General features: G+C 58.5%; 36 protein-coding genes (2 of these 36 only partly in view). 5 read left to right on the top strand and 31 right to left on the bottom strand.

Annotated elements, in window-relative coordinates; translation table 11 throughout:
- The 3 genes from FOT55_RS20505 to FOT55_RS20495 form a co-directional block, all read left to right on the top strand.
- A protein-coding gene (locus FOT55_RS20505) for a non-ribosomal peptide synthetase (protein ID WP_147823941.1) crosses the window boundary here: on the top strand, window positions 1-3,019 show its final stretch. It extends 4,112 nt beyond the left edge of the window; only the last 3,019 of its 7,131 coding nucleotides appear in the window; its start codon lies beyond the left edge, outside the window; it ends in the stop codon at window positions 3,017-3,019.
- Complete coding sequence (locus FOT55_RS20500; RefSeq protein ID WP_147823940.1) at window positions 3,019-19,065, top strand: non-ribosomal peptide synthetase/type I polyketide synthase; 16,047 nt, start codon at window positions 3,019-3,021, stop codon at window positions 19,063-19,065. The genes FOT55_RS20505 and FOT55_RS20500 overlap by 1 nt, the downstream gene beginning before the upstream one ends.
- Before the next feature lie 146 nt (window positions 19,066-19,211).
- A complete protein-coding gene (locus FOT55_RS20495) occupies window positions 19,212-19,946 on the top strand; it encodes a thioesterase II family protein (RefSeq protein ID WP_049204955.1) in 735 nt (244 codons plus the stop codon).
- Between the two features lie 50 nt (window positions 19,947-19,996).
- On the opposite strand, the gene FOT55_RS20490 is transcribed toward FOT55_RS20495, so the two are convergent.
- The 4 genes from FOT55_RS20490 to FOT55_RS20470 form a co-directional block, all read right to left on the bottom strand.
- Entirely contained in the window at window positions 19,997-20,413 is a 417-nt protein-coding gene (locus tag FOT55_RS20490) for an RbsD/FucU family protein (protein ID WP_025303315.1), read from the bottom strand.
- Between the two features lie 48 nt (window positions 20,414-20,461).
- Window positions 20,462-21,226, bottom strand: coding sequence for an SDR family NAD(P)-dependent oxidoreductase (locus FOT55_RS20485; RefSeq protein WP_025303314.1), 765 nt, complete (start codon window positions 21,224-21,226; stop codon window positions 20,462-20,464).
- A 21-nt stretch (window positions 21,227-21,247) separates the two neighbouring features.
- Window positions 21,248-22,483, bottom strand: coding sequence for an MFS transporter (locus FOT55_RS20480; protein ID WP_016927236.1), 1,236 nt, complete (start codon window positions 22,481-22,483; stop codon window positions 21,248-21,250).
- 270 nt (window positions 22,484-22,753) lie between these two features.
- On the bottom strand, window positions 22,754-23,788 hold the full coding sequence (locus FOT55_RS20470) for a LacI family DNA-binding transcriptional regulator (RefSeq protein ID WP_147823938.1): 1,035 nt from the start codon (window positions 23,786-23,788) through the stop codon (window positions 22,754-22,756).
- A 297-nt stretch (window positions 23,789-24,085) separates the two neighbouring features.
- Here FOT55_RS20470 and kynA point away from each other — a divergent pair, with 297 nt between their 5' ends.
- Together kynA and sbmC are read left to right on the top strand one after the other, a co-directional pair.
- Window positions 24,086-24,928, top strand: coding sequence for a tryptophan 2,3-dioxygenase (gene kynA, locus FOT55_RS20465; RefSeq protein WP_025303311.1), 843 nt, complete (start codon window positions 24,086-24,088; stop codon window positions 24,926-24,928).
- Window positions 24,929-24,951: 23 nt separating this feature from the next.
- Complete coding sequence (gene sbmC / locus FOT55_RS20460) at window positions 24,952-25,419, top strand: DNA gyrase inhibitor SbmC (protein WP_049204947.1); 468 nt, start codon at window positions 24,952-24,954, stop codon at window positions 25,417-25,419.
- 97 nt (window positions 25,420-25,516) lie between these two features.
- Here sbmC and FOT55_RS20455 read toward each other — a convergent pair whose 3' ends face one another.
- The 27 genes from FOT55_RS20455 to tssM form a co-directional block, all read right to left on the bottom strand.
- A complete protein-coding gene (locus FOT55_RS20455) occupies window positions 25,517-26,215 on the bottom strand; it encodes a hypothetical protein (protein ID WP_147823937.1) in 699 nt (232 codons plus the stop codon).
- A gap of 53 nt (window positions 26,216-26,268) precedes the next feature.
- Window positions 26,269-26,646: a hypothetical protein gene (locus tag FOT55_RS20450; RefSeq protein ID WP_025303308.1), complete on the bottom strand. Its 378-nt coding sequence runs from the start codon at window positions 26,644-26,646 to the stop codon at window positions 26,269-26,271.
- 176 nt (window positions 26,647-26,822) lie between these two features.
- On the bottom strand, window positions 26,823-27,311 hold the full coding sequence (locus FOT55_RS20445) for a hypothetical protein (protein WP_071826121.1): 489 nt from the start codon (window positions 27,309-27,311) through the stop codon (window positions 26,823-26,825).
- Between the two features lies 1 nt (window position 27,312).
- On the bottom strand, window positions 27,313-31,734 hold the full coding sequence (locus FOT55_RS20440; protein ID WP_147823936.1) for an RHS repeat-associated core domain-containing protein: 4,422 nt from the start codon (window positions 31,732-31,734) through the stop codon (window positions 27,313-27,315).
- 2 nt (window positions 31,735-31,736) lie between these two features.
- Window positions 31,737-32,177: a DcrB-related protein gene (locus FOT55_RS20435; protein ID WP_025303306.1), complete on the bottom strand. Its 441-nt coding sequence runs from the start codon at window positions 32,175-32,177 to the stop codon at window positions 31,737-31,739.
- A gap of 54 nt (window positions 32,178-32,231) precedes the next feature.
- On the bottom strand, window positions 32,232-34,160 hold the full coding sequence (locus FOT55_RS20430) for a type VI secretion system Vgr family protein (protein ID WP_025303305.1): 1,929 nt from the start codon (window positions 34,158-34,160) through the stop codon (window positions 32,232-32,234).
- A gap of 142 nt (window positions 34,161-34,302) precedes the next feature.
- Window positions 34,303-35,748, bottom strand: coding sequence for a serine/threonine protein kinase (locus FOT55_RS20425; protein ID WP_147823935.1), 1,446 nt, complete (start codon window positions 35,746-35,748; stop codon window positions 34,303-34,305).
- A 49-nt stretch (window positions 35,749-35,797) separates the two neighbouring features.
- On the bottom strand, window positions 35,798-38,452 hold the full coding sequence (gene tssH, locus FOT55_RS20420) for a type VI secretion system ATPase TssH (RefSeq protein WP_147823934.1): 2,655 nt from the start codon (window positions 38,450-38,452) through the stop codon (window positions 35,798-35,800).
- A 56-nt stretch (window positions 38,453-38,508) separates the two neighbouring features.
- Window positions 38,509-39,579 (bottom strand): type VI secretion system baseplate subunit TssG, encoded by a 1,071-nt coding sequence (tssG, locus tag FOT55_RS20415; RefSeq protein WP_049206010.1) that lies wholly within the window; start codon window positions 39,577-39,579, stop codon window positions 38,509-38,511.
- Window positions 39,576-41,462, bottom strand: coding sequence for a type VI secretion system baseplate subunit TssF (gene tssF / locus FOT55_RS20410; RefSeq protein ID WP_060433406.1), 1,887 nt, complete (start codon window positions 41,460-41,462; stop codon window positions 39,576-39,578). Before tssF ends, tssG begins: the two co-directional genes overlap by 4 nt.
- Window positions 41,463-41,466: 4 nt before the next feature.
- Window positions 41,467-42,042: a type VI secretion system baseplate subunit TssE gene (locus tag FOT55_RS20405; protein ID WP_043138711.1), complete on the bottom strand. Its 576-nt coding sequence runs from the start codon at window positions 42,040-42,042 to the stop codon at window positions 41,467-41,469.
- Between the two features lie 2 nt (window positions 42,043-42,044).
- Window positions 42,045-42,866, bottom strand: a complete 822-nt coding sequence (locus tag FOT55_RS20400; protein WP_043138708.1) for a type VI secretion system accessory protein TagJ — start codon at window positions 42,864-42,866, stop codon at window positions 42,045-42,047.
- A gap of 15 nt (window positions 42,867-42,881) precedes the next feature.
- Window positions 42,882-43,868 (bottom strand): double-strand break repair protein MRE11, encoded by a 987-nt coding sequence (locus FOT55_RS20395; RefSeq protein ID WP_043138706.1) that lies wholly within the window; start codon window positions 43,866-43,868, stop codon window positions 42,882-42,884.
- A 28-nt stretch (window positions 43,869-43,896) separates the two neighbouring features.
- Entirely contained in the window at window positions 43,897-44,670 is a 774-nt protein-coding gene (locus FOT55_RS20390) for a PP2C family protein-serine/threonine phosphatase (RefSeq protein ID WP_025303297.1), read from the bottom strand.
- On the bottom strand, window positions 44,670-46,403 hold the full coding sequence (gene tagH / locus FOT55_RS20385) for a type VI secretion system-associated FHA domain protein TagH (RefSeq protein ID WP_049206015.1): 1,734 nt from the start codon (window positions 46,401-46,403) through the stop codon (window positions 44,670-44,672). Before tagH ends, FOT55_RS20390 begins: the two co-directional genes overlap by 1 nt.
- Window positions 46,404-46,934: 531 nt before the next feature.
- On the bottom strand, window positions 46,935-47,696 hold the full coding sequence (locus FOT55_RS20375; RefSeq protein ID WP_043138696.1) for a DUF4225 domain-containing protein: 762 nt from the start codon (window positions 47,694-47,696) through the stop codon (window positions 46,935-46,937).
- 61 nt (window positions 47,697-47,757) lie between these two features.
- Window positions 47,758-48,132: a T6SS amidase immunity protein Tai4 family protein gene (locus tag FOT55_RS20370; RefSeq protein ID WP_049206018.1), complete on the bottom strand. Its 375-nt coding sequence runs from the start codon at window positions 48,130-48,132 to the stop codon at window positions 47,758-47,760.
- Window positions 48,110-48,904, bottom strand: a complete 795-nt coding sequence (locus tag FOT55_RS20365) for a lysozyme inhibitor LprI family protein (protein WP_043138771.1) — start codon at window positions 48,902-48,904, stop codon at window positions 48,110-48,112. The genes FOT55_RS20370 and FOT55_RS20365 overlap by 23 nt, the downstream gene beginning before the upstream one ends.
- Window positions 48,905-48,985: 81 nt before the next feature.
- Window positions 48,986-49,468, bottom strand: a complete 483-nt coding sequence (locus FOT55_RS20360) for an Hcp family type VI secretion system effector (RefSeq protein WP_004961372.1) — start codon at window positions 49,466-49,468, stop codon at window positions 48,986-48,988.
- Window positions 49,469-49,663: 195 nt separating this feature from the next.
- Window positions 49,664-50,092 carry a T6SS amidase immunity protein Tai4 family protein gene (locus FOT55_RS20355; RefSeq protein ID WP_147823933.1) on the bottom strand — a complete coding sequence of 143 codons (429 nt, stop codon included), beginning with the start codon at window positions 50,090-50,092 and terminating at the stop codon, window positions 49,664-49,666.
- Between the two features lie 26 nt (window positions 50,093-50,118).
- A complete protein-coding gene (locus FOT55_RS20350) occupies window positions 50,119-50,610 on the bottom strand; it encodes a T6SS effector amidase Tae4 family protein (protein ID WP_025303293.1) in 492 nt (163 codons plus the stop codon).
- Window positions 50,607-50,990, bottom strand: a complete 384-nt coding sequence (locus FOT55_RS20345) for a Rap1a/Tai family immunity protein (RefSeq protein WP_025303292.1) — start codon at window positions 50,988-50,990, stop codon at window positions 50,607-50,609. Before FOT55_RS20345 ends, FOT55_RS20350 begins: the two co-directional genes overlap by 4 nt.
- Window positions 50,991-51,057: 67 nt before the next feature.
- Window positions 51,058-52,563, bottom strand: a complete 1,506-nt coding sequence (tssC, locus tag FOT55_RS20340; RefSeq protein WP_016927259.1) for a type VI secretion system contractile sheath large subunit — start codon at window positions 52,561-52,563, stop codon at window positions 51,058-51,060.
- Window positions 52,564-52,566: 3 nt separating this feature from the next.
- Window positions 52,567-53,103: a type VI secretion system contractile sheath small subunit gene (gene tssB, locus FOT55_RS20335; RefSeq protein WP_016927260.1), complete on the bottom strand. Its 537-nt coding sequence runs from the start codon at window positions 53,101-53,103 to the stop codon at window positions 52,567-52,569.
- A gap of 120 nt (window positions 53,104-53,223) precedes the next feature.
- Window positions 53,224-54,255: a type VI secretion system protein TssA gene (gene tssA, locus FOT55_RS20330; protein WP_049206021.1), complete on the bottom strand. Its 1,032-nt coding sequence runs from the start codon at window positions 54,253-54,255 to the stop codon at window positions 53,224-53,226.
- A gap of 23 nt (window positions 54,256-54,278) precedes the next feature.
- Entirely contained in the window at window positions 54,279-54,998 is a 720-nt protein-coding gene (gene tagF, locus FOT55_RS20325; RefSeq protein WP_049295867.1) for a type VI secretion system-associated protein TagF, read from the bottom strand.
- Between the two features lie 18 nt (window positions 54,999-55,016).
- Window positions 55,017-57,671: the 3' portion of a type VI secretion system membrane subunit TssM gene (tssM, locus tag FOT55_RS20320; protein WP_025303289.1), read on the bottom strand. The gene runs 981 nt beyond the window's last position; 2,655 of the gene's 3,636 nt are visible here — the last part of the coding sequence; its start codon lies off the right edge, out of view; the stop codon is at window positions 55,017-55,019.

Here is a 57,671-nt window from a genome sequence, read left to right as displayed (position 1 = left end):
TTATGTCGAACAATTGTTTGATGAGAAAACCATCAAGGCCATGCACGAAGGCTATTGTTCTCTGATTCGATGGGTGGCAGAACACGATTGGGAAACCATGTCATTCCCGCAGCCTGAACTGCCGGCGGAACATGCGGAAGCGGTCATGCGCTGGAATGCCACGCAAAGTACGGTGTCGGAGCAAACGCTGCACGGGTTGTTCCTTTCCAGTCTGGAAACGCCGCAAACGGCCGAGCGCATTGCGGTGATCGAAACCGAAGGCGAACGCCACTTTACCTACGCCAGGCTGGAACAGGACAGCAACACGCTGGGGCGTGCGCTATTGCGGCATACCAAGGGCGAAAAGGGACGTATTACCGCTATTCTGCTGGAGAAAGGGTATGCGCAGGCCGTCTCAACCCTTGGGATCATGAGAAGCGGCGGCGCTTATCTGCCGTTGCACATCGAATGGCCATGGGAGCGCATACGCGACATTCTGCAGCAAGCCCGGTGCGATATCTTGCTGCTCTCTGCTCAGCAGCGTCATGACCTGGCACATGAGCTGTCGGCGTTGCCTTCGGATATCACGATTTTGGTGTTCGACGAGATAGTGGCGCCGGCGCAGGAACGTGCGTCGACGGAGGTTGCCTGGCCGATCGTCAGGGCTGACGATCTGGCCTACATTATTTTTACCTCTGGCTCTACCGGTAAACCGAAAGGGGTAGCGATCGATCACCAGGGGGCGGTCAATACCATCCTGGCTGTTAACCAACGTTGGTCGGTCGGTCGGGAAGACCGGATACTGGCGCTGTCCGAGCTGAGCTTTGATCTGTCCGTTTACGATCTGTTTGGCTTGTTGGCCGTGGGGGGCGGTGTGGTGATCCCTTCCCAGCGTGAGACCAAAGCGCCGCAAGCTTGGGTGGCCGCGCTGCGCCGACATGACGTGACCCTCTGGAACTCGGTGCCGCAATTAGCGGGCCTGCTGGTTGACGAAGTCGAACCTGCGACGCAGGCGCTAACCCGGTTACGGCTGTTCCTGTTGAGCGGCGATTGGTTGCCGCTCAATTTGCCTCATCGCCTGAAAACCCAATCGCCAGACAGCAAGATGGTGAGCCTGGGGGGCGCGACGGAGGGCAGCATCTGGTCCATTTGGCATGAAATCGATCGGGTAGACGCGAGGTGGAAAAGCATTCCTTATGGCGTCGCCATGCCGAATCAACAGATGTGGGTGCTGGATGAGTGGGGGAGTGCTTGTCCTTTCGGCGTAACCGGAGAAATACATATCGGTGGGCTCGGCGTTGCTCAGGGATATTGGCAGGCTGAAACGCTGACTCGAGAACGCTTCATTTATCATCCAACCTATGGACGCCTGTACAAAACCGGCGATCTGGGTCGCTGGTCGGCGGAAGGCTATATCGAGTTCCTCGGCCGAAGAGATGCCCAGGTCAAGCTTAACGGTTATCGCGTGGAGCTGGAGGATATCGAGAATAACTTGAGCCAATTACCTGGGATCCGGCAGACGATCGTGCGGCTCAGCGAGGGTGACCTCATGGCTTACGTTGTTCCCGAGGCGCAACAGCCGGTGCCGCTCTATTTTGCTAACCGCGACGCATTCGTGCTTTCGCTGCCGGCGTTACGTCAAGATCTGCAACCTTCGCGAGCGATACCCTATCCGTTGGATGAAGCGGTTTACCGTGCCCGCAAGAGCACTCGCCAGTTTACCGCGGAGGCGTTATCCGCCGAAACCATCAGCAGTCTGTACGAAGCGCTGCCGGGGTGGTTGACGCAACAGATGGCGCAAGAGGGAAGCGCGCTGCCGCCTGCGTCTTTGGCCGGGCTGTTGGCCGTATGCGCCGCTTTCCGTTCGCCGCAGCGCGCGTTGCCAAAATATCGCTATCCTTCGGCCAGCAGCCTCTATGCGGTGCAAGTGTATCTCGGGCTCCCGGCGGCGATGGGAGAATATGCCGCGGGTTATTACTACTACCATCCGCTGGAACAGCATTTGTACCAGGCAGAAGCGTCGGGAGAACACACCGGGCCTTATCTGGACTTGGTGGTTCGGTGGGAAACCATCACCGCGTTATATGCCGAGCGCGCATTCGCTTTGGCGCAGATAGAAGTCGGCCACATGTTGGCCTTGCTGACTGAGCATCTCCAGTCTTTGGGCGTCGCTTATTACGTCAAGCCCGCTGACGCCGTTTCACCTGACGAGGGGGCATTAGCGTGTCGGATCCACCTCGGCGTTTGCGCCGTCACTTCACCACCGCAAGTCAGCGTCGATTTCAGCGTGATGGAAAACGAGGGGGGAACCTATGTCGCTCGCGCGTCAGGGCGACACTATTGCCTCGGTGAGACCTCCGTGCTGGCCGAATCATCAGACGTGTACGGGGTGTTGCAGTCGTCTCAGGTGTTGTTGCAGGTCCATGGCGCTAAGAACGCGTGCCATTATCAGGCCAGTGGCTGGATGATGCAGCGATTTGGCGCGCTCGCCGCCCAGCGGCGAATTGGCGGCTGCATTCTTGGCGTCACGCCGGCCGAGGACACGTTGTGCAGCATGGCGATAGGGTATGCGCGGGCCGAGGATGAACCGGTCTTTGACGTTCCTGCGCTCACTGTCTCGATGACCCAGGCGATCAGACGGCATTTGGCGCGTCGTTTGCCGGACTATATGTTGCCGCAGCACGTTACTTTGATCCCGGAAATCCCCTTGTCTAACAACGGTAAGGTCGATACATCACGCTTGCCGAAAGTCGTCAAGCACAGCGAATGTCTGGCTCCGCGCAGCGATGATGAGATACGGATGCGCCGACTTTGGGCGGAGCTTCTGGACAAGCGTGAAGAGCGAATCGGTTGTGACCAAAGCTTCTTCACTCAAGGGGGGAATTCGCTTCTGGCTATGCGACTGGTACGCAAGATCAACCTCGCGACGGGAACCGAGATGCGTCTGGAAGACCTCTACAACAACAATACGATTCAGGAAATGGCGGCGTGGGTCGCCGGGCAACCTTGTGGCAACGGCAGAGAAGAAGGGGCGCTGTAATGATGTTGACGGATTTATTGAACAACCTGAAAAAAAATAACATTTTATTGTGGGCTAAAGCGGACGATCGGTTGGGTTTTTCTGTCGACAAGGATATCGGCTTTGATGCCGATCTGAAGGCTGAAGTGGCGGCACGCAAAGACGAATTGTTGGCGCTGTTACAGGACAATGGCGTGACCAGCGAACAATCCGCGAAGGAAACGTCTTTTCTGAGGCTACCGCCAAGTAGCTGGCCACTTGCGCTGGACTCAATTCAGCAAGGCATGTATCTGCAAAGCGACATCGACGGCTTGCCGTATACCTATACGGTACCGTTGTTCATTGGATTGCCGCAGGTGGATATCGCGCGGTTGCGAAACGCGCTGCAAACCTTTTTACGGCATCAGCCCCTGTTGCGTCAGTCGATTGATAGCGATATGAAGCGCGTTTTTCTGGCGCCTGAGCAGTTTGCACTGGAAGTAGAAAGGATTTCCTGGTCCGAGCTGGAAAGTAAGAAACGGGCGTTGGCACAACAAATCTTCCCTATGCCGGAAGGGCAGTTTGCGCGCTTTGTGCTGCTGGTGCGGGCTGAGACGCAAGAGGCCGTTTTGGCGTGCGTTCACCATCATATGCTGTCTGATGCCCCTTCCGTCCAGCATTTTGCTCATCAACTGTTGAGTGCGTACGCCACACCGTCTGTATCGGCGCAGCCTGAAGCGGGGTACCTGGATTACTCCGCATATCAACAGTGGCGGGTGCGGCAAGATGATGTTCAGGCGTTCAGAACATCGTTGGCCGCCCGTTTGAATCAGGCGGAACCGCCGGCATTGCGACAGCGCCATCTCTCTGGCGTGGAGAATCGTGCCTTTGCCGTGCAGGCAGGATTGACGTCGGAGGTTGTCGAGCGTTTGACGCAGGCATGCGGCGAACGGGGACTGACGCTCTATTCTCTGTTGTTTACGACGTTCGCCCATGTATTACGGACCTTTAGCGGCCAGGACAGCGATTTCCCTATTGGACTGACAGTGATGAATCGCCCCGAGGCGTTCAGCCGAGCCATTGGGCCGTTTATCAGCACCCTGCCGGTTATCGCCGCATTGCGCGCAGACCAAAGCGTGTTGAGCAATGTCAAAAGCATTCAGCACGATATTTTGCAGTTGCAGGAACATCCGTGGGTGAACATTGGGCACTTGGCGCCGGAGATCGACGGTGGCGCGGTGCGCATCAATGAACTGGTTCAGCTGCTATTTACCTTCCATAACTTTGAAAACGGCGATATCGCCGTCCCCGGCGTGGAATATCGTCTGGAGTCTTATCCCGATCTGGCGGAAAAGTTTGGCATGTCCTTATTTGCCGCTCAACGAGACGGTCAAATCGATTTCACGTTAACCGCGGCGGAGAATCGTTACGAAGAGGACTACGTTCGCAATATTCTCGAGGCGTTAGTTTATGCGCTGGGCCAGTTTGATCGGCAATCCTGGGAGACGCCGCTTGAACAAATCGATTTAATCACGCCAGCCCAGCGTCGGCAGGTGCTGTCTGAATGGAATGACACGCGCTGCGATTATTCAGAAGATGAGCATATCGCGTCTTTATTGGAAGCGCAGGTAGCGCTGACGCCGGACAATATCGCCTGTGCGGATCGGCATCGGCAATTGACGTATCGCCAGTTGAATCTACAAGCCAATCAGTTGGCGGCCGCCTTATCGTCACGTGGGGTGGGGCATGGCGCCTGCGTTGCGCTGTGTCTGGATCGCAGCGTCGAGCTGTTGGTCGGTATTTGGGCGATCCTGAAATTGGGGGCCGCCTATTTGCCTGTCGACCCGGCATTCCCCGACGATCGTCTCGATTACATTCTACAGGATAGCCGGGCCGACGTAATTATCTGCCATCAGGCCTACCGACACCGGGTGGCGGCGCCAGGGCGGCGGCTGGTGGTGTTGGATGATGAATCGCTGCGCCACGAGCTTGAGTTGTTGAGCGATGAAAACATGGCGCGTCAGATATCACCGAACGATCTGGCCTATGTCATCTATACCTCCGGGACCACAGGGCAGCCCAAGGGCGTGATGTGCACGCACCGCGGTTTGATCAACCGTATCCAATGGATGAATAAATCCTATCCGCTGACGGCAGCCGATCGGGTGTTACAAAAAACGCCGTACATTTTTGACGTCTCCGTATGGGAACTGATTTGGGCCTCTCTTTACGGCGCCAACATCGTTTTTGCCGATCCGGATGGCCACAAGGACGCGGATTATCTGATTGAGCTGATCGAGCGCGAAACCATCACCGTATTGCATTTTGTGCCATCCATGCTGGCGGCTTTTACCGAGACATTACAGGGCATTCAACGCGATCGAAACGTCAGCTTGCCGAGCTTGCGCTACGTGTTCTGCAGCGGTGAAGAGCTCAAACTGACCCAGGTCAAAGGGATTAAGCAGTGTTTGCCTCATATCGCCCTGCACAATCTTTATGGGCCAACCGAAGCCTCCATCGATGTGCTGTATTTCGACTGTAACGATCCGGATATAGATAACGTCCTGATCGGGCGGCCGATTGATAACATGAAAGTGTTGGTCCTGGACAAAGGGCAGCGGCTTTTGCCGCCCGGTGCGGTGGGTGAACTCTACCTTTCCGGCGTCGGACTGGCGCGCGGCTATCTGAATAAAGCGGCGCTGACGGCGGAGAAATTCATCGTCAATCCGTATTGCACCGAATGGGATGAGCGGGCGGATGACTATGCCTGTTTGTATAAAACCGGTGATTTGGTGTATCAGCGGAATGATGGGCAAATCGTTTATGTTGGCCGCAATGATTTTCAGGTGAAAATGCGCGGATATCGCATTGAGTTGGGTGAAATCGCCCAGCGTCTCGAAGCGTTTGACTTGGTGCGCCAGGCGGTGGCGCTGGTTTATCAACAGCCCCATCCCCGCCTCGTGGCCTATTACACGGCGCAGGCACCGTTGCCGGAGGCGACGCTACAACACTTTCTTGCCGCCGCCTTGCCCGAGTACATGGTGCCGGAGACCTTTATCTGGTTGAAAGAATGGCCCGTCACGGTGAATGGCAAACTGGATCGGCGTGCGCTTCCTGAACCGTCTCTGCCGGTCGTACAGGAACGTGTCGCACCGCAGTCGGAGAGGGAAGCGCAGATCGCCGCCATTGTTGCGGAAATGATGGGGATCGATGAAGCGCATTTCAGCTGTGAGGCTAACCTGTATCAGTTGGGGCTGGACAGCATCATGGCGATCAAGCTGGTGAGCAAATTGCGCCAGGCGATGGGCGTATCGATCCGGGTGAAAGACGTGTTCGCCAGCAAAACCGTGCATGCACTCCATTTACGTCTCGCTCAGCATCAGCAGCAGGTGATGATTGAAGGCAAACGGGAGCAGGGCGTATTGGTTGGCGAGTTGCCGCTGCTGCCTGTCCAACGCTGGTTCTTTGACTGCGCATTCCCTTATCCGAGTTATTGGAACCAGGCGTTTCTGCTGGATGTGCCGGCGCTGGACGTCGAACGCCTGCGCGAAGCGCTGCACGCATTGATTCAACATCACGATGCGCTACGCCTGACGTTTACGTCTGAGGATTCGTCGCATTGGCGCCAAGGCTATCAACCGATGACGGACGCCATCGAACTGCGGTGTCATCATGTCGAACGCTCGGCACCGCAATGGCAAGAGGCCCTGTCCGCCGTGCTGACCGAATGGCAAAGCGATATCGATCTGGCCGACGGGCCGCTTTATCGTTTTGGTTATGTCACGGGGTTCGACGAGGGGCGAGCCCGTATTTTCTGCGCTTGCCACCATTTGGTGCTCGATAGCGTCAGCTGGGGCATTCTGGCCCGCGATCTGGCGAACGCCTACCACGGTGAAAGCCTTGGAGATAAGGGAACGAGTTATCGTCAGTGGACTGAGCACTTCGAGCAATATTGTGCCAATCACGCGGAAGAGGCGTCTTACTGGCGGGCCAGGATGGCGGACTACCGCCCCGTTGCGTTGCCGGCTGCGCGCGGCGCTACGATGGCATGCAGCCGCCTCGCGTTATCAATAAAAGTGACGCAGGCGCTGCAAACCGAGGGTTTACGTGCCTTCAATGCGAAAGTCGACGAATGTTTGCTGGCGTGTGCAGACGGCATGCTCGCTCACTGGTTTAACGGAGAGCTGACCCATGTCACCGTTGAAGGGCACGGACGCGAAGAGATTGATGCCGCTCTGGACGTTCATCGTTGCGTCGGGTGGTTCACGTCACTTTATCCCTGTGCGCTCTCATCCTCTCCCGATCCGGCAATGCGTTTGCAGGCGGCCAAAGCGCAACTGCGCGGCGTGCCTCATCAGGGCGTAGGATTTGGCGCTTTTGCCCGTGAGCTAGGGTTGCCGCTGCCCAATGTTTGTTTCAACTACCTGGGACAGCTGACTTCGCCGGATGAACAGGATTGGGCGCTGGTCATGTCGCCGGTCGGTGAGACGCGCCATCCTGACAACGGCTTGCCTTTCGGTATTACGCTCTTTAGCTACATAGAGCAAGGTCGGTTGCAGCTCGAAGTCGTCAGCGGTCTGTCCGGTGAGCAAAATCAACAGTTGCTGGAGGCCTGGGAGGCGGCTATAGACACGCTGATAGCGTGCTGTGAACGGCAGGGAAGAACCCAATACGGCCTTGGCGATTTCATCAATGTTGCGGATGAACGCGACTTACAGCATTTACCTCTGCAGGGCGGTGCCGAAAACGGCGACTGCTTTGCCATGACCGAGATTCAGAAAGCCTATCTGGTTGGGCGCTTTGAAAACTATGAGATCGGCAACGTCGCCAACCACATCTACAACGAGTTCGTGTATCCGCGCCTTGATGACGAACGTCTGGAGCTGGCGATTAACCGATTGATCGCCCTCTGTCCGGTGCTGCGCACCGTGTATGACGCGGAAAGCATGACTCAGCGCTTCATTTCGGTGTCGCAGGCCGGCCATTATGCCTTGGCGGTGAATGACCTGCGCCTCGACGATGAGGCTACCGCGCTGGCGCGCGTGCGCAAGCGTCTGTCCCATCAGGTCTATCAGGTCGACCGTTTCCCGTTGTTCACTTTTGAAATCAGCCGGCTGCGCGATCGCGACGTGCTGCATATCAGTCTCGATCTGATTTTGCTGGATGTGCAAAGCCGTCTGGCGCTGTATCAACTGCTTAATGCGCTGTATCGGGGAAATGTCTTGCCGCCGCTGGCAACCGTGAACTTCAAAGACTACCAGGAGCATCTGGCCCATCTGAAGGCTTCCCGTTGGTATCAACGAGATTGCGCTTATTGGCAGGACAAGCTGGCCGATATGCCGCTGCGGCCAAACTTACCGCTCAAGGTGCCGTCGGCCACGGTTGAACACCCGCGCTTTGCAGAGCATACGCTATATATAGACAAACAAATTTGGCAGGATTTCAAACGGCAAGCGCAGCATTATCAGGTCTCATACTCGTCGGTATTGCTGAGCCTCTATGGCTACCTCATCGCGCGATATTCCGGCAACAGCGAGTTTCTCATTACCATGACGCTGTTCAACCGCTACGCGGTTTGCGAGGACGTAAACGACATTTTGGGTGATTTTACCTCGACCAACCTGTTCCACTTTCGCGATGCCGGCGAGGATCTGTTCACCACCATCGAGACGACGCATAAGCGCATGTGGGACGACATTCAGCATGCGTTGTACAGTGGGTTGGATGTGCAGCGCGATCTGGTGAAACTGCACGGCCTGGATCGCCATTCGGCGGTGTCGCCGTTGGTCTTCACTGGCGTCGTAGGGCAACAAACCGGCGATTGGGATAAACAGGCGTATCTGGAAGACAGCGAGGTGCGCGAGCAGCGATATTGGTGTGCGCAAACCTCTCAGGCTTGGATCGACCTGCAGGCTATTGAAGTCGATGGCCGCTTTATGAGCAAGTGGCTTTATGTCGACCAGCTGTTTGATGAAGAAACCATTGCGCATCTGAATCGCGCCTATTGCCGTCTGATCTCGCTATTAGCGCAGCAGCCTTGGGAAACGCCGGTGGGATGCGAAAACTATTTGCCTGAAGCGCAAAGAGAAATGATGCAGCGGGCAAATGCCGTCACTCAGCCTCTCAGTGAAGAAACCCTGTTCAGCGCGTTCGATCTGTTGGCGACGCAAGCACGGCATCGAGAAACGATCGCGGTGTATGACGGGGAAGCGGCGATCGGCATGACCTATGGCCAATTGAAACAAGACAGCGATGCGTTGGCGCAGCAGGGGATGGGCTCATCTGCGCCGCTGATTGCCGTATTGGCGGAAAAAAGCTACGCCCAGGTCTGTGCCTGTCTGGCGATCATGAAGGCCGGCAAGGGCTATCTACCGTTGCATGTCGAGTGGCCGGCGGGGCGCATCGCCGATATTTTACAACAGGCCGGTGTAGAACAGCTCTGGCTGACCCGGGCACAGTCGGCGCGTGCGGATATCCGGACACTGAGCGAAGCGGGTTATCAACTGCTGGTCATCGAGGATATGCTGGATGAGGCGACCGCTTTGCCACCGTGTTTCGGCTTGCCGCACGTCAGCGCCGCCGATGTGGCCTATGTCATTTTCACTTCCGGTTCCACCGGGCGGCCAAAAGGGGTCACCATCGATCACCGTGGCGCAGTGAATACGCTGCAAGCGGTAAATCGACGCCTCTCGCTGACCGCTGAAGATGCCCTGTTCGCGCTGTCTGAATTGAGCTTCGATCTCTCCGTCTATGACATCTTCGGCGCGCTTAGCGTCGGTGCGGAGATCGTCTTACCGGCTCAAGAGAGCGTAAAAGATCCGGAGCGGTGGTTGCCGCTGCTTGCTGAGCGTGAAGTCACCGTCTGGAACAGCGTTCCACAGCTTGCCGGGCTGCTGGCCGATGCCGTGGCACGGCAGGGATGCTCACTGCCAAGGCTGCGCGCATTTTTAATGAGCGGTGATTGGATCCCGCTGAATCTGCCGGAGACGTTGCGCACACTTTGGCCGCACGCTGACTGCATCAGCCTGGGCGGGGCGACCGAGGGCAGCATTTGGTCCGTTTGGTACCCGATAGAGGCGATCGATCCGGCCTGGCGCTCCATCCCTTATGGCACCGCGATGCCTCATCAGGCGCTTTATGTTTTGGATCCGCAGGGACAGATGTGTCCGGTTGGCGTGACCGGTGAGCTCTATCTTGGCGGGATGGGGGTGGCATTAAATTATTGGCGAAATCCACAGCTCACGGCGGAGCGTTTCATTTCGCACCCTCGTCACGGACGTCTCTACAAGACGGGCGATTTAGGGCGCTGGCATGCGGCAGGTTATGTCGAATTCCTGGGGCGCAACGACTTCCAGGTCAAGCTGCGCGGGCATCGCATTGAGCTCGGGGAGATTGAAAGCCGGCTTCTGCAATGCGGCGGGATCCACCAGGCCGTGGCACTGGTGATGGCGCAGCCGGCACCGATGCTGGTGGCTTATTACGTCGGCGAAGCGAACGCTGACGAGAAAATGCTCCGTTCGCGACTGGCTGAACAATTGCCGGAGTATATGGTACCGGCGCATCTTATCGCTTTGGATGCCTTGCCGCTGACGGCGAATGGCAAACTGGATCGCAACGCCTTGCCGCTACCCGCAGCCGAAGAGCAGGCGACTTATTGCCCGCCGCGTGACGACCGTGAACATCAACTGTGTCGGCTGTGGGGCGAGATCCTGCACGTGCCGGCGGATGAACTCAGTACCCAGGCGGATTTGTTCCAGTTGGGCATCGACAGTATCGCCAGTATCCAAATGGCGGGGCGGTTAAGGCGCGAATTGCAGCTGGATGTCACGCTGAAAGAGTTGCTGACGTATCGCACCATCGCATCGTTCTACGACACTCTGCTCGGCCGTCAAACCGTTGGCGGCATCCAGACCGTGCAGCGCGAAACAGGGGCCTTGAGCGGCACAGTTCCGCTGCTGCCCATCCAGCAATGGTTCCTGGCACATGATCTGCCGCATCCGCAGCAGTGGAACCAGTACGGGCTGTTGGTGGCGCCTGGCATGACAATGGCCCGTCTGCAATGCCTGTTGCCGCGCCTCGTGGCGCAGCACGACGCGTTCAATCTGCGCTTCGAAAAAGATACCCAGGGAGAATGGCGCCAATGCTACCAGCCGCAGGCTGCGCTGCCGCCATGCCACGCTTTGGACATTCGCGCATTGTCGCTGCCGGAAGACCACCCGGATTTTGACGCCGCGCTGTTGCAGCGTTTTGCCGACTGGCAGCAGGCGTTCGATCTGCAGAGCGGGCCTTTGGCCGCGTTCGCCGTTCTTGAAGGGTACGCGGACGGCAAGGCCAGGGTGTTCGTCGCTTGCCATCACCTGATTGTCGATGCGGTCAGTCTGCAGGTGATCGTCGACGATTTACGACGCCTGAGCCAAGAGGAAACGCTGCCGGAGAAGGCCAGCAGCTATCGCCAATGGGTGAACCATCTGCGGCAACGTGCGCAAATTACCTCTCATGAACGTGAAGAGTGGCTGGGGCAATTGCCGGGCAGCGAAGTTCATGCGTTGCAAGCGCTGGGCGGAACCGCGACGACGCGTCATGCCCTTGCGTGGGGGGAAGGGCCATCCTGTCGCTTGATGCAGCACCTCGCCATGTTCGGCATGCAGCCGCAGGACATGGTGGCCTGGGCGGTTGGCCGCGTTTTGCATGATTTGACCGGACAAACCGCCTTTAGCCTATGGTTTGAGGGGCACGGTCGGCAAGCGGATGAGCGAACGCTGGATATCTCCAGGACGATGGGCTGGTTCACCAGTCGTTATCCCGTGCGCTTTAGCTATCAACGCGATGCCAGGGAGCATTTGCTCGCGGTGAAAAATAATCTGAGACGTTGGTCGCAGCGGGCGGAAAACTTCGGTGTCCTGTGTGGTTTGCCCGTGGTGAAAGAGGACGGCATCAGCATCAACTACCTGGGCAAGATGGAGGCGGCGGGAGACTGGGCGCTGGATCACCACTTTGTGGGGCTGCATCGCCATGCCTCCCAGGAAGGGACGCATCTGATCGATATCGTCGTGTTGAACGTTGGCGATCGTCTTGAATTGCGGGTCGAAAGCCGGCTGCGGGAGCATGACGCGGCCTGGTTGACGCAGCGGCTTATTCGAGAGTTGGAAGATGGCCTGGTATCAATGAATTGGCCATCCTGGCGTTGGTTAACCGAATCGGATGTCGATTTCGCCCTCCCGCAACCCCATCTGGATCGGCTGCAACATGCGCAGGCGGTTGATGCGGTCTTCATGGCCAATAGTCTGCAGCAAGGGATGTTGCACCATTCGCTGGCATTTGGCGACGCCGATCGGGTGTATCGCGTGGCTACGCGCTGGGATTATCACTGTGCGATCGAGCCCGAGACGTTCAAGCGGGCGTGGCAATGGGTGCAACAGCAGTTCTCCTGCCTGCGGTTGCGGTTCGATTGGCGCGGTGAAATCGTGCAGGTCGTGGATCATGAAGGGCGCTTCCCTTGGCACGTCCATGACATCAGCCATCTGTCGCCTGAAGAGCGGGAACACGCCTTGCACAGGCTGCAGGAAAGTGAGCAGCAGGCCAGCTTCGATCTCCAACAAAGCGGACTGTACCGTGTCTGCCTGGTCAAACTGGCGGATGATCACTTCGCTTGCCTGTTCTGTGTACATCACGCCATCCTCGATGGTTGGAGCAGTCCGCTGCTGGTGGGGGCGCTGCATGACGCTTACCTGGCGTTTTCTCACGGACGTGAGCCGGCGGACAGACCGGATCTCTTTGCTTCAGTGCAGCGCTACATTCAACGGCATCGCGATAGGGACACGGATTTCTGGCGCGACTACCTGAGCTCGGTCGACACCTCGCCGGATCTGAGCGGATGGCGCCGTCCGGATGCGGAGTCATCGGCGTTAGCAGCCATTAAGAGCGTCTCTGCTGCAGGGATTTGCCGCTGTGAACTGAGCGCCGAAGAGCGCCGGTGCGCGCTCGAAGCTGCCCAGCGCCAAGGCATGACCCTGAACGCCTTGCTGCAATACGCCTGGCACAAGGTGCTCGCACTCTACTCCGGTGCTGCCGTGACCGTGGTGGGCACCGTGGTGGCGGGAAGGATGCTGCCGTTGAATGGTATCGAAAACACGCTGGGCATGTTCCTCAATACGCTACCGTTGAAGGTGGAGCATCAAAGCGATGTGCCTCTGATTCAGCAGGCACATCGGTTGCAGCAAGATATTAATGAAGCCAATACCCGATGCCTGGTCGATCTGGCTCATCTGCAGCCTGCGGGCCAGCGCCTGTTTGACTCGTTGTTCATTTATGAAAATTACCCGCAGCCTGATGAAGACCGCCACCGCGAACTGCGTCATCAATTCGTCGGTCGCAATGAGCAGAGGGATTATCCATTGGTCGTCAGCGTGGAGGAGGAGCCGGACGTTCTGCTGATTAAGCTGGAATATGCGGCGGAGTACTTTGATGCGGCGATGATGCGGCAAGCGATGGCACTGTTAAAGGACATCGTCGGCCACATGGCGAAAGACGCGAGTACGGAGACGGTGGCGATAGCTCCGGTTTATTGTGAGCCGGAGCAACCCTTGTTGCTTCCTGCGCCGGGGAATGCCGCCACCTTATCGCAGGTGTTGGCGCACTACGCATGCAGCCGGTCAGACGCTCCGGCGCTGAGTGACGGCGAGCGCAGCTGGAGCTACGCCCAGCTTGACGCAGAAGTGACGCAACTCGCCAATCTCATCGCCGGCCGCCTTGAGAAGACGCCGCACGCGCCTATTGCCTTGCGACTGCACAGCAAAGTCTTGACGGTCATGGCCTTGTTGGCGATAGGACGACTGGGCGCAGCTTATGTGCCGCTGGACAAAGACTATCCGCAGGAGCGTATCGATTTCATTCTGCGTGACAGCCAGGCTATCGCCGTATTGACGATGTCTGGGGATGAAGGGGCCGAGTACGGTATTCCGTCTATTCCCTTGTTCGGCACCGCGGGAGAAGCGCTGTGGCGCAAACAGGCCACGATGCCGACGTTCACACCTGCGGCGGAGAAGACCGCCTACATACTTTACACGTCCGGCACGACGGGTAAACCCAAAGGGGTTAGCGTGGGGCATGGGGCGCTGCTCGCCACATTGCGAGGTTTCTGGCAGCAGTACTTCCAGGGCAGGGAAGCGCTGAAAACGTACAGTATGACCAACCCCGTTTTCGACATTTTCGGTCTTGAATACGGTTTGCCGTTATTGAGCGGCGGCTGCGTTACCTTGGGAACTCACCATGTCACTGGGCTGGATTGCCGTAAGTTCGATTTCATCCAGTCAACGCCCAGCATGCTGGAAATTGTCCTACCGGTATTGCAGGGGGACGAGGAATGTTTACTTCTGGTCGGCGGTGAAAAGCTTGAGCCGCATTTGGCGCAGAAGGCCCTGGCTGTTTTCACGGGGCTCGTCAATGTCTACGGTCCGACGGAAACCTGCATTTGGTCAACCGGTAAACATTATCGGCGTGCCGCGACGGATCGCGTTTTAACGATAGGCCGCCCTTTGCCGGGAGAACGTTGTCTGGTGTTGGACCCGGCCGGCAGACCTTTGCCTGTCGGGGCCATCGGCGAGCTCTATATCGGGGGCAGCGGCGTGGCCGAGGGTTATCACAACCAGCCTGAGCTGACCGCCTCACGCTTTGTCTCACTGTCGTTTGCTGAGGGGATATGGTATCGCAGCGGCGATCGCGCACGCATTTTGCCAAATCGTGAAATAGCATTCCTTGGGCGGCAGGATCAGCAAGTCAAGTTGCACGGCCATCGTATTGAGAAGGGCGAGATTGAGCAGGTTATATTGCAGCACGAGTCGATCTTGCAGGTTACCGTGCAAATATGCCAAGTGGCGGGGGATGGGAACGTCGGTCAGGCGTTGGTTGCCTATTATGTGGCGCAGGGCGAAATTAACGCCGGGCAGTTGAATGAACACGTCGGTCGACAACTGCCGGATTATATGGTGCCTGCCTATTGGATTGCGTTGTCTGCCTTGCCGCTGAACGCTAACGGCAAACTGGATGTGCGTGCGTTGCCGTCGGTTGACGCCGGTGAGGCATCTCCAGCGGCGCAGAGCGAAATCGCTACGCCGCTGGTGAAGCAGTTGCAGGTTATCTGGCAAGAATTGCTCGGTTGCGAGGCGGTGGGCGTCAATACCTCGTTCTTTGAACTGGGTGGGAACTCCATCATGTTGACCCGGTTCTATGGCATGTTACCCGACCAGGTTCAGCAAAAAATCGGTCTGATAGATCTCTTCCGTCTGCCGACCATTGCCCGCATTGCCGCGCATATCGAAGGTCGCCAACATGAAGCGGCGCCGGCACCGACGACTGGACCGATCAATGCCCGGGACGATATCGCCATTGTGGGGATGGCGGGCCGTTTCCCAGGCGCGCAAACGCTGGCGGCATTCTGGCAACGGTTATGCGATGGCGAGGCGTTTATTACGCATTACTCGCGCGAGGCGCTGGCGGCATCGGTTGACTCCGCACTGCTGGATCATCCGCATTATGTTCGCGCCCAGGGGATGCTCGACGATATCGATCGCTTTGACGCCGATTTCTTCGGCTGTACGGCTCAGGAAGCGCGTCTGATGGATCCGCAGCAGCGAATTTTCCTGGAATGCGCCTGGCATGCTTTGGAAGATGCGAACTGCGATCCGCAGCGCTTTGCCGGTGATATCGGCGTCTATGCGGCCATCGGCAACAGCAACTACGAAAGAGACGTTGTTCTACCGAACATGCCGCAGGCTGATTTGATCGATCATTACCAGTTGATGATTCATAACCAATCCCACTTCCTGGCGACAAAAACGGCGTACAAGTTGAATTTGACCGGGCCGGCGATGACGATCCAAACGGCTTGTTCATCCTCGCTGGTCGCTGTTCATCAGGCTTGTCGCGCCTTGCAGGCGGGCGACTGTCAGGTCGCATTGGCAGGCGGTATCTCCATTGGTCAATTAGCGCGCGGTGGTTACCTGTACCAGCCAGGGATGATCTTCTCACCTGATGGTCACTGCCGTCCGTTTGATGCGCAAGCGGCGGGAACCATTGAAGGACAAGGGGTAGGTATTGTCGTGCTGAAACCTTTGGCGCAAGCGCTGGCGGACGGTGATGCTGTGTATGCCGTTGTGAAAGGGTCGGCCGTAAATAATGACGGGCGGGATAAAATGGGATTCACTGCGCCAAGCGAGAGCCGTCAACAGGCGGTGATTGCCAAGGCATTGGCCGATGCCGATGTCACGCCGGCGGACATTTCCTATGTCGAAGCGCACGGCACCGGCACGCCATTGGGCGACCCTATTGAAATTGCCGGGTTGAAAGCGGCCTTCGCCGGACAACAGGCGGAACACGCCTGCGCAATCGGCTCGGTGAAAAGTAACCTGGGGCATTTGGATGTCGCGGCAGGCATAGCCGGCTTGATTAAAACGGCGTTGTGCCTGCAGCATCGAACGTTAGTTCCCACGCTACATATGCAGCGTGAGAATCCGGCATTAAAACTGGCTGAAGGGCCGTTTTATGTGAATGTTGAAACCCGCAACTGGGAAAGCGCCACAGGGCTCCGCACCGCCGGCGTCAGCGCTTTCGGCATTGGCGGCACCAACGCGCACGTTATCCTTCAGCAGGCGCCGAACACGCCGACAACCGCACCTCGGTCCGCTCAGCGCAATATGCTGTGCGTTTCTGCGGCGGATGACGCAGCTCTCGAACGGATGAGTGAAGCTTTGGCCGATCATTTGGCAACGCATCCTGAGCATTCGATGGAGGCGGTTGGCTATGCCCTGATGGCGCAGCGACACCGCTATGCATGCCAACGGTGGGTATCCGGAGATTCACGGGAAGCGGTCGTCGCGCGGTTGCGCGAGAAGGGCGAAACGATGGCCCGACCTGCGTTCGAGGCGCAGGTGGCCTTTATGTTCCCGGGCCAGGGCGCACAATTCGTCGGCATGACACAGGCGTTATATGACGCCGAACCGCAATTCCGAGTGGAGGTCGATCGTTGCCTCGCATTGCTCGAGCCGATGATGGGCGGTGAAATAACGCGGGAAGACGTATTGGCGAACGGGGAGAGCGTACACCACACCGCAATCACTCAAGTGGCGCTGTTTGTGTATGAATATGCGTTGGCGCAGTGGTATCGCTTCCTCGGTGTTGAGCCGACGGTGATGATTGGTCATAGCCTGGGCGAATATGTTGCCGCATGTATCGCCGGCGTATTTTCACTGGAGGATGCGCTCAAGTTGATGCTCAAACGCGGTGCGCTATTGGCGCACACCGCACCGGGGGCGATGCTGGCTATCAAACAGTCGGCGGAGGGCGTAAGCGAACAGGCTGCCGCGTTGGGCGTCGATATCGCCGTCGTTAATGATTCGGGAAGCTGTGTCATTTCCGGCGCGGCGTCGGCAATCGCCTCTTTGCAGGCGAGCTTGATCGCCCAAGGGGTATCTTGCCATCCGGTTAAGGTTTCGCACGCGTTCCATTCGCGTTTATTGGAGCCTGTGTTGGCAGAGTTTAAGGCCGCGCTGCAAGAAATTGCCTTCAACGAGCCGCAGTTACCGTTTATCTCCAATTTGACCGGCCAGTGGGCAACGGCGGAACAGGTTTGTCAGCCCGAATATTGGGTGCAGCACCTGCGGCATACGGTGCAATATGACGCCGGCCTGCGTACCTTGCTTGAACGCCGTGCCGATGACAACTGGGTATTGCTGGAAGTAGGGCCGCGTCAAATTCTGAGTACGTTGGCGTCGCGCCATCCGGCATTGGGGAATGCGGCCGTTGTCGTTTCTTCACCGCGCAACGCTACGGATGAGCGGCAGGCTGCGCAGATGCTGTGGCGTTCCGTTGGCGTGCTGCATATGTCAGGTGTGGAAATCAACCAGGAGCGTTTCTGGCGGTGTACGGGGCAAGCGTCTTTGCGTCTACCGGCATATCCTTTCGCGCCTCAGCGGCATTGGTTCGGTGTGATGAATTCACCCGCTCATTCGCGGCCGGCCCCGGTTCCGGCGGAGGCAGCCGTGCACCAAGGAGATATGCAACAACGGGTGGCAATGTTGTTCAACGAGGTTCTGGGGTGTGAGTCGGTCGATCCACAGCGCGGGTTCTTCGAACTGGGCGGCGACTCGCTGAGCGCATTGCAACTGATTGGCCGCCTGCAAAAAATGACCGGTATACGTCTTGAGCTTATGGCCATGGAACAGCCGAGCGTCGTGCAAATAGCGCAATCGCTAGAGGCTCATGCGACAGCGAAGCCTCAGGGCGAAAGCGGTTTGGTGAAGCTGCGCGACGGTGAGGATGAGGGGATGATGCCACTTGTGTTGATCCACCCCATCGGCGGCGACATCTATTTCTACCGGGAGTTGGCTCAATGCTTGGGAAGCAGCAGAACGATTTATGCCATACGTTCACCTCTGCTCAATGGCTCGGGCGCCTTCGAGAGCATCGAACAATTGGCGGGAGAGTATCTGGCTTTGCTGAAGCCGCATCTTGAACGAGGCGAATGTTGCCTGGCCGGTTCTTCGTTCGGCGGTATTATCGCGTTTGAAATGGCGCGGCAGTACCAAGAGGGAAAACATGTGTCTCTGCCGGTAGTGATGATTGATTCCCCAGGACAGGGAAATCTGCCTGCGGCCATGACGGATGAACAGATTTTGGACTACCTGCTTTCATTTGGCCTGGTGTCACTGGACATTGATTGGGATGCCTGGAAGGCGATGACCCAAATGGCGGATAAAATCCATTATTTATCTGAGATCACCAAAGGAACTGCGGCCGAAACGCTCTTTTCCTCGGCGTTCTTACCTCGTTACTTGAGCACCTGGCAACGGCATAACGTGATGATGCAGCGTTACCACCCGCATGCGTTGATGAGTGATGTGCTGTTTTTCTCTCACCGCGAGGTGATTGCAGATTTTCCTGAAAATCAAAGCAAGTTCTGGCATCCCTGGGTGTTGGGCCGCTTCGAGGTGCAGGTAATTCCGGGGAACCACCTGACGATGAACGCGGGAGAAGGCGCGGCAATGATGGCGGAAAAAATGACTTCGTGGTTAGGGCATTGGACGCTGGCTTGATGGCGCAGCGTGTTCGCTATACCTGAGGGGAAATCAGCGGGATAAACTATCCCGCTGATCCCGCTACGGTATTGATTTTGATTACGCCGCTCCCGTTCTCCGCGGTGGCGGATAGCGTCATATTCTTGCAAAGCAGAGGAAGCCGTATGTGGTTTGAGCAAATAAAAAGGGGTACCGGTGGGGATGATGAGCATATTTTATTTTGTTTCCCTTATGCCGCCGGAAATGCCGAGGTATTCGTGCCATTCTCTCACTACGTCAATAGCAATACGTCCGTGTACGCCATGCAACTGCCCGGCAATGGGCGCCGCTTTTCAGAGGCGTTGTGCAATGATGTCTGCAAAATTCTGGATGAGGTGGAACGAGAAGCCACGAGCCTGATGTCGGGAAAACCGTACTCATTTCTTGGTCACAGCAATGGCGGATTATTCGCCTTTGAATTGGCGAGTCGTTTTATCGCTCAGGATAAACCGCCGGCGCGAATTTTTATCGCCGCAGAAGCACCGCCGCACATTACGGATTTTAAGCATGATCCGATGCATTCAGATGATGATGAAATGGCCGAAGTATTGCGTCGTTATGGCGGAACTCAACCTGATATTTTGGATGACGTTGATTTCAGAAGCTTATTTTTTCCTATTATACGCAACGAGCTGTCGATTAATTTTCATATGAAACGGGCGTTGAAGGAGAAGACAATCAATTATCCTTTGGTGTTGATTCACGGCAGCCGCGACAGCACTGTTTCCAAGACGGACATGGCGGCTTGGGCGCGCTATACAAGCGCGCATATCGGTCTGCACACCGTTTCGTCGGATCATTTCTTCATCAATCATCAGCCGAAAGAAGTGGCGGATATCGTGAATCAGCAGCTGGCGTAAAGCGCAGGTATGGCGGTTGGGGCACAACCGCCATTAACGCAATGGCGTCATCACACCACCGGCGCCACCGTCAGCAGCAGGTTGGCGAAGCGGCGCTGTTCGCCGGAGGCGATCACCAGCAACGTCCGATCCGATTTGACCGCGGCGTAAAACGCCTCGCGCGGCAGGTATTCGATCGGACAATGTTCTGGCAGCAGCTGCCGGTATTCGGCTTCGATAGTGTTGGTGAAGTCCGGCGGGCAGGCCATCAGCGCCGCGCTTTCCACGTTGATGCAGGCCAGCAGTTTTTCCAGGATCGGCGGAGCGGCGAGCGTGCCGGGCGCCAGGTTCAGATAGACCACGGTGGCGTCTTTCGGCGCGTGGGTCATGCAGGCGTAGTTGCCGTCGGCGATCAGCACCTGGGTTTTATGCCCGCATTGCGCCAGCGCGGCGAGCAGCGGCGGGTGGATGATGGCGGATTTAATCATAAGGCGATACCTGAATAGGGGGCGGCAGCCGTGCCGCCCGCAGCTGAATTACATGCGGTAGATGCCGCCGTTGATATCAAGAGTGGCGCCGGAGATGAAGCCGTCGTATTCCGCCGCCAGAAAGGTGATGGCGCGCGCCACGTCGTCCGGCGTGCCTGCGCGGCCCAGCGGGATGGCGCGAACGGTTTCCTCCGCCGATTCTTGGGTGGTGTGGCGATTATGGAAGCGGGTGCCGAGGATCAGGCCGGGCGCCACCGCGTTTACCCGGATGCCGTGCTCGCCCAGCTCCGCCGCCAGCGAGCGCGTCCAGGTGAGCACCGCGCCCTTAGTGGCGGAATAGACCAGCGAGCCGGAGTGGCCGCCGGCGCGGCCGGCCTGCGAGGCCAGGTTGACGATGCTGGCGCCGTTTGCCGCCGCCTTCAGGAACGGTAGCGCGCTCTGCGTCACGTTCAGCATGGTGGTCATGTTCACGTCGATCACGGTTTGCCAGAAGGCGCGGTCGATCTCGCCCAGCCATTTGCGCCCGACGATGCCGCCGACGTTATTGACCAGAATATCGATGCCGCCGAGAAACTCGGCGCCGGCCGCGACGCAGCGCAGCGTTTCGTCGGTATCGATGAGATCGGCGTAGCCGTAAGCGGCTTTTTGCCCCAGAGAATGGGCCAGCGCCACCAGCGCCTTGGGGCCGCTTTCGTCGCTGTGATAGTGAAAATAGATGTCGCAACCGGCCTTGATCAGCCGCTCCGCAGTGGCGCGGCCAATGCCCTGTTCCGCTCCGGTGATAAAGACCTTTTTGCCCGCAAGATCGCCCATGATTGACTCCTTATTGGTTCGTTAAGAATTGATGACGCCTTCACGCTGTTTGGCGCAGTAGAAAATGCAGATCAGCCCGGTGGCCAGCAGGCACGAGGCCAGGAAAAACAGCCCCGGCGCGCTGCTGCCGGTCAGATCGTTCAGCACGCCCACCGCATAGGGGGCGACAAAACCGCCGATATTGCCGATGCAGCTGACCACCGCCAGCCCGGCGGCCGCAGCCGCGCCGGTGGAGATATTGGCGGGCATGGATAAAAACGGCGGCACGGCGGTGTAGATACCGATGGCGGCGATGCACAGGAACGACAGCGCGACGAGCGGGTCGTATTTAAAAAACGTCACCGCCCCCATCAGGCCGATGGCGGCAACCACCATGCTGAGGCCGGCAAATACGCCGAGCTTTTTGGTTTTGCTGGCCCACAGGCTCCACGGATAGACCAGCAGCGCGGCCAGGCCGTAGGGAATGAGCGCCAGTAGGCTGACGCGGAAGATATCGCCGCCGGAGAGGGCGCTGATGATCGACGGCAGCCAGGTGCCGAAGCCATAAATGCCGCACACCATGCCGAAGTTGAGCAGCGCGTAGAGCAGGTATTTCTTGTTTTTAATCCCCTTCAGGAAGTCAGCCAGCGTGATTTTAGAGCCGGATTTGGAGCGGCCGGCGTTGCTCATCAGCCAGGCTTTTTCCTCCACGTTCAGATAGCCGACGTCTTTGGGGGAGTTCTTGATCAGGAACGGGATCAGCAGGCCGATGACGATCGGCGGCAGCCCTTCGAGGATAAACAGCAGCTGCCAGGGGGCGAACCCGAACCAGTCATGCTGAATATTGAGAATAAAGCCGGAAATCGGCGAGCCGACCGCGTTGGACAGCGGCTGGACGATGATAAACATGCCGAGAATTTTGGTGCGGTATTTCTCCGGAAAGAAGACCGTGAAGTAATACACCACCGAGGGAAAGAAACCGGCTTCGCACACGCCCAGCATAAAACGGCAAATATACAGCTCCAGCGGCGTGCGCACAAAACCGAGCAGGGTCGCGAAGATGCCCCAGGAAATTAATATTCTGGCGAACCAGATGCGCGGGCCAAATTTAATAGTGCCGGCGTTGCTGGGTATTTCAAACAGGAAATAACCGATAAAGAAAATCCCGGAGGCGAAGCCGAAAGCCGAGGCGGTCAATCCCAGATTATCTTCCAGCGCTTTGGCGGCGTAGGCCATATTGTTGCGGTCGAGAAAGGCCAGGAAATACAATAAGATCATGAGGGGGACAATATGCAGCGTCAATTTCCTGATGGCGCTGCGTTCAATATCCTTTGGCATTGTTTTTTTCATCATGGTTTTTCCCATGTGGTTAATCGGAATAATAGCGGCCCAGCCCAAAGTCATGAGCGGCGTGCTGAATAACGACGTTGCGTGCATAAAAGCGTCGCGCCGTTTATTTATTGCGACGATTCTATTTTTTCTGCTTTTAGCTGCGACGATCCGGACGATGCCGGCTGCGCATCGTCTGGGAAAGTCGTTTTTACCGTATTAACCGGCGGCTTTGACCGAGCGCCGGCTGATGACCGACGGCGGGAAGAGAAACTCGCCGGGGGGTTGCAAATCATTGTTGATACGGCCGATCAGGCGTTCGACCATCAGCTGCGCCATCTCCGCCAGCGGTGGGCCAATCGACGTCAACCCCGGTTCGGCCAGGCCGGCCAGCGCGATATTATCGATGCCAATCACCGAGATGTCTGCGGGCACCTGGATGCCGGCGGCGCGCAGGCCCACCATCAGCCCGATGCCCAGCGCATCGTTAATCGCCACGATGCCGTCCGGGCGCGGTGCCAACGCGAGAACGCGCGGCGCCAGCGTCAGCCCCAAGTCGAACATTTCCGTGTCGCCGTAGGCGCTGTTGGCTTTGCCTTCGATCACCCGTTGGCGTTCGCTCAGGCTGTGCCCCAGCGCGCTCAGAAAACCGTCGATCTTGTGGCTGCGCCCGACGGTCAGCGTCGCTTCGGTGGCGAACACGATGTGTCGGCAGCCGCGCTCGAGCAGGTGCTGCGCGGCCAGGCGCCCGGCGGCGATATTGTCCATCGACACGCTGTCGAACAGTCGGGTATCGGTGGCCATCGGCTCGGCGAACGGGCTGTCGTAGCTGACAATCTTCATGCCACGCTCGGCGGCCCGAACAAAATGAGTCTGGCGAATGTCGCTCGCCGCTACGATGATGCCGCGCACGCCGTGCAGGAACATATCGTCGATAAACGCGGCTTCTTCCTGTTCCTGGCGGTAGGCGTTGCCGAGCAAAACGCGGTAACGGTGAACCCGCGCCGCGCCGTCGACCGCATGCGCCAGCGCCGAAAAGCTCGGGTTGACGATCGACGGCAGCAGCAGGCCGATGATCTTCGCCTGCGGCGCGGGCACCGCCGCTCGGGCCGGCCGGTATCCCAGGGCTTCCATCGCCCGTTCGATGCGCTCACGGGTCTGCGCGCTCATCTGGTGGCTGCGATTGTTCAGCAGGTTCGACACGCTGCTGATGGACACGCCGGCCAACCGCGCCACATCACGAATATTTGCCATTTGCCGATACCTTGCTGCCTGCCGTTAGCCTGCAATCTATAAGGGAAGCCGGCCGCAGGCAAGCCGGAACCGGGGCGCTGCGCGCATGGGATTGCGCATTTGTGAGAATCGTCAGGCGGCAGCCGTGTTGTTTACTAAACAACACAGGGGGAGAGGGGCAATGTGTTAACGCAGATGAGTGAGATCTGCGAAGCACCTCTCGTTTATCGCCCTTCGGGGCGGCGGGTTCTGTACTATTGTTTTCTCTTTGCGGCTCGTTCCAGGCCGATGGGGCGCTGGGCGCAACGGAGAGAACAGATGAACAAACGGGAATTAGAAAGCGCGATTGTCACCGATTTTTCCAAACGCATGAGCTATGGCGACTACCTGTGCCTGGACTCGCTGCTGGACTGCCAGCACCCACTCTCCAACCCGCCGCATCATGACGAAATGCTGTTCGTGATACAGCACCAAACCTCCGAGCTGTGGATGAAGCTGATGCTGCACGAGCTGCAGGCGGCGGTGCGGCTGGTGCAGCAGGACAAACTCAGCCACTGTTTCAAAATCCTCGCGCGCGTCAAACAGATCCAGCGGCTGCTGTTCGAACAGTGGGCGGTGCTGGAAACGCTAACGCCGTCGGAGTACGTCGAGTTTCGCGACGTGCTGGGCAGCTCGTCGGGCTTCCAGTCGCATCAGTACCGGTCGATCGAGTTCCTGCTCGGCAACAAGAATGCGGCGATGCTGGCGGTGTTTAGCAGCGATGCGGAAAAGCACGCCGCGCTGAAGGCGATCCTCGAAGCGCCGAGCCTGTACGACGAATACTTGCTGTACCTGGCACGCCACGGCCTGCCGATCCCGCAGGAGTGCCTCGAGCGTGACTGGACGCAGCCCTACCAGCGCAACCCGGATCTGCTGCCGGCGTTCAAAGTGATCTACGACAACCCGCAGACCTACTGGGAAGCCTATGAAATGGCGGAGAAGCTGGTGGATATCGAGGAGAGTTTCCATCTGTGGCGTTTCCGCCATATGAAAACGGTGGAGCGGATCATTGGCTTTAAGTCAGGTACCGGCGGTTCCAGCGGCGTCAGCTTCCTGAAAAAGGCGTTGGATCTGACCTTTTTCCCCGAGCTGCTGGACGTGCGCACCGAAATCGGCGCCTGAAATAACGTGGGAGGATAAGGGCGATGAGCGTGAGGATTATCGATAAAGCGGCGGAGAAGGTGGTGGGAGTGAGAGTCGTGGGGCCGTATCCGCAGACCATCCCGCAGGGCTCGCAGCAACTGCTGGCATGGCGGAAACGCCACGGCGTGCCGTTTGGCAAATGGCTGGTGCTGTATTGGGACGATCCGGCGGAAGTGGCGCCGGAAAAGCTGCGTGCCGACGTAGTGATAAGCGTGGCGGACGATTTCGCGCTGCCGGCGGGCAGCGAGGGCGTGACCGTGCAGACGCTGCCCGCCGGGCAGTATGCGGTCTACCACGTGCGCATCAGCGATGGCGATTTCGAGCGGGTGTGGGGCGAGTTCTATCAGAAGCTGCTGCCGGCCAGCGGCTACCAGCCGGTTGAGGGGGTGAGCTATGAACACTATCTCAACGACTGCGAGGCCGACGGCTATTTCGACCTCGAGATTTACCAGACGGTGAAGAAGTGGTGAGGGGGCTAACGGCGCGGTAGCATATCAAAAGGCTCTTTGGGAGCCTTTTGATGGGATATTTAAAGATTCATTTAAAAGAGGAACAGTCATAAGATAATTATTCCATGTCTATATCATAGAATGTATATTTAAGGTTTTTTATAAAATCTATTGTTTGCAGTAAGCGAACGTCTATCTTTTGATATGCCAAACAATCCTTCTCTAACTGGTTTATTATGGATAAACATCTTTCATCTTGCTCGTCCATGGCATCATAAAAATATTGGTTGCACAAATCTAGCATTCTTAAGAATAACGAATCGGAAATTGTCTCATCTGATGGTGGTGTTTCCCCTGGGATATGATGGGTCGCACTGAGCAATAAAAACCCATGATGCGAAAAATCACAGCCCGACAAGAAATAAAGACCCTCTTTGATTGGTGTCTTATAAACGATGGCCGATGTATCCGATGCGACAATTAAAATGTTCTCTTTGGATTGGAAAACTGCTTCGTCTTGAATAGTGACGTGAGATACGAAGCTATCGATACATTCTGATAATTTTATTTCTCGTAATGAGTCAACATCAAGGGCATGACGCTCGCTTGATGCTTTAAAAAAAGAAGGAACGCTCAACAACAAAAAAGAAAACTCGTTTGTTTTCTTGTTGATTAAAAACCAGTCAAGGGAGTCCATTTCACTAAAATTACTGCTTCCAAAGAAATTACTGATATCATTTTCTAACTCATAGATATCACTGTACTGGCTTTTCATTGATATATTAAAGTTGGCGATATCCCAGGAAATATTCATCATCTGTTACCTCAGAGTGTTATAAAGATTTCAGTGGGGTCGCCTCTAAGAGAGCGCTAGTGAAAAATGAAACCCAGCAACTTTATCTTATATCTTGCTGGTTGTGACTCACCCGTCGCCGTGATTATTGTTATTCTGTTTTTGTGCATTTCCGACTCTACATTCTGAATGTAGATATCCAGATTTTCATTTTTATATGAAGGTATTGGGTCATATGGGTACTCTATGACTTTTATCCCGCTTATTTTTTCTGCGATCGCCTTCCTAATGTTTTCATCTATATCCCATATGGGTATCGCAGAGCTGTTATCATAAAGTACTTTTTCGTTAGAGTTAGGGATGGATACTTCTTTTTTAAATAAACGAAACTGCTCTTCGTTACCATCAAATAGTTGCCTGTTTGATGGGGTAATGACAATTTTCTCTTTGTTCATAATATTTAAATAGATCTAGTGAATAAATGATTCATGCCTTTATTGATTGTTAGTGTGCGAAGTGAAGATGTAGTTATTTGCGATATTCGAGGGGGGGGTGAAAAATCACACACACTCTGCATTATGGAATGAGTGTGTGAATTTTTATATAATAATGTGGATGAGTTTCCTCTTTTTTAATAAATTATGTTATTCCTTTTGCAATATTTTCGCCATTCATCCTCAGTATGAAATGCACTGCGATAGTTGCACACTATTGTTCCCGTTAAATTATGTGGGTCATAAGCAGCGTCAATATGCCCCCATGAACCACTAACTGGAAGTTGTATATGAGTTTTTTCATAAAACCATGTTCGAAGATTTTTGGTAATAGCACCTTCTACTTTTTTTTGTATTCCCATCATGAGTTTTTCAGGCGCAAAACGCCAACTGCAAAGCACTGCATCTGTAATGAAGGCCCCGGAGAAGTCGGCAATTATATATATATCGCCGGCTTTTTCTTTTTTTGTACTGATTATTGTTCTGTATGATGTAGTCCTACCATCTGACTTTTCTGGCCAACCCTCCCACAATCTGGAGCCTTTTATTAGCATTTCTCGGGTTGTCGCTGTACCTAGCGTTATTCCCGCGAGTTCTAGTGTTCCGTCATAAGTATCTAGTTGCATTTTACAATCCAATTTCAAAAGGCTTATCAATTGGCTCAAGAACAGTTTTATAGTTAGAAAGGAAAAATTGAGTTCCTCCGCCTTCGCCGAATCTCGTTGGGTCTTGAGATATCGCTTTACCTGTTCCTGCAATCGTTTCTCTTTTTACTCTATATGCTTGTATTTTAGATCTATAACCAAATTTTTCATGTGGAAGCACCTGCAAACTTTCCCATAGCTTGGCTCTACTGCCACCTGCAGCATCTAGCGTCGCCTTGTTGAAGTAAAAACCAGATTGCCCTGGAGCGCCGCCATAAACAATGTCACCTTCTTTCAACATGATATTTGACCAAGAGTCTCGTCCTTTGTAGATACCTCGACCTTGCCATTGTCGACCAAAAGCTGCCTGATTATGATCGTTGGCTTTGGTTGCTGCGCATCGTGGCTTCCATCCCCAAGGATCCACCCAACCCAGCGGATTCGGCGCGTATTGGTACAGGTTGATCCCGCCGGCCAAACCTATCGGATCGTGCTGGGTAAATCTGCCGATATCCGGATCGTAATAGCGGAACAAATTGTAGTGCAATCCCGTTTCCCGATCCAGGTATTGCCCCTGTAGGCGCAGGTTTTGGGAGTAATCCAGATCTTGCTGATTTTCCTCATACTTTATGCGGCCCCAGGCGCTGCTGTGGCTCTGCCAGCGCAGCGTTCCGTCGCTGTCGGTCAGGCTTTCCGGTTCGCCGTTCGACGCCGTGTGGAAGTAAAATACTTGGGCCGGCGCGTGGCCGTCGATGCGCGCCAAAGGTTCATAGCTGCCCTGATCGGCATAGACATAGGTGAGGGGCATGCCGTCGCGAGTTTCCTGCAGCAGCCGGAAACCTTCCCACAAAAACGTGGTGGTTTGGCATTTGCCGGCCGGTTGGCGCAGATCCTGACTTTGCTGCCACACCCGCTTTTGCGTGCGCCGCCCGAGCGGATCATAGTGGAACTGCACATGCTGCTGGGCTTCGCTGCGATGCTGGCTGTAGCGCACCACCTCGCAGAGGCGATGATCGGCGTCGTAGAGATATTGCCAACGGTAGTGGCCTTTGCGTTTTTCCACCGTGCGGCCAAAGACATCGTACCGGTAATCAATTCCCTGATAATGCAGTACGCGGTTGTGCCGCTGGCGGAATTGCCCCTCATCCAGCAGGTTGGATGCCGGATCGTACCGGTAGCGCTCGGTATCCGGCAGCGTGCCGTCCCGGTTCAGTAATCGACCGGTGGCATCGTACTGATAACGCTGGTAGGAGAACGGGTTGGCGTTGTGTTCTTCGCGCGTCAGGTTGTTTTGATAGTCGTAGGACCACTGGCGCGAGCTGCTGGCCGGCGCCGGGCGCTGGCGGTTGTCATTGAAGATCTCCCGCCGGTCTTTGCGCCCCAGCCGATCATAATGCACTCGGCTGGTCAGGCGACCCTGCGTACGGCTCAGCTCGCGGTGCAGATTGTCACGCTCGAACTCGCTGAGGGTGATATCGTCCAGCGCCAGCTGCAGCAGGTGGCCGCTGCCGTAGTACAGCGCGCGCAGCGCGCGTCCGTCGGGCAAGGTGGTTTGCGTGCGGTTACCCATCGGATCGTAATCATAGCGCAGCGTACCGTTGGCACCTTGTTCACGGGTTACCCGCCCCAGCAAGTCATAGTCAAAACTGACCTCGCTCTGAGCCGTTGTCGGCTCGTCATGCCATGCGTTGCCGCGGTCACTGGCGGCATGCAGCAGTTGGCCGAGCGGACTGTAGCGGTAGCGGGTTTCTCCATCGGGCGTCTGTTTGCTCACCAGTTGGCCGGCGCCGTCATGGTTGAAATAGTGCGAGAAGGCGGCGGAGGTATTGGCGGCGAAGCGGCGCTCGACGACCCGGCGGCATTCGTCGTAACGATAGCGGGTGCTGACGCCGTCCAACCCGATTTCTTCCTGCAACAGATTGCAGGCCGTCCAATGGAACAGGTAACTTTCGGCATTCTCGTTGCGCAGCGCCGTTAATCTGCCGCGGGCGTCGTAGTGGCGCACCACCTCGCCATCGAGCGGATTGCGCGTGGCCAGCAGGCGGCCGGCTGCGTCATAGCGATAATGCGTCAGGCGCCCATCGGCCCCCTGATAGCGATCCAGCTGGCCCTGCGCGTTCCAGCTCAGCGTCTCTTGCCAGCCCTCGGCGCGCTGCAGCTGTGTCAGGCGGCCGGCGGCATCGTAGCGGTAATGGACGCGTTCGCCGGCGGCGTCGGTCACCTCGCTGAGCCAGCCTTGAGCCGTATATTTGTAGAGGGTTTGTTTGCCGGAGCAATCGCGGGCGCGCAATAATTGCCCGTGCTCATCATAAGCGAAATGGCTGATGCCGCCGTTGGCGTCGACGGCTTGCACCACCTGGCCATAGCCATCGCGCAGGTAGCGCTGGGTATGGCCGAGCGCATCGATCTCGGCAATCAAGGCATGGCGCTCGTCGTAGTAGAAATGCTGTGTGGCGCCGTTGGGCTCCTTGACGCTGATCGGCAGTGCGCGCTGCGGTAGCCAACCGGTGAGGCGGATATGGCCGAGCGGATCCTCTTCCTCGACCAGATTACCGGCTTCATCGTAGCGGAAATGCCAGCCGTGGCCGAGCGGATCGCGCGTGGCGATCAGCATGTCTTCGTCATTCCATTGGTAATGCCAGACCTCACCACGCTCGTCGGTATATTCGACGATCAGCCGTTGGGCGTTCCAGCGGTGCTGGTGCCGCAAGCCGTCATTCTCGGTGACCGTCGTTAACCCGGCGGCCAAATCGTAGTCGATTGTACAGCCGCCGCCGGCGCTGTCGCGGTGTTCCACCACGCGCCAGTCGTCGAACATCGCCCAGTGATACTCGAAGCTGGGCCCACCGGCCTGTTGGTGGCGGGTCAGCAGGTGTTGGGCGTTATAGTGAAATTCGCGTGTGACCAGGCCGCCGGCGTCGATCACCTGATGCAGATCGCCGCCGTCGTCATAACGGTAGCGCACGCGTGGTTCGTCGTTATGCCGCAAGGCGGTGACGCGATCGTCGAAGCGCGGATCGCCGTATTCCAGCCGCAATGTCATGGTGCCGGCGCTGTCGACGATGTGGCTCAGGCGCTGTCGTTCGTCGTAGTTCAGCAGCAGCGCATTATCGTACTCATCGCTCAACGACACCAGCCTCAGGCGGGAAGGGGTCTGCGGCAGCGGCACGAACAGCCGCCAGACGCTGCCGTCGGTGTCCGCGATCAGCAGCTGTCCCTCTTCACCGCGGCGGAACATCAGCCCTTCACCGGCGCTGAAGCTCGGCTGGTTCACCTCAGGCAGCGGGAAGCGTAGCTCACGACCGGTTTCATCATGCAGGCAACACTCAATGACGCCGTCCCGGTCGTTAAGATCGACCCAAATTTCAAAAGGCGTGCGCCAGCCGTGGCCAAACAGTCCCTGATAGCCATTGCGGCTGTTGTAATTGCGCTGCCAGATCAGCGGAAAGCGCGCCGGCAGCAACAGGTCCAGATCTTCTTCGTCGTTCAATACCTTGGCGCCGGTGGCGGCATGCACCGGGTTAAAGGCGGCGTGGATCGCTTCGCCGAGGGCGTTAACGCCCGCCGCCGCCAGACCGCCGCCGATCATGCAAGGCAGGTTCTTAACCAGCTTGGCCGGATTACCGAGCAGCAGCGGCAGCACGGTCAGCGCCAAACCGATACCCGGCAGCTTGCCGCTCTTGATGTCGCGTACCACCACCGTGCCGCCGCCGATCTGCACATTTTTGGAGACGTCGGTCGAGACTTTCGCCTCGCAGGTTGAACGGTCATTGCTGCGTACGGCCGGTTGGCCGTTGATAAATACTTTACTGGAGCCTTCCGCCAGGTATTGCGGAAGCGGGTGTTTGTCGCAGCTGATTTTATCTTCTTCCAGCGGTTGGCTGGGCTGGCTGGGGCCGGCGACGCCGGGCTGCCATAGCTGCGAGAGGATATTACCGCCGGCGGCCAGCAGCTCGGCGCCATAATCCCAGAAGCTTTGCGGCGGCTGTGGCGCCGGTAACGCTTTGATCTCTGCGGGCGTGAGTAAACGACCTGCGGCGCGTGCCGCCGGTTTGGCGTTGGTGAAGACGTTGGGGGAGCCCGTGAGAATGACGCCGGAGACGGAAGGCGGGAAGAGCCAGTTGGCCACGGCGTCGCAGCCGTTGCTGATATGTTCTCCGACGCCGGTCAGGCTGGTGGCAAAACCGACGATCAGCCCGGCGCCGACGCAGCCGGAGGCCGCCGTCGCCGCTGCGCCGAGCACCGCCACCCCTGCCAATGCCGGCGCTGCGGCGGCGGCTGCTGCGGACACGGCGGCGGTCGCCACCGCATACACCGCGACTTCGGCGACGGCGCTGGCGATGTCCGCCAACGCGCTGGTGTGGATCAGTTCATCATCCTTTCTTGCTGCCCAGATCTCAGCCATGGCTATTGTTCACTGTGTTCGGTCAAGACCAGCGACGCTTTCACCTGCTGCCAGTGAGCGTCATCCTCGGGGGTGAAGGGGCGCATGGCGGCATAGGTGACGATCAGTAACGTCTGGCTCTCGTCCGGCTGCACCGCCAACTGATGCTGATGATGGTGGTGTCCGGCGCGGATAAAGCGACTGGTGACTTCAATCGCCTTGAGATGGCCCTGCGGCCCGGCGCTGATGCGCCGGCGCGGCGACTGTTGCAAATCGCTGATCTGAGGCAGCAGTGCTTGCCACTGCTTCTCGAATTCGTCCTCCAGCGTGGCACCTTGCGGAATGATGCCGCGGGTGATGACCAGCGAGGCGCCGGTTTGCGGGTTTTTGAGAATATTGACCGTGCAGTCCTGCCAGGCGATGGCGGGGAGGGTGAAATGGCCTTCCTGGAAAAGGTAATCCATGGATGTCCTTGCAAGTAATCAGGGGAAAGGACGCGGCGCAGGGCCGCGTCGGCATCAGGATTTCGGGAACAGCTGATCGACGGCGCTCTGGATTGCTGCCTGATGGCCACCGCCCGGTGCGGCGGTGCGCGCGGCGCCGCCAGGCTGGTTGAGATCCAGCTGGCCGCCGGTATTGATCTCTCCGTCCTCTTTCACCGTGATATTGAAGCTGGTGCCGGTGATGTTGATTTGGCCGTTCGCCAGCAGCTCGATCACGCTTTCGCCGCACTCGAGCCGCAGCGATTCGCCGGAGCCGAGGGTAAAGGCGTTAACCACGGCGTCGCTGCGCGTTTTGCCGGTCAGCGCGGAGGATTCGCCTTTGACGCCGGTTGCCTGATTGAGCACCACCCGTTTGATCTGGTTGCCGCCCACCAGATGCGTGTGGTCGTTAGCGATGGTGTGGCTTTCATCGTTTTTCACCTGGGTGTCCATGTTGCGCTCCGCCTGGATCCACACCTGTTCGGCGCCGGCCTTGTCTTCGAAACGCAGGGCGTTGGCGTTGTCGGCGGTGCCGTCCTTGGTGCGGCTCATAAAGCCCATCTGGGTGGCGGCGGCCGGCAGCGCCCAAGGCGGCATGCTGGCTTCGTTATAGACGCGCCCGGTGACGATCGGCCGATCCGGATCGCCGTTGATAAAGTCCACCACCACTTCGTCGTTCACGCGCGGGATCTGCACGCCGCCGTAGCCTTGGCCGGCCCAGGCGCTGGAGACGCGCACCCAGCAGGAGCTGCCGTCGTCTTTCGGCCCGAAGCGATCCCAGTGGAACTTCACCTTGATACGGCCGTATTTGTCGGTCCAAATCGATTCGCCGGCCGGGCCGACCACCCGGGCGGTCTGCGGCCCGTGGGTTTTCGGCCAGGTGGCCTGCTGCGGCGGGTGCCAGGGCACGTCCGCCGGCAGCACGATGAAGTCGATACGGTGTTCGCTGCTCTGATCGTCGCCGCTGGCATAGCGGTTCTCTTTCAGATGGTAGTTGGCCTGCAGCGTCAGGTACTCGCGGTTGTCGTCGGCGTGCGGGGCGTTATACAGCGTAAAGGTGCTGCCGGGAGCAATGCCCAGCGCGGTGGCGGTACCGCGGATCTGCTGATGTTCGGCCTGCCAGGCCTCCTGGCGCACGCGGGCGTAGAACTCCCCCTGCTGATGCTCGGTGTAGCGGCCCGGCCAGTCGTAAACGTCGATCTGCCCCGGCGTCGGCGAGACCGGGTTTTGCCGTGCCTGGAACAGCCAGGCGTTCGGCTTGCGGAAATCGTAGTCGTCCAGGCTGTAGATACCCGGCGTGACGCGATCGGACAACGTCCACTGGCTGATGCCTTCCTCGCTGGTGCTGCCGCCGGACGGCGTCAGGTGGTAGGGGATCATCTCATAGCCGGGATAGGGCTGGTGGTGGTGGGGGGCGTCCCCGAGCACCAGCGTGTGTTTGCCCATCTCGTGTTTGAAATAGTAATAGATGCCCTCCAGCTCCATCAGGCGGCTGATGAAGTTGAAACTGCTTTCGTTGTACTGCACGCAGTAGCCCCACAGGCGATAGTCACCGGTCAGCTGATCTTCCAGCTGCACGTTGTGCTCCGCCAGCAGGGTCTTGACGATCTGCGGCACCGTCTGTTCCTGGAAGATGCGGAAGTTACGGTCCTTGGTCATCGGCCAGAGATCCGGCTGCACGTGCAGGTTATACACCGCGTAGCGCGTGCCGCCGATCTCTTCGCTGCTGACGGCGATGGCGGTGATCTTGCCGTTCAGGTAGCGCGGGGCGCTGAGGAAGCCCTGGGTTGGGATCTCCAGCGTCAGCGGTTGGCCGAGCAGCGCTTTGCGATCGAGCCGCGCGTCGGTGCTCAGCAATTCAATAGAGAAGTCAAAAGGGGTGGAAAGCGCTTCGATACCGTCCAGTGAGCGGAACAACAGTTGCTCCTGGCCCAGCGGCGTGTGCGCAATAATGCGGTCCAACATGAGAACGTCCTCTGTGATTGACGTCATGCCCTGCATACTCCGGCGTTGCAGCGGCCTTGCCGCGCGGCCAATGAGGATGGGCAGTGGTGCGTCAGTCTCATGAAATAGGGAAACCCCGCCGAGGCGGAGTTTCAGAACGGGATTAACCGGCGGTGGCCGGATTGACCAGCCAGGTGCCAGCGGTGTCGATGCTGAGCTGCTGGCGGCGGAGTCGATCGTCGTGGCGGATTTCCAGCTGATAGCGGCCTGGCGCCAGGTTCAGGCTGGCGAAGCCGTTTGCGCCCGGCGTCACCTGCTGCGGCGTGCCGTCGAGGCTGACCTGTTCGCCCGGTTGCAGTTTGAAGTACACCAACGCCACCGGCTGCGGTGGCGGTGCCACCTTTTCAGGTTCCGCGGCTGCAGGCTGCGCGGTTTGCGGCGCGCTCGGCTGCTCCGTCAGGGTTTTCTGCGCCGGCGACGCCTCAGTGTTTTGGGCCACGGCCTGGGTATCGTCCTCGCCGCCGCTCAGCCAGGCGACGGCACCGATCACCAGCAGCGCCGCGACGCCGGCGCCGGCCATCATCGGCCGCGAGAATTGGGTGCTGCGCGCGGTAACGGCGCCGGCGGCGGCTGCAGCGGCAGCCGGGTTGGCGGCGACCAGCAGGTTCTCCGGCGCAGCCGCAGGGGTGCTGATGATTTCGTTTTCATCGGCGATTGGCAGATGCAGCAGCTCGGCCATTTCATCGATGGTCTGCGGGCGGTCTTCCGGCTTCAGCGCCAGCGCGCGATCGACGGTGCGCAGCAGCTCCGGCGAGTAGCCGGCGGGGCGGCGCTCGGCCAGCGGCTGGTAACTGTCTTCGATGCTGCGCACCACGCTGACCGGCGGCGGCGAACCGACGATCAGCGTGTGCAGCACGGCGCCCAGCGCGTAGATATCGGTCCAGGGCCCCTGTTCGCCGTCGCTGTTCTCGGTGTACTGCTCGATCGGCGCGAAGCCCGGTTTGAGCATGATCTCCGTTTCGTCTGACAGGTTGCCGATCTCTTTACGCGCCGATCCGAAGTCCAGCAGCACCGGCAGCTGGCTTTCCTGGATCTGGATGTTATCCAGCGAAATGTCGCGGTGCAGATAGCCTTCCTGGTGGATGGTGTTGATGGCGCTGAAAAGCGGCGGCAGCAGCCGCCGGATCCACGCCTCGTCGATTTTCTCCGGTTGCTGCGCCTGCAGGTTCTTCAGCGTGGTGCCGCTGTAAAACTGGGTGCCCATGTAGGCGGTGCCGTTCTCTTCCCAGAAGCGCAACACGTGCAGCAGGCCGGGGTGCGAGAAGCGCGCCAGCAGACGCGCCTCCTGAATAAAGCTGTTCAGCCCGGCCTGGAAGGTTTTGCTGAAGCGTTCACCGCGCAGCCCGATGCTGAGATCGTCGTTGCGTTTCGCCAGCGAGGTTGGCATGTACTCCTTGATGGCGATGGTGCGTTCCAGTTGGTGATCGTAGGCGCGGTAGACGATGCCGAAGCCGCCTTCGCCGATCGCTTCCTGGATCTCGAATTCATTGAATCGATAGCCGCTCGGCAGGCTGTTCGAATTCGGTTTGGTTATCCCGGTTCCCGACATAGTGATGACTCTCTGTGTTCAAAGGGCCGCCGTCTCGGCGGCCGCGGCGTTATGCCTGAAATTGACAAATGAATTCGTGGTTCTGCAGCGCGATATGCAGCTGGCGATAGCGCTGGTCGTTGGCGCTGCCGGTCAGCAGGGTGTGGCTGATCTGCGGCAGCAGGGTGTTGGTCAGGATGGCGTCGACCATGCGGCCGCCGGACTCCACCTCGGTGCAGCGGCTGACGATCTGCTCGATGACCGCGTCGTCGAAGGTGCAGACGATGTCGTGATTCTCCGCCAGGCGACGCTGGATGCGGCCCAGCTGCAGGCGCACGATGTTGCCCAGCGTGGCGTCGGTCAGCGGGTAATACGGCACCACCAGCAGGCGGCCGAGCAAGGCGGCCGGGAACACCGACAGCAGCGGTTGGCGCAGCGCGCCGCTCAGCGCTTCCGGCTCTGGCAGCAGCTCCGGATCGCTGCACAGCCCGGCGATCAGATCGGTGCCGACGTTGGAGGTCAGGATGATAATGGTGTTGCGGAAATCGATATGGCGGCCTTCGCCGTCCTCCATCCAGCCCTTGTCGAACACCTGGAAGAAGATCTCATGCACGTCCGGGTGCGCCTTCTCGATTTCGTCCAACAGCACCACGCTGTAAGGGCGGCGGCGCACCGCCTCGGTCAGCACGCCGCCTTCGCCGTAGCCGACATAGCCGGGGGGCGCGCCTTTGAGCGTCGAAACGGTGTGCGACTCCTGGAATTCGCTCATGTTGATGGTGATGACGTTCTGCTCGCCGCCGTACAGGGTTTCCGCCAGCGCCAGCGCGGTTTCGGTCTTGCCGACGCCGGACGGCCCGGCCAGCAGGAACACCCCGACCGGCTTGTTCGGATCGTCCAGCCGCGCCCGCGAAGTGCGCACCCGGCGGGCGATCAGATCCAGCGCATGGCGTTGGCCGATCACGCGCTGGTTCAGGGTGTCGGAGAGCTGCAGCACCGCCTCAATCTCGTTTTTCACCATGCGGCCCAGCGGGATGCCGGTCCAGTCGGCCACTACCGCCGCCACGATGTTGGCGTCGACGGCGGCGAAGATCAGCGGCGCTTCGCCCTGCAGCGCGCTCAGCTGCTGCTGAAGTTCGCCCAGCTGGGCGCGCAGCGCGTCGGCGTCAGGGGCCGCCTCTGTTTCTTCGCCGGTAGGCTCCGCTTCCTGCTGGTGCAACTGGGCGCGTAGCGTGATGATCTCTTGGATCAGCGCCAGCTCCTGCTGCCAGCGGTCGGTCAGCTGTTCCAGCGCCTGGCGCAGCGCGGTCAGCTGGGTTTCAATTTCCTGCGGGCGCAGGGGATCGCCAATGCCGACTTTGGCCTCGCGGCGGGCGATATCCAACTCTATCTGCAGCGCATCGATGCGGTGGCGGCAGTCTTCGACCTGGGCAGGCTCGGCGTGTTGGCTGACCGCCACGCGCGCGCAGGCGGTATCCAACAGCGCCACCGCTTTGTCCGGCAGCTGGCGGGCAGGAATATAGCGATGCGACAGCCGCACCGCGGCGTCCACCGCTTCATCCAGCAGCAGCACGCGGTGGTGTTGTTCCAGCGGACTGACGGTGCTGCGCAGCATCAGCAGCGCCTTGTCTTCGCTTGGCTCGTGCACCTGCACCACCTGGAAACGGCGGGTGAGCGCCGGGTCTTTCTCGATGTATTTCTTGTATTCCGACCAGGTGGTGGCGCCGACAGTGCGCAGTTGGCCACGCGCCAGCGCCGGTTTCAGCAGGTTGGCGGCGTCGCCGGTGCCCTGGGTGCCGCCGGCGCCGATCAGGGTGTGAATTTCGTCGATAAACAGGATGATCGGCGTCGGGCTGGACTGCACTTCGTCGATCACCGCCTGCAGCCGTTTTTCAAACTCGCCTTTGACGCCGGCGCCGGCCTGCAGCATGCCGATGTCCAACAGGTACAGTTTCACGTCGCGCAGCTGCGGCGGTACGTCGCCGGCCACGATGCGCAATGCCAGGCCTTCTACCACCGCGGTTTTGCCGACGCCGGCCTCGCCGGTCAGCAGCGGGTTATTCTGGCGGCGGCGCATCAGGATATCGATGATTTGCCTGATTTCCTCATCGCGGCCGGCCACCGGGTCGATCTCGCCGTTGCGCGCTTTGGCGGTCAGATCCTGGGCATACTGCGCCAGCACGCTTTCACCGCTGCGCGGTGCGCCGGATACGTTATCGGCGGCGCTTTCCGCCGGCGCATCCAGGATATTTTCCGCCGAGTGGGCAGTGATGGCGGCGAACTGCTCCATCAGCAGATCGGCGTTGATGCGCTCGAACTGCGGGGAAATGGCCTTCAGCAGATGGCGCAGGCTGTAGGTTTTCAGGATACCGAGCAGCAGGTGGCCGCCGCGGATGCGCGCCGCGCCGAATTTCAATGAGCCATAGACCCAGGCGCGTTCTACCGCGCTGTCGATGTGCTCGGACAGATCGGAGATGGCGCTGGCGCCGCGCGGCAGGCGATCGAGCGCCTCGACGATGTCGCGCGCCAATTGCGCCTCGTCCAGCGCGAAGTGGCGAACGATTTGCTGCAGATCGCCGTCCGGCGATTGCATCAGCTGATGCAGCCAGTGCGCCAGTTCGACGTAGGGGTTACCGCGCAGCTTGCAAAACGCCGTCGCACTTTCCAGAGAGGTGAATAACAGGCTATCCAGTTTGCCAAATAATACCGAGCGGCTGATTTCAGACATGGTTTTCCTCAGGTCTCAGAGTGGCCTGGCGCCGCAGGGCGCCGGCCGAAATAGGGTCAGAACGGGTTTTCCAGCGGTTCAGGGCTGAAGATCAGATCGTCGAGATCGCGCTGTCGCCGATGGTCGGCCAGCCAACTGCTCAGGCCCAACCGCTGCGCGCCGCCGAGCTGGATGCCGTGCGCCTGTTCCTTCGCCAGGATCAGGCGCACTTCCCAGACGAACTCGATGCCCAGGTATTGGCGCACCCAGTCGCGCAGTTGCCGGCACAGATCGGCGCCGGGCAGAAAGCGGTCATAGTCCCGCTGCGGCATCGGCCCCAGCTCGATGCGGAACTTGTGCTGGATATCCCGCACCGCGATGCCGAGAAAAGCCGACTCGCCGAGCCGTGGCGCGCCGCGTCCGGCCTTGAGCCGCGCCTGCTCGCGCGGTTCTACCCGCAGCCAGTGCGGCACGTTCTCGACGATGCGCACCGGCACCTTGAAATACTGCTGCAAAATCTTGCTCAGGCCTTCCGGATCGCGGCTGTGGCGAATCAGATGACCGGCCATAAAATGTTTAGCGTGGGCGTTGATGCTGTCGCGTTCCTGCTGCGCCGGCTGGCCGAGGCCGATCAGGCTCGACAGGTACTCGTCGAAGCGCCGGTTGTCCGGGCGATCCAGCGATACCGTCGGTTGCGCGTCGGCCCAGGCGCGGTAAAACAGCAGCGTCAGCCGGTGATGGAACAGATTGGTGAACGCCAGCAGGGTGGTGTCCTGATGGTGATACACCCGTTCGCGCACGTATTCGGTCAGGTGCAGCGGCAGCGGCCCGTTGGGGCCGAACAGACCGAAGCTGAAGATCGAAACGTCGTGCAGCGGGCTGTTGGCGCGCGGCGTCACCTGCGCCAGCGTGGAGGGTGCGAACGACAGCGAAGGTTCCTGCCCCAGGCGCAGCATCTCGTGGCGCGGCAGCGGCGCGCGTCCCAGCAGGTAGGGCTGGCCGCCCTGGGCGTCGATGCGGCGCAGCAGCTGAAACAGATCGTGCTTGTAAGGCGCGCTGCGCAGCCGCGGCCAAAAGTCGTCCGGCAGGCGATACAGCGCGTTGATCTGCGGCGGCGCCAGTTCGGTGGCGATCATCTCCGCGTTCATATCAGCGTCCTTTTGCCCATGCGCGCCTGCCAGTGGGCGATTTCGCCGCGTTGCTGGCTGGAGAGCGTCATCTCGGTGAAGGTGTTCATCGCCACCAGGCGCGAGAACAGGCGCTCCAGCACGCTGCCGAGCAGGTAAGGGCTGTTGCCCGAGAACGCCTGCTCATCGACCGTCAGATCGATGGCGATGCCGCGCGCGAACACGATGGGGCCGGGTTCAGGCACTCGCCGATAGACCGGCCGCAGGTTACAGTGGCGCACGCCCTGGATCTGTTTGGCGATCGCCGGCTCGCTCAGGTTGCCATACAGCCCCAGCAACTGGCGCAGGCTGGCGGCGCCCTGTTCCGGATCGCCGTCCATCATGCTGAGGTAATTCAGCTGCAGCTGACTGATCAACCGCCAGGTGATCATCCCTTCGGCCAGCGCCGGGCGTGGCGGGGTGGGGCCTTTGCGCAGCGAGACCTGCTTGATCGGGATTGAATCGGGCATCACGAAGTTGCCCTGATCCTGCTGCAGCAACATCAACGGCAGGTCGCGGCTGGTGCACAACACGTCGGCGGTGAGGTATTTCAGATCGCTGTGCCACGGCGATTGCCGTTCGTCCACCAGCGATACGAACACTTCCGAACCGGCATAGCCGGTGCGGGTGCCATAGCGGCGGGCGTGTTCCGACAGGGTGCGCTGTTCGCGCCGCAGCGAGAAGTAGGCGCCATAGTTGCCGTCGTCCGCGCTCAGGGTGCTGTAAAACGGCCGAAACTCTTGCTCGTAGCGTTTTTCGCTGGCGCTGCCGCCGAGCCGCTGCACCGAGAACACTTCGTAATCCAGCGGCCGGATATTGTCGACCACCAGATGGTATTCGTGGTTTTTTTCGTTGATCGCGATGCGTTCGGCGATCTTCGGAAACAGGTTGATCACCGGCGTACAGTGCAGCGCCAAATGGGCAACGTCGACCACCCGTTCCAGCGCGGCGTCGTGCCGATCCAGCAGCACCACGATCTCGAACTGGCGCAGCGCTTTTTTCCCTTCGCGCACGCTCTGCAGCAGCGGACGCAGGCCGTTGACGCTGAAAAACTGGAAGCGCGCCGGGAAGGCGAAATACTCCTGCAGCAGCCGGTAGCCTTCAAAGTTGCGCAGGTCGTTGGGCAGCAGCGCCTGCTCGGCGGCGAAGCCCTCCTGCCGCAGCCCGTCCAGCGCCAGCGCCCGCCGCTGCGGTTGCGCCTCCACCGTTTGGCAGACAAGCCCGACGCTGTGCTGCATCAGCAACTCCAGCAGCTGCTGCGCCTGCATGTCCGGCCCGGCCAGGTAAAACATCAATTGGTCCAACTGCAGGTTGTTGAGCGTTACGCTTTCGTAGCACTCGAGCCGAATGCGCAGCGCGCTGACGCTGCCGCTGTGCTGCAGCCCCAGCGAGGCCAGCGGGATATCGGCCGGAATGCCACCCAGCTCGACGCCGGCGATGCGCACCGGCTGCAGCGTGACGTCATGGGCGGTGGTGTAGCTGCAGGTGATGCCGCTTTTCTTCAGCGTCTGGCTGTCCATCATGGTGCCGCGCGGCACCACGAAACCGTTGCTGATGTCGCCTTTGCTGCTGTCCGGCTGCAGCTCGGCGATCGCCATCGACGGCGTCGGCGACAGGTAATTGGGGTAGATGATCTCCAGCAAGCGCTGAGAAAAGCGCGGGAACTCGGCGTCCATTTTCAGCTGCACGCGCGAGGTGAGGAAGGCGAAGCCTTCCATCAGGCGCTCGATATAAGGGTCCGCCACGTCGATGCCGCGCATGCCGAGACGGCCCGCGACCTTCGGGTACTGTTCGGCGAACTCGGCGCCCATCTCACGCAGATAGGCCAGCTCGCGGTTGTAATAATCTAACAGTTTACTGTCCATCGCCTTACCCTATGTCTTTCAGATCGAAGTGGCCGTTTTCCAGATCCACGTCGGTACGGAACAGAAACTCCAGCGGATAGGGCACGCACCACAGGCGGCCCTTGATTTCGATCGACAGCACGTTGTGCAGCTCCAGCGAGCCGGTGTCCGAAATGCAGCGCACCTGCAGTCCTTCGGGCAGAATGCGCGGTTCGAAATGGAGGATGGAATCGGTCAGCGCGCGCTGAATGTCGAGCCATTCGATGTCCGACATGCGCTTGCCCGCCAGCGAGGCGATGCCGTAATTCAGCGTGGAGCGCCGCACCTGCGGAAAATCGCCGAGATCCAGATTGGATTCGCTGTTGACGCAGTTGAACAGCCACTGCAAATCGCGCAGCACCCGACGGCGCAGCTCGCTGTGCGACACCAGGTTGCGCACCTGCGCCTCCTGTTTTTTCTGCGGTTCGTCGTCGGTCAGCATGTCGAGCAGCACCGGCTGCATTTTGTCGCGCGACGTCAGGCGCTCGCTGTCCTGACGATTGCGATAGCCCTGGCGGCGCAGATCGCCGCCGTCGTAGTGGGGTGGGCGTTTATCGTTCATGTTCAGGCGCTCGCGTCGAAGCTCAGCTGCCGCAGGCTGTGCAGCGGGAATTCGTCGCTTTCGCTGAGCCAGGTCTTCAGGCCTAGCCCCGCATAGTGGGTGCCGTCGCCCAGCGGTTGCCATTCGGTGCGTTTGCCCAGCAGCAGCGCGTCGTCGCTGCCTTCGGCCAGCGGGTAACGGGCGGGCAGTTGGCATACCTGTTCGCGGCCGTCGGTCAGACGCACCAGTGCATGGCTCCACACCAGATCGATGGCGCTCTGCGGCGCCTGGAACTGGATCGCGGCGATATCGGCGAACGGCAGCCAGTAGTAAACGCCGTTCAGCGCCAGCTCGCATACCGGCCCGAGGCGGCCGTCACCGTCGGTCAGCCAGTCGAAACTCAGCTGCCGCTCTTGGTTCCCTTCAGCCAGCGTTAACTGCCCGGCGCCGGCCGGTGCGGCCTCCAGCGCTTCGTCGCGCAGCGTCTGGGCCTGTTCGGCCGCCCCTTGCGCATCCTGATGCAGCGCCTGCACCAGCAGTTGCAGCCAGGGCTGATCCTGCCGCAGCAGCGCCGGCGCGGCCGCGCCGGCAAACACCGCCTGGCGTTGCAGCTCGGCGTTGACCGACTGCATCAGCAGCAGCGTGGTCGGTTGAGCGATCGGTTTCAGCGCCTGCCAGGATTTCAGCTGCGCGTTGGCGCGCGTCCAGTTGCCGCTCAGGCACAGCAGTTGCACCAGCGCAGCGCGCAGGTCGGCATCCGCCGGTTTCGCCTTGATATCGTTTTCGACGGCGGTGATGGCCGCGGCGATCGACTGGCCTTGCAGCATGCTTGCTAATGATTTCACAGGCTTTCCTTATAATCAGTGAGTGGCGCCGTTAACCGACAGGTAGCTGCCGCTGGCGGGATCGACGCGGTCTGCGGCCAGCTTTTCTACCAGCTTGAAGGTCAGCGGGGCGGGGGCGCTTAGCAGCGGCTGCCAGGCGGTTTGCGCCTGCTGTACGCGCTGTTTGACCTTGTTCTCGTCGGCGGCATCGACGCGCGGCATTTCAACGATCGCTTCACCGTTGAACGCCCAGGCGTGCAGCTTCGGTTCGAAGCTCAGCAGCAGGAAGCTGCCCGGCGCCTGCGGGTTGCCGCCCAAAACCAGCCGTTGGGCGTTGGCGCTGACGACGGTCAGCGCGCGATCGCCGCCGTTCACCTTCGCCAGCGGGTAACCTTGCAGGAACCACAGCGTCGGCGAGAGGGTTTGGCCGCCCTGTTGCAGCGTGACCGCACCGCTGCCCTGCAGCCAGCCGTCCTCGCCGCAGCGCAGCGCCTCACCAGCGGGAATGAATAGCGCGCCGCCGTTGGCTTCGTCACCCCAGAAGGTGCGGAAGTGGCAGCCCTGCGGCAGGCTGAAACGCTGAGGCGGCGCGGTGTCCGCCTGCGGAGAAGTCACGGCCACTGCAGCAGGGATAGCCGGCTGCGGCGGGGTTTCCGGCTGCTCGACGGCCTCCTGTTTGACCACCGGTTTCCAGCCGCGCGCTTTGGCGGCTTCGCCGCTGGCCAGCTTCTCACCACGCTTGTCGGTCAGCGTCCAGGGCAGGTGGCCGGCTTTGGGGCACTGCTTTTCCAGCAGATTGCCGACGCGCGGCAGGAAGTCGTTCAGCACCGCCGGATCCTGGCTTTGCGCCGAGACGATGCGCAGCGGGATGCTCTTGCCGCACCAGCTTGCCGGATTGCTGTTTTTGACGTCATCGATAAACACTTCCAGCTTCTGGCTGGGGGAGTAAACCAGGCGATAGTTCATCGCCTGCGCGGTCGGCACCGCCATCAGGGCGACGAGCCCCGGCATCCAATATTTCATAGTGAACCTTGCTGTGAATGTGCGCTGCTCAGTCGCGGCTCAGAAACCGCTCCGCATCCGCCAGCGAATGCAGCAGGGTAGTTTCCTGCGGTGAGCCAATCCAGACGGCGATAGCGCTGTAGTTATCGCTGTTATTGTTTTTCTTCCATGCCTGCTGCATTAGGGCGATCCACTCGCTGGGGGAGTTGACCATATGCAGCGACTGTTCCAGTTCGGCCTGGCTGAAGCTGTGCCAGAAGCCGTCGGTGCACAGCAGGAAAACGTCGCCGTCTTCCAGCTGCAGCACGTCGCTGTAGGTGGCGTCGCGCTCTTCGTTGAGCCCCAGCGCGAAATACAGCAGGTTGCTGTTGATGCCGTTGGTCTGGTAGCCGGCGTCCTGCATCTGTTGGATCAGGCTGTGGTCGGTGGTGACGGTATGCAGGTAGCCGCGGCGGAACAGGTACAGGCGGCTGTCGCCGGCGTGCGCCCAGTAGGCCAACTGGTAATCGCGATCGATAAACAGACTGACCAGCGTGGTGCCCATCTTGCTGTATTCGTCCGACTGCCGCTGCTGCTGGTGGATGGCGGCGTTGGCGCTGGTGATGTGCTGGCGAATGCTCTGGGCGTTCAGGTGCTTTTCGCCGTCGAAGTTTTGCAAAATGGTGTCGCGTGCCAGTTTGGCGGCGATATCGCCGCCCGGAAAACCGGCGATGCCGTCGCACACCACGAAGCAGGCGGCGCGGTTGCCGAGCACCTCGCCGGTCTGATCCTGGTTGGAGGCGCGGCCGCCCTGGTTGGAGGTAGAGGCTATGGTGATATTCATTACGCGTCCGGTTTGGTCTGTGAGTCTTTGTATTGATTCACTTCAACGTCATAGGCGTGCAGGAAGGCTTCGCCGAACAGGGTGTGGAAATCGTCCTCGATTTCGCCGGAGGTTTGCTGATAGTTCTTCACGAAGTAGTCCCACAGCGCAGCTTTGCGGTTGGCGGGCAGCGACAGACGCGGCGCCACGCCTTCCTTGCGCGCTTCTTCTTCGAGACGCTCCGGGTTAAACGACTGCAGCATGGCGGCGATGATGGCGCGAATACCGGCGATCATCCCCAGCTGGTGCGCCTGCAGGTCGATCAGCGCGTCACGCACCGCCTGTTCCGGCGGCATAAAGCCCGGCATCTGGCTACCGAACATCTGCATCAGCACCGTTTTTCCCGAAGGCAGCAGCTTGAACGGGTTGTTGGCTTCGTCGAGGATCATGGTCATCTCGGCCTTCACGCCGCGCTTGAGGATCGAGCGGGATGAGAGCAGGGCGACGGTGCCTTGCGAGAACAGGCTCAGCAGGCGACCGGCCTGGCGGATCTGTTGTTCGTCAAAGTGCGGCTGCGGTTGCAGATCGTCGAGACCGATGCCTTGCAGCAGCGCCGCCAGCAACGGCCCTTCCAATGCGTCGCCACTTGGCGCGGCGGCGTGCTGCCGCTGAGCGGATTGGTAGGCGACCGGATCGATGCCCAGGCGGTTGCCCTGGCGCGGGCGCGGCGGCTGTGCAGGCGGTTCCTGCTGGCTGAACTGCGGCGCAGGTTGGGGCTGTGGATCAGGCGTCTGCACGGGCGGCGGCGTCGGCTGTGGGCGCGGCGCTACCGGCTGTGCGGCGACCGGAGCCGGTGCTGGCGGCGGGGACGGCGGCTGTACCGCTTCCTCCGGCTGAGCCAGCGGCACGGCGCCGCCCATCAGCAGCCCCAGCGGATCGTTGCTGTTTAACGTCTCTGGCGAAGCGGGCGCGGATGAACCGCCGAACAGCGCCAGCGGATCCAGCTCTTGCTCCGGTTGCTGCGCATTCTGGACGGGGGGAGCCGGGCGCGTCGGCGCAGCCTGCTCCGCCAGCAGCGCGCTGGGGGTGGTGTCGGCCAGGATATGCTCACGCTCAAAGGTGGTGTCGGTGTTGAACAGCGCCGCCGGATCGGTTTGTTGCTGCTGCAGCTGGCGCAGATCGACCTCGCCCGCCAGCTGCGCCAGCGGATCGGCCGGGTTCAGCTCGCGAGCGGGGGTCTCCAGCAGCGGATGATTGTCCGGATTGGTGATCGGCGGCGGTATGACGGCGGCCGGCGCGTTCGGCGTAAATTCTTCCACCAGGCTGTCCCAGATTTCGTTGGGGATCGGCGCGGCGGATTTTTCTTTGGCGGCGGCTGCAGGGGCCGCAGCCGCGGCAACGGCCTTGGCCACCGGTTGAGCCTGCGGCGCGGCGTGCTGTTGCAGCGCGCTGACTTCAATCTGGTAATCGTCGATGCCGAGCACGTCGCCGTCCTGCAGTTCAACCTGGCGGCCACGTTCCAGCGGAATGTCGTTCAGCAGCACGCGGGTAACGTTGCCGCGATTGGTGATGCGGCATTCGCCGTCAGCGGAAATGTGCACGATCGCCTGCAGGCGGGAAATGGCGCGCTCTTCGTCCGGCAGCACCAGGTTGTTGTCCACGCTGCGGCCGATGGTGCCGCCCGGCGGCAGAAAATCGCAACTGCTCTGCGGCGGAACCTGGCCGCTTTTATTTTTTACAATGGAAAATCGCATAAGGCATTCCTGCTGATAAGATCTTATGGCTAGACAGTGGAACTCAATAACGGGATGAGTTCGACTTTATTTCTTTCCTAAGAGAGAACTTTGAACGTGAGTGACTAAATTTTTTTTGGTTAACGCATTATATGGTCGAAAACTTCAATGTAATAACGTGAGGCTGTATGTGTCAGGTGATGCCTTTGCTATTGCTAGCATTATTCTTACCCTTTTTCTTGTAATAGAGATTAGTCGGTAGTTGAGATAAGTAAATTAGGGCGAATATAATACTGGCGTACCATACCTCGTCATAATCTTGGAATTTTATATTGAGCATTGAATCCAGTATCTCAGAACCATAGTTAAATATTAAACCTTGGGTGATGCTTGTAAATAGATTTACTATGGTAACTATCACAAAAAGAGAATAAGATTTTTTATTGTTAACTTTCTTTTTTAGGTGATACAGCCCGACAAAAACTACAACTGACAGGAAAAAGTATAAAAACACAAATGAGTAAGAGTAGGTGGAAAGCGTGACGTCATCGCTCACTGTTTTGTTTCCTCATCGATTAATTTGTAAATTCCATAGCCGGTTATGGCATTGGAAAAAACCTCTGTGCCTAATGGAACCGTGCCAAGCTTTTTCCATCCAATAATATAATCGCTATTTATGTGTTTAAACAACCGCCAAGAGTCTGGTCTTAATGACTTGCTAAATATACCGTACCCAGATAGTGAGATGTCAACGGAACTATAAACGATGTCAGCTTCATTTTTATTATAGCCTAGATAGTTAGCCGCGTAGTGGTATGCCTCTCTTATACTGCCAACCTTATCTTTTCTGAAAAGTAAATAATAGCCACTTTCGTAAAAATTATTTGCTCCTTGAGCCATTAACGGTACGCCAACGCCCCCGCAGGCCATGCCTGCAGAAAGTGCACAGGTTCCGATTCCGGCAAATATCTGAGAGCCGCCACTGACAAAACCAACTTGTTTCATCACCAGGTTTGAAAATCTTTCTCTTTTTTCTTTTTTTATTGCGACAAAGAGCTTGGCTTTACCTGTATTAATGTTGAATTCTTGTCGTCTGAGGTTGTTGATTTCTTCTTCGATTATACTGATTGCCCCAGCGTAGGATGTGCAGTGTATACTGATATCCCTTTTTGCAAACTGAATAAGTTGGTCTATTTCCAGTGAGAAATTAGCTCTTGATTCGTTGGTGTATAGATACTGTCGTGAAAACGTTCTTGATAGTTTTTTGAGTTCATCGATAGATCTATCCAGATCTACTTTTGTTTTGTATTGCATAAGGATTCCTTTCCTATTCTTTATACCAATATTTACTCTGTGAAGGGATGCGGATTTACTCTCAGTTGTCGTCTTTCCCTTGGTATTTCTTGATGATGGCTTGCAGCGCTTGGCTGTGTACAAGATCGATGCACTTGGCCATCGTCATCGGCTCCCCTGACATACTGTCATAGGGCTTTGCCAGAAATTCTTTTGCCAGCGCCCTGACGGCGGTATGCGCTTCCAGAGAATAATCGCCGAATTCCGTGTAACCCCGAGCGGCGGCGGCGGCATCGTTTTTGACTTCTTTTGCTGAGTACCCCTCGGCGATGCAAACGCTAAGCGCGTAGTTTTTGAGGTACTCGGCAGAGGAGTACTTTCCGTTGGCGGAAGCTTCAGTATTCAATACCGCCAACGTGAGTAGGAATACAGTTTTAATCGTATGATGTGAGTTCATCGATTCGTTTTTGCATCGTATCGGCCAGGCAGTCTTTGTCATCTCGGCATTTATCCCTTTGCAGTAACCAAGATTTTTGCGTGCTGTTTAAAGAGGCTGCCAGCTTTTTATCTCCTGCATCGGTCGCCTGCTTTTTTGCCAACAGCCAAGCTTGGGAAACGCTTTTGTCATAGGCGGATAAATTGAAATCTGAGCAGATAGTTTTTTCAACAATACTTTTAGATTTAGCGCAGTCGAAAGACGCTGCAGGTTTAGGAGCTTTCGGTAACCGTTCTAATTGCAGTAGCGAGCCATCGTACCAATTAACCAGCATTTTTTGTGGATTGAGAGCAGCAAAACTGGAGCCTACACCATTATCGGATGGGCCGAATGATCCGGAGTGACACGCGATCTTGAAAAGAGAGACTTCTGCTTGGCCGTTTTCTTTCAATGAATAGTTTTTAGCCGAGATGCTTTTATCTCCGCCCATCGACTTGCCGATGAATTGATTTAGCGTGCTTCTCTCAATACTTAAGGTTGGCGCTGTGCAGACGTCTTTTTCCGGCAGATTGTTTTCTATTGATTTAGTGGAAATAGTGATTACCCTTCCTAGTAATCGAGGGTCGTTGAGTTGATAGTTAAGTGTGCGGGTAGTCTCATTGTCTATGTTGACCTGAGTTACTTGCCATAAGCCATCAATAGTTGATGATGTTGGGGCATTAACGTTTTTTTCTGCTGCATATGCACTGAACGATAATAAGACGCCGCTGATTAGAAGTTTATTTTTTTTCAATAGAGTGATGCCCTTCTTTCTGCAGAGAACTGTCCTTTGCTTGCTAATAAACCTCCCCATAACGGGGAGGTTGTATAACAATTAAGCTTCGCGGTTTTCCTTGATGTTCCAACCTGCGCTGCTTTCGGCGCCTTTGCCGCCTTTGTCGCTCTGCTCCCAGTATTGCTGTTTCACTTTCGCCGCCTGGAAGGAGTAGGTGACGCCCACGGTGTCTTCGCCGCCTGCGCCGGTGTACTGCACGGCGGTGACCAGCACGTCGTCCAGGGTGATTTTAACGTACTCAACCTGAGTACCGCCCGCCTTGCAGACAGATAACTCAACCTTGGTCAGGTGCTTACCGCTGGAGCAGTGCTTCAGCAGCGCCGGGGTTGACTTGTCGACCAGCGCGTTAACGTGCAGATCGTTGAAGCACACTTTGCCGGCGCCACCGCCGCCGCCAACGCCCATATTGCCCGGTTGAGAAGCGCCCCAGGAGAAAGAAGTAATGTCGGTCCAGCCTTTGTGATTCGAATCTTTGGATTCGCCGCTGGCACCTTCAACTTTCAGGAACATATCAATAGCCATAGTTTCTTCACTCTTTATTAAGGGTTAACAGTAGTATTAACGTTACGTTGAAAAACTCAGGTAATAGCAGCAGGAATTGCAAGTGTGGTAATGCATTACCAATTTATATCCTTGTGCCATGCACCTTCTTAAATACCGAAAACTATCGGTACGGGTTACCGAGCCACTATTAAGTGCTAATGGCTCAATGCTTAATTATTTCGCGTTATCTTGATTCCACGTGCGATCTGGGTTGCCTGCTATGAGCTGTCGAGAAAGCTTGTCCAATTCAGGGCTATGGTACAACCGCAGGCAGTTTAGGGTGACACCTTGACTCTTGTCTTTAGTTTCGCTGTGAAAATCATTGATTCTGGATTTATATTTGTCGATGAGAACATTGATTTTCTCATCACCTGATTCGATATCGAATGGCATCCATTCTCTCATCGCATTCGCCGTTCTGGCTGCATCAAGAGAGAATGCTTTATCCGAATCGGAGACCTGTGCCAGGCAGCGTGACAATGCCAGTTCTTTTACGACCTGGTGATAAGGCATCTGTTTGATAAATGCCACCGGATCCTGAATCGGCGCTGCTTGCAGCCTTAATGAGGTGATAAGCAAGCATGCAGTTAAACCAAACCTCATGCATTTACTGATAAGCCGATGGAACACTAGCTCAACTCCCAAAACCAGACCTCTTTGCAGTTAAAATAGCAATGGGAATGGCAGGTTAATAGCGAGTTTTCTGGTTCGATAAGATCAATGTGTCCGCCATCATAGTTGGTGATCTTATTGAAGAACACGACTCCTTTTTTATTGCCAATACCTTTCTCTGCATCTGGAGCATTAAAGAAAATTTTGGCTTTGCCAAAACTACTGGAGCGATGCAACTGATCGGCCAGCAATTTGGCTCCCGGTTCAATCGTTTTACCCTTATAGGCGCCTTTCTTGATTGGCAGGCGGCCTTTGAAGCTGATACCGGTTTTCAACAGCGCCAGGCTCATGCGGACGGCACAGGTATTGGCATAACCAGGATTTTGCTTTAGAAGCGTATCAAGCTCATAGCCAATCTCAGCGTAAACGGCTTCTGCTGCCAAATATCCCGGGCTAGAGTAATCAGAGGAGTAATGGCTGCTTTTTAGCTGACGATATAAAGGTTTCATGCTTTGCCTCCTTTGCAGGGGAAGCGAGTCGCCAGAGCCTCTTCAATCAGGGGGGCAGCCCTTTCGTGCAGGCGCGCAGCGGGAAGTTTATTAAAGAATTCGAACACAAACTCCTGCAGAGTGACGGTTTGTAGCTGGCTGTATTGGCACCAGCTTTTTCCTTCCGTCGCGTCCAGCACGCCCAGCAAATAAATCCGCGCTTTCTCTTTTTCCTGTTTATCTGCACTGCGATAGAAACGGAAAAAGTCGCTGCCTGGCAGATTGACATCATCGGACGTCAAATGCGCTATCGATGTCTGCTCTGCGAAAGCTGGCGGCGCGGCGGAGAGCGAGCAGACGACTGCCAACAGCGATGCCAGATAAAACCGTTTTGTCTTCATCTTTCTTTCCCTGTGATGAGGTTAATGTATCAGCCAGGCCGCACTACCGCGGCCTGACTTCAGTCCATCATGACGCGTCGTTTTGCTTCAGCGAAGGCAGCTTCGACACCAGGCGCAGGGAGACGGTCAGGCCTTCCAGCTGGTAGTGCGGGCGCAGGAAGAACTTGGCGCTGTAATAGCCCGGGTTGTCTTCGATCTCTTCCACCTGCACTTCCGCCGCGGCCAGCGGTTTGCGCGACTTGGTTTCCTGCGAGGAGTTGGCCGGATCGCCGTCCACGTAGTTCATGATCCAGTCGTTCAGCCAGCGTTCCATGTCGTCGCGCTCGCGGAAGGAGCCAATTTTGTCGCGCACGATGCACTTCAGATAGTGCGCGAAGCGGCAGCAGGCGAACAGGTACGGCAGGCGCGCGGAAAGCTGGGCGTTGGCGGAGGCGTCGGCGTCGTAGTATTCCGCCGGCTTCTGCAGCGACTGCGCGCCGATAAAGGCGGCGAAGTCGGAGTTTTTGCGGTGCACCAGCGGCATAAAGCCGTTTTTGGCCAGCTCGGCTTCACGGCGGTCGCTGATGGCGATCTCGGTCGGGCACTTCATGTCCACGCCGCCGTCGTCGCTCGGGAAGGTGTGGCACGGCAGGTTTTCCACCGCACCGCCGGATTCCACCCCGCGAATGGCGGTGCACCAGCCGAACTCTTTGAACGAACGGTTGATGTTGGCGGCCATGGCGTAGGCGGCGTTGGTCCAGGTGTAATTGCCGTGGGTCGCGCCGTCGGTGTCTTCTTCGAAGTCAAACTCGTCTACCGGGTTGGTGCGGATGCCATACGGCAGGCGCGCCAGGAAGCGCGGCATCACCAGCCCCAGGTAGCGCGCGTCTTCCGATTCGCGCAGGCTGCGCCAGGCGGCGTACTCGGTGTTCTGGAAAATCTTGGTCAGATCGCGCGGGTTGGAGAGCTCCTGCCAGGACTCCATCTGCATCACGCTCGGCGCGGTGCCGGCGATGAACGGGCAGTGCGAGGCGGCGCCGATCTTGGCCATTTCGCCCAGCAGCTCCACGTCCTGCGGGCTGTGATCGAAGTAGTAGTCGCCCACCAGGCAGCCGAACGGTTCGCCGCCGAACTGGCCATACTCTTCTTCGTAGACTTTCTTGAAGATCGGGCTCTGGTCCCAACCCACGCCTTTATAGCGCTTCAGCGTGCGGCCCAGCTCCTGCTTGGAAATGCTCATGAAGCGGATCTTCAGCATCTCGTCGGTTTCGGAGTTGTTGACCAGATAATGCAGGCCGTGCCAGGCGCCTTCCAGCTTCTGGAAGTCGTCGTGGTGAATGATCTGGTTGATCTGCTGCGACAGCTTTTCGTCGATTTCCGCGATCAGCGCCTGGATGGTGCGATAGGCGTCGGAAGAAACGGTGACGGTGTTTTCCAGCGCCTGCTGCGCCAGGGTTTTCACCGCGTTCTCGACCGCTTCTTTGGCCTGATCGGTCTTCGGCCGGAACTCTTTGTTCAGCAGCGCGCTGAACTCATCGCTGGAAAAAGTCTCGGTGGTTTGCAACGCATTCTGTTGCTGAGGCGAGTTGCTCATCGATTAATCCTCACGCTCGTTGTTGTCGTCGTTAACCGCCGGCTTCGGCGCGTCGGTCAGGGATTGCAGCAGCGCCGGGTTTTGCAGGATCTTGGAGATCAGCTCTTCGGCGCCGTTCTTGCCGTCCATGTAGGACAGCAGGTTGGAAAGCTGGGTGCGGGCGTCCAGCAGATTGTCCAGCGCGTCGACCTTGCGGGCGATAGCGGCGGGGGAGAAGTCTTCCATGCTTTCGAAGGTCAGATCGATGTTCAGCTTGCCTTCGCCGGTCAGGGTGTTGTCGACCTGGTAAGCGACGCGCGGCTTCAGCGATTTCATACGCTCGTCGAAGTTGTCGACGTCGATTTCCATGAATTTGCGCTCTTCCACGCTGGCTTGCGGATCGACCGCTTTCCCCACCAGATCCGCCATCACGCCCATCACGAACGGCAGCTGGATTTTGCGCTCTGCGCCATAAATTTCGACATCGTATTCAATCTGTACGCGCGGCGCGCGGTTGCGGGCGATGAATTTCTGCCCGCTGCGGGATTTCGAGTTTGACATGATTTACTCCATCTAATGGCGATTGGGAACGCGCCTCGTCCGGCTGGGAGAGTCAGGTTCTGATTCGGGTCTGCGCAGGGCAGACGGTATCGGATGCGTCAAGAGAACAAAGGTCGGCGGCTAGCTGTTCTCCTCGTTGTCGGGGCGACCGAGAATGGTCTCCAGTTGGTTAAGCCCATCGGGCGCCAAATCGCGGACGATTTGCATAAAGTCCAGCGTAATCAGTCGCTGGACTCGATCGATCATCAGTGGCGCCGGGTGGCTCGGTTCATGAAGACGAAAATAGTTTTTCACCTTGTCCAGCATCAACTGGGCGTCGTCGCGCGACTGGATCTGCGCGCTGCGCCAGTTGAGTGGAGCGGTGGCGCTCTGTACGGCGGCCGGTTGCTGCATGGCAGCCGCTTCAGGCGTCGCGTCTGGTTCGTCGGCGGCCGGGGCATCGCTCTGGCCGGCGAGCGCCACCAGAGAAAACACCTTGGTCAGCGCGCTCATTTCCGGCAGCGCGCTTTCCCCCAGATGGCGGGTCACTTCGCTGCGAATGGCGCTCAGGGTGTTGGCGATGCGCGTCACCAGGGCGCCTTCGGGGCGATCCTGCTGCGCCAGTTCATCCTGCAGCCGCGCACGGCCGCCGGGAAAGTTGGGGCACTCCTGTTTGCTGCCGTCGAGCAGGGCACCGGCATCGCGCAGCGAGATTTCTCCGGCGGCGCTTTTCAGCAGCGGCGCGGCGCGTACGCTGGCGGCCAGCGCCGCTTTGTCGCCAAGGTCGGCCAGCGCGTTGATGCGAAACAGCGGATCGGCTTCCCCATCGAACTCCAGCGGCGGCTGCAGGGTGTTCCAGTAACGGGTCATCGACTGGTGGACCAGCGTCAGCCCGTCGGCGTAGCCCGGCAACCCGCGCAGCTGGGTCCAGGCGCGGGTGAGATACAGCATGACGCGCAGGTCTTTGGTGCGCGTTAGCAGCGAGGTCGCGAGGCGCTCGACCTGCACCCAATCCGGCGCTTCTTCCGGAATGATGGTGCTGCCGAACTGTTGTTCGGCCTTGCCGGTGGCGGCTTGTTCCATCGCCAGAAAGTCGGCGTCGTATTCCAGGTTGTCGCCGCAGGGATTGTCCGCGTCAACCGGGGCCAGCAGGGTATCGGTATCGATAGCCATAGAATTTCCTTCAACGAACGATGTTAATCAAACATTTGCGGGTACTGGCCGCCGCGGCCGGGGCGCGCCCAGCCGTTGGGTTCGAACAGCAGTGAAAACAGCTGCACGGTGAGGTTGCCGCTGTGCACGTGGGTGTAGAGCGGATGTCCGTCGGCCTGATTGGTCCACCAGAAGCTGGTGTACTGCGCCGGATCGAAGCAGTCGGCGGCCTGTTGCCAGCCGAGGCCCGGTACGTCCGGATGCTGGAAACCGATAATCGACAATATCTCGGAATCCGCTTCCGCCGGTGGGCTGGGCAGCGCCGGGATCGCCTGCAACGTGCGGTCGATCTGCTCGACGGAGAAACCGTTGCGCACGCCGTTCAGCAGGGTATGGCCGAGCTGTTGATACCAGCTCGCCGCCATGTTCAGCTGTTGCGGGCGCCATTCTTGCAGGCTGAACAGGCGCAGTGCGCAGATGGGGTAGCGCCGCCCGACGCGATCGCGCGCCGGCAACAGGCAACCCATCTGCACGTACGGGCTGCCGAGCGTGGCGGGGATCACGAAGTTCCACACCGGTGCGTTGCTGAACGGGTGGCCGTTCGGCCCCTGTGCATCGCGCTGTAAATTCACCAGCCCGTTATGGAACCAGTGGGCCCAGTTGTTGACCACCGGGTCAGGCAAACGGCGTTGCAGGAAGTCACCGGCGGAAGGAAGTTTGCCGTACCAGCCGATGCTCGTCGGGGCGCTTGAATCAGTGCTCATGGTCATGTCCTTTCGGGGCTACGGGCACGAGAAGGCCGGCAGTTGGAACGGATTGCGGATGCTGTTGGGCGTGAACTCCAGCGTGACGCGGTGGCCGTCGAGATTAAACGTCGCCTGGCGGCCGAGGCCGCCGGTGCCCGACGATTGCGCCATGTCGACCAGGCGATTCAGCGCCCATGGTCCGCTGGTCACCAGGCTGGCGGTGGTGCCATTGGCCAGCGCCAGCTGCAGATGCACCTGGTTGGTATTGCGGGTGCCCGGCCAACTGACCACCAGCGGTACCTGTGGGCCGTGGCTGTATTTGAACAGCTGCCCGTCGATATCCAGCGTCAGGTTGAGGATGTCGTTATCCATCCGCACCGGCCGCACGGTCACGCGGTAGGAGGGCGTCGCCGTGCCGTTGGCGAAAAAGGCGTCGCGGATGCGCTGCGCCTGCTGGAACGACCGCAGGATGCCTTCGCCGCCGGGCAGCGTCTTGCCGTCCACGCCGGGCGTGAAACGCCAGTTGGCGCGGGTGGTATCGACCTTGCCCTGCAGATTGTCGCGGAAGAAGCTGTCCATCAGCCCGCTGTTCGGCGCGAACATGCGCGCCAGATCGTCCGGCGTCACTTCCTGCCGCGCCCGGGCCACCAGCGGATAACGGCCGGCGATCGCCTGGCGGCAGAAGCTACCGACCTCGAAGCTGATGCGCTTTTTCACGTTCTCCATCTCTTTGCGCTGGGTATCGCTGCTGGCGCCGATCGCCAGCGACAGCAGCATCTGTTTGAACGGCACCGGCAAGCGGCCGGATTCGGCCTGCAGACGCGGGATAATGTCGCTCGGCGGCGCCGACATGCCGCTGTTGGCCGCGCCCTGCACCGCCGTCAGGTAACTGTACAGTTCATCGACCTGTTTCAGCACGCTGTCGAAAGGGATCGCCTTATTGCCTTCGCCCTGGCTTTGCGCCAGCTCCAGCAGCGGCGCGAAGTGCGCCATCACCAGCTGTTCCGGCTGGGCCGACACGTCCCCGTCGGCGTTGGCCGGCCGGTTGGTGAACAGCGCTTCCAGCGTGCGGTTGGCATTTTGGTTCAGCTTATCTTCGGTTTTTGCCAGCAGCGAGCGCGAATCGGCGTCGTTTTTTTCGTCGCGCAGGGTGACGTTTTTGCTGACGTTGACCAGCAGATTGCGCATTGGCGACGGGTTGCCGGACAGCAGGCGCGCGCTGCTGATGCGCTGGGTCAGGTTGCCGATGTTGGCCAGTTGGATATCCCCCAGCAGCTCATCCCAGGCGCTGATGAAATCTTGCATGTACAGCTGGCGGATGGTCTTGGTCAGATCGGCGCTTTTCTGCTCCGGCGTCTGGCTGTTCAACACCCAGACGTCTTCCTTGCGCAAGGTGTCGGTCACCGGGTCGATGTTGTCGTTGAACGCTTTCCAGTACCCTTGTGAGGTGAACAGGCCCGGTACGCCGTCGGTGACCGGTTTGCCGCTTTTGCGGCTGAACGCCAGTTCGGTCTGCGGGCCGGCCAAATCGACCAGGCTGACCGGCTTGATGTCGGTCTGTTTCAGCAGCAGGCGCTTGAGGCGGCCATAGACGCGCTGCGACAGCGGCGCCCGATTGAGTGCGGCCTGCGCCTGCGCCACCAGCTGTTCGTCTTTGGCGTAAGGCGAGGCCTGGATCTGCGCATCCAGCAGTTGGCTGAGGTGCCATTCGATCTGCTGCAGCTGTTTCTGCGTGCTGCCCTGCGGCAGGTTGCGTTGCAGGTTGAGCATCACCCAGGCGCGCAGGAATTTACCGTCGTACTGCTTTGGCAGATACAGCATCTGATAGGCCTTCAGCGCTTCGTAGCTGAAGTCCGCGTCGCCGTGGTTGTCGTTGCGCAGCGTGGTGGCGATCTGTTGCGCCACCTGCGGCAGCAGCAGCTCTTTCAGCGCTTTTTGGTACAACGCATTGCCGGCGTCGCCCACCTGATCGCCGCGGAACAGCCCCATGCGGTAGGTGAACGGCGGATCGTCCAGCGAAAAGTTCTGGCTGTCCGGCAGATGCAGCAGGCTGTTGAGGAACGGCAGCAGCGAGAACATGTCGCCGTTGCCCAACTGGGTCAGGCTTTGCCCCTGTCGCTCGACGCCGGGCACCTTGGCGGCCACTTCCGCCAGATAGGCCTTGTTGTTGCCGTAGCTGGTGAACCACAACATCGCCAGCACCGCCAGGATCACCGCCAGCGCGATGTACCCTGCCCAGTGCAGGGCGCGGTTGCGGTATTCCCACCAGCGGTTGCTGCCCGCCAGCCCGGACTCCTGGAAGACCACCGATTCCAGCGTCTCTTTCAGGAAGAAGCTCTGGCCTTTGGCTGCCGGGATCGGCGTTTCCTGCCCCACGCTGTCCCAGGCCGCGTTGGCCTGCACCCCTGAGTTGGCCGTCGGCAGCTGCAGGTAGCGGTTCAGTTCGCCCATCACCCGGTCAAACGGCAGACCTTCCTGCGTGCCGCTGGTGAAATAGATGCCGCGCGGGGTAAAGCGGGTTTCAAAACTGGAGGTGGCGAACACCTGTTCCAGATATTGGCCGAGCAGCGGGCGCAGCGCGGCGAACTCCTGCGGGAACAGGTAGCTTTCGGCGCGTTGGCGCGCGTCGTGCTCCATCAGCAGCGTATCCGGCAGCGCCGCATCCAGCCGTTGTTGCAGCAGGGCGTATTG

This window comes from Serratia bockelmannii, assembly GCF_008011855.1.
Taxonomy (GTDB): domain Bacteria; phylum Pseudomonadota; class Gammaproteobacteria; order Enterobacterales; family Enterobacteriaceae; genus Serratia; species Serratia bockelmannii.
The sequence above is the reverse complement of the archived record's forward strand: the minus strand, read 5'-3'. Positions and strand labels throughout refer to the sequence as shown.

Coding starts and splice junctions, on each gene's coding strand:
- FOT55_RS20495 (WP_049204955.1), top strand. CDS start 19,212: ATGTGGTTTGAGCAAATAAAAAGGGGTACCGGTGGGGATGATGAGCAT.
- FOT55_RS20395 (WP_043138706.1), bottom strand. CDS start 43,868: ATGAAATATTGGATGCCGGGGCTCGTCGCCCTGATGGCGGTGCCGACC.
- FOT55_RS20345 (WP_025303292.1), bottom strand. CDS start 50,990: ATGAAGACAAAACGGTTTTATCTGGCATCGCTGTTGGCAGTCGTCTGC.
- sbmC (WP_049204947.1), top strand. CDS start 24,952: ATGAGCGTGAGGATTATCGATAAAGCGGCGGAGAAGGTGGTGGGAGTG.
- tssA (WP_049206021.1), bottom strand. CDS start 54,255: ATGGCTATCGATACCGATACCCTGCTGGCCCCGGTTGACGCGGACAAT.
- FOT55_RS20455 (WP_147823937.1), bottom strand. CDS start 26,215: ATGATGAATATTTCCTGGGATATCGCCAACTTTAATATATCAATGAAA.
- FOT55_RS20470 (WP_147823938.1), bottom strand. CDS start 23,788: ATGGCAAATATTCGTGATGTGGCGCGGTTGGCCGGCGTGTCCATCAGC.
- FOT55_RS20405 (WP_043138711.1), bottom strand. CDS start 42,042: ATGAACGATAAACGCCCACCCCACTACGACGGCGGCGATCTGCGCCGC.
- FOT55_RS20430 (WP_025303305.1), bottom strand. CDS start 34,160: ATGTTGGACCGCATTATTGCGCACACGCCGCTGGGCCAGGAGCAACTG.
- kynA (WP_025303311.1), top strand. CDS start 24,086: ATGAACAAACGGGAATTAGAAAGCGCGATTGTCACCGATTTTTCCAAA.
- tssH (WP_147823934.1), bottom strand. CDS start 38,452: ATGTCTGAAATCAGCCGCTCGGTATTATTTGGCAAACTGGATAGCCTG.
- FOT55_RS20480 (WP_016927236.1), bottom strand. CDS start 22,483: ATGATCTTATTGTATTTCCTGGCCTTTCTCGACCGCAACAATATGGCC.
- tssG (WP_049206010.1), bottom strand. CDS start 39,579: ATGAACGCGGAGATGATCGCCACCGAACTGGCGCCGCCGCAGATCAAC.
- FOT55_RS20355 (WP_147823933.1), bottom strand. CDS start 50,092: ATGAGGTTTGGTTTAACTGCATGCTTGCTTATCACCTCATTAAGGCTG.
- tssC (WP_016927259.1), bottom strand. CDS start 52,563: ATGAGCAACTCGCCTCAGCAACAGAATGCGTTGCAAACCACCGAGACT.
- FOT55_RS20350 (WP_025303293.1), bottom strand. CDS start 50,610: ATGAAACCTTTATATCGTCAGCTAAAAAGCAGCCATTACTCCTCTGAT.
- tssB (WP_016927260.1), bottom strand. CDS start 53,103: ATGTCAAACTCGAAATCCCGCAGCGGGCAGAAATTCATCGCCCGCAAC.
- FOT55_RS20445 (WP_071826121.1), bottom strand. CDS start 27,311: ATGCAACTAGATACTTATGACGGAACACTAGAACTCGCGGGAATAACG.
- FOT55_RS20375 (WP_043138696.1), bottom strand. CDS start 47,696: ATGCAATACAAAACAAAAGTAGATCTGGATAGATCTATCGATGAACTC.
- FOT55_RS20490 (WP_025303315.1), bottom strand. CDS start 20,413: ATGATTAAATCCGCCATCATCCACCCGCCGCTGCTCGCCGCGCTGGCG.
- FOT55_RS20485 (WP_025303314.1), bottom strand. CDS start 21,226: ATGGGCGATCTTGCGGGCAAAAAGGTCTTTATCACCGGAGCGGAACAG.
- FOT55_RS20360 (WP_004961372.1), bottom strand. CDS start 49,468: ATGGCTATTGATATGTTCCTGAAAGTTGAAGGTGCCAGCGGCGAATCC.
- FOT55_RS20425 (WP_147823935.1), bottom strand. CDS start 35,748: ATGTCGGGAACCGGGATAACCAAACCGAATTCGAACAGCCTGCCGAGC.
- tagH (WP_049206015.1), bottom strand. CDS start 46,403: ATGCGATTTTCCATTGTAAAAAATAAAAGCGGCCAGGTTCCGCCGCAG.
- FOT55_RS20500 (WP_147823940.1), top strand. CDS start 3,019: ATGATGTTGACGGATTTATTGAACAACCTGAAAAAAAATAACATTTTA.
- FOT55_RS20435 (WP_025303306.1), bottom strand. CDS start 32,177: ATGGATTACCTTTTCCAGGAAGGCCATTTCACCCTCCCCGCCATCGCC.
- tssF (WP_060433406.1), bottom strand. CDS start 41,462: ATGGACAGTAAACTGTTAGATTATTACAACCGCGAGCTGGCCTATCTG.
- tagF (WP_049295867.1), bottom strand. CDS start 54,998: ATGAGCACTGATTCAAGCGCCCCGACGAGCATCGGCTGGTACGGCAAA.
- FOT55_RS20450 (WP_025303308.1), bottom strand. CDS start 26,646: ATGAACAAAGAGAAAATTGTCATTACCCCATCAAACAGGCAACTATTT.
- FOT55_RS20390 (WP_025303297.1), bottom strand. CDS start 44,670: ATGAATATCACCATAGCCTCTACCTCCAACCAGGGCGGCCGCGCCTCC.
- FOT55_RS20370 (WP_049206018.1), bottom strand. CDS start 48,132: ATGAACTCACATCATACGATTAAAACTGTATTCCTACTCACGTTGGCG.
- FOT55_RS20440 (WP_147823936.1), bottom strand. CDS start 31,734: ATGGCTGAGATCTGGGCAGCAAGAAAGGATGATGAACTGATCCACACC.